This is a genomic window from Comamonas sp. 4034 (genome assembly GCF_050434545.1).
In the GTDB taxonomy this organism is placed as follows: domain Bacteria; phylum Pseudomonadota; class Gammaproteobacteria; order Burkholderiales; family Burkholderiaceae_C; genus Comamonas; species Comamonas odontotermitis.
In genome coordinates this window covers 1-57,234 of record NZ_JBNDIT010000012.1, presented here as the reverse complement: position 1 = coordinate 57,234, position 57,234 = coordinate 1, and the positions used below count along the sequence as shown (strand labels likewise).

The following is a 57,234-nucleotide window of genomic DNA, read 5'->3' as shown; positions in this document are numbered from 1 at the left end:
GCAGGCTTTTGACACCTTTGGCGTGGTGCCTCCGGGTTTTGGCATCGTGCACCAGGTCAATCTGGAATACCTGGCGCGGGGCGTGCACCACACCAAGGACGGGGTGTACTACGCCGATTCCCTGGTCGGGACGGACAGCCATACTACGATGATCAATGGCGTCGGCGTGGTGGCGTGGGGCGTGGGCGGTATCGAGGCCGAAGCCGCCATGCTGGGCCAGCCGGTGTATTTCCTGACACCCGATGTCGTCGGCTTTGAACTGACGGGCAAGCTGCGCGAGGGGGTGACGGCGACCGATCTGGTGCTGACGGTGACCGAAATCCTGCGCCGCGAAAAGGTGGTGGGCAAGTTCGTGGAGTTCTTTGGCGAGGGCACGCGCAGCCTCTCCGTTCCTGACCGGGCCACCATCGGCAACATGGCGCCCGAATATGGCGCAACCATGGGCTTCTTCCCGGTTGACGGCAAGACCCTCGACTATTTTGAAGGCACCGGGCGCACCAAGGCCGAAATCGAAGCATTTGAGGCCTATTTCAAGGCGCAGGACCTCTTTGGCGTTCCCAAGGCGGGGGACATCGACTACTCGCAGGTTGTCAGGCTGGATCTGGGCACCGTCGCTCCCAGCCTGGCGGGGCCCAAGCGCCCGCAGGACCGCATCGAGATCGGACATGTGGCCGACAAGTTCGCGGAGCTGTTTACTGCGCCGATTGCACAAAATGGCTTCAATCTGCCTGCGGACAGGCTCGGGCAGAGCGTGCGGGTACATATCAACGGCGAAGGAGAAACCGCCGAGCCCGATGCCAAGCCTGTGCCCGCCGGTGCTCCGCGCAACGTGGTAGAAATGGTGGCCAATACCCCCAATGTGGAAGATGCACCGGGCAGCCTGCGCAGCGAGGAAGCGCAGGTGGAGGCCAAAGAGCGCGGTGGCATCGACCTGCACAATGGAGATGTGCTGATTGCGGCCATCACCAGCTGCACCAATACTTCCAACCCCAGCGTGATGCTGGCGGCAGGTCTGCTGGCCAAGAAGGCGGTGCAGGCTGGCTTGACGGTCAAGCCCCACGTCAAGACTTCGTTGGCTCCTGGGTCGCGCCTGGTCACGCTCTACCTCACGGAGTCGGGCCTCTTGCCCTATCTGGAAAAACTGGGGTTTGCGATTGCGGGCTATGGTTGCACCACCTGCATTGGCAACGCTGGCGATCTGCTGCCCGAATTCAATGCCGCGATCCAGCAGAACGACTTGGTATGCGCCGCCGTGCTGTCCGGCAACCGCAACTTCGAGGCCCGCATCCATCCCAACATCCGCGCCAACTTCCTGGCGAGCCCACCTCTGGTCGTGGCCTATGCGATTGCCGGCAACGTGCGCAAGGACCTGATGACCGAGCCGGTTGGCAAAGGCAAGGACGGGCGTGACGTGTACCTGGGGGATATCTGGCCGAGCACGGACGAAGTGCACAAGCTGATGAAGTACGCGATGAACGGCAAGGCTTTCCGGGCCAACTACGAAAAGGTCACCAGCGAGCCTGGCAAGCTGTGGGAGAAGATCAAAGGTGTGACGGGAGCCACCTATACCTGGCCCCAGAGCACCTATATTGCCGAGCCTCCGTTCTTCAAGAGCTTCCAGCTGGAGGCCAAGCACGAGAATGCCCAGGGCGCAGACCAATATGCCATCCACAGTGCACGGATCATGGCGCTGTTTGGCGATTCGATCACGACCGATCACATTTCGCCGGCCGGCTCCATCAAGGAGACCTCGCCTGCCGGGCAATGGCTGCTTGCCAATGGCGTCAAGAAGGTCGATTTCAACAGCTATGGCTCGCGCCGCGGCAATCACGAAGTGATGATGCGCGGCACTTTTGCCAATGTCCGCATCAAGAACCAGATGTTGCCAGTCGGCGCCGATGGCTCGCGCGAGGAAGGGGGACTCACCATCTACCAGAACCCCGGCGAGGACCAGGGCCAGAAGCTGTTCATCTATGACGCGGCCATGCGCTATGTTGCGGCCAACACCCCCACTGTGGTCTTTGCCGGTGAAGAGTACGGTACCGGATCGAGCCGCGATTGGGCCGCCAAGGGGACGCAACTGCTGGGCATCAAGGCCGTCGTGGCGCGCAGCTTTGAGCGAATTCACCGCTCCAACCTGGTGGGCATGGGGGTGCTGCCCCTGCAGTTCCTGGCCGGGGAAAGCTGGGAGACGCTGCGCTTGCGTGGCGATGAGCAGATCGACATCATTCCCCAACCCTCTCTGGCTCCGCGCAGCAAGGCCAGACTGGTCGTGCACCGCGCCGACGGCAGCAAGACCGAGACGGAACTCGTGTTGCGAATCGATACGCCTATTGAAGTAGAGTATTACAAGGAGGGCGGTATACTTCCTTTTGTACTGCGGCAGCTACTGTAAGTAACTGCTTGCAAAATATCCTAACCGGGCCCGTTCTAGCAGGGCCCGTTTGCGTTTGACGGCAATTGCTGGTCAAATGCCGCTATTTACATTTACCTTTTTTACCCCCTCGGTAACCGATGGCACGTCCTTACACCCCCTTATCGCTTGGTCGGCGCCTGTGGGATACACATACGCGTGTCATGCTGTGTCTGCTGGCTGGAGGGGTTTTGCTGGCGGGGCTGATGGCCTCGGACGACCAAGGCATCGGTTTTGCTGCCGCCCTGGGCACCTGGATTCAATTGCTGGCCTTGCTGGCAGCCCTGGCCACCATTGGCTGGGGAGCGCGGTTGCTCTTGCAAAGTGCTTCAGGCGGCGCGCCTCTTGGGCGGCCCTTGTGGGTATGCAGCGCAGTGGCTCTGGCCGTCTATACCGTGTTTGCAGCGCTTCCGGTCAGCCAGGCCGAAGCCATGGTGCAGGCGCAGTCCTGGTCGATCATTGCCGTCAATCTGCTGCTCTCCCTCACGCTGTTGATCATTTCGATAGATGTCAGACATCCTGCGGGTCAGGATGGGCTGGCAACCAGTGTCGAGCGCACGGGCAGTCTGCAGTTGCGCAGCAATGCCGGCGTGCTGCTGATGCTGGTGGCGTTGGCTGTGGTGGCTGCCATCGTGGCGCGTGGGTTGGTTTTTTCCCATTGGGCGCAGGCATATGCCTTGCCTGCGGGCATGCTGCTGTGCTGCGGCAAGGCATGGTGGGATACGCGCAATCTGGTGGGGCGCTCCAGCCGATGGCCGGTTCGCAGCATGACCGCTGCTGTGGCGCTGGCGGCGCTGGCACAGGGCGCATATTCCCATGCGCCCTTGGCGCTGTCGGTCATGGAGGCCGCCTGGTGCTATGCATTGTCGGTGGTGGCCTTGGTCATGTTGATGGCTTCGGTGCGGCATACCCTGGTTGGCTGGGCCTCTGCACATCCGGAACGCTTGCAAGGGGCTGAATGGCTGGAACAGGCACCTATCGGCATGGTGCGTGTCGATGGAGCCGGCATCATTGTGCATGCCAACCAGACCCAGCTGGAATGGCTGGGGGTCAAGACCCTGAGCGGCCAGCCCTGGACTCAGGCCCTGACTCCTGCATTGCGCAGCCAGGCCCCCGAATGGATGGAGCGGCTGCGTGCGGGCGAATCGCTGGCTTTCGAGCAGAGCATCGAGACCCGGCACGGTGTGCGTCACCTGCAGACCGATCTGATGGTGGCCCCACAGGGGTTCGATGACAACGCGTTTCTGCTGCTGTCGCATGATGTATCGATGCAGAAGCTCATGGCAGGCCGGATGCAGGAGCAGCAGTCGCAACTGGTGTCGTTGGTCAGTGCGATTCCCGACCTGGTCGTGCTCAAGGGCGTGGATGGCCGCTTTCTGCACTGCAACCAGGCCTTTGAGCGTCTGGTGGGGTTGACGCATTCGCAGATCATTGGCCGAACCACGACGGATCTGGCGCTTGATGCCTACCTGCCGTCCGAGGTTGAAACCGACCTGCAGGCCAGGCACTCCCTGTCTCCTGTGGTGTATGAGGAAACCCTGCGCTTTGCCGATGGCGGCTACCAGGGGCGTTTTGAGATCACCAAGTCGGCCATTCGCTCGGCGACCGGTGAGGTCACCGGCCTGCTGTGCATTTGCCGCGACCTGGCCGAGCGCAGCCATGCGCGCAAGGAAATCGAACGGCTCGAGTTCTTCGACGTGCTCACGGGCCTGCCTAACCGGCGCATGCTGATGGACCGGCTGGAGTGGTCGATCCGCGCCTGCAAGCTGCGCGCCAGTTATGCAGCGCTGCTGTTCATCGATCTGGATAATTTCAAGGATCTGAATGACTCCCTGGGCCACCAGCAAGGGGATCGCCTGTTGTGCGAAGTAGGCAAGCGCCTGATCGCCAGTGTTCGCAGCGGCGACGTGGTGGCGCGCTTTGGCGGTGACGAGTTTGTGGTGCTGGTGGAGCATCTGGGCGGCGTGCGCGAGCAGGCCGAGAACCATGTGCGTGGCGTGGTGGAACACCTGATCAGCCGTTTCAACCAGCCCTTCAGCCTTGACGGTGTTGCCCACTACAGCACGCCCAGCATTGGCGTGACGGTGTTTGGCGACAACGATGTGCACAGTGCTGAAGAACTGCTCAAGCGCGCGGACATGGCCATGTACCAGGCCAAATCAGCCGGGCGCAATACCCAGCGGTTCTTCGATCCGCAGATGCAGGCGCAGGTCAATGCCCGTGCGCACCTCGAATCCGACCTGCGCCATGCGATTCACGATGGCGAGTTGCAGGTGTACTACCAGCCGGTGATGAACGGCCATGGGCGTCTCCTGGGAGCAGAGGCTCTGGTGCGCTGGCGCCATCCGGGGCGGGGCCTCGTCATGCCTATCGAATTCATCGATCTGGCGGAGCAGACCGGGCTCATCGTGGACCTGGGCACCTTTGTCATGCGCACCGCCTGCGAGCAACTGGCGGCCTGGGCAGACAATCCTTTGACCGAGTGCCTCACCATCGCGGTCAATGTCAGCCCCCGCCAGTTCCGCAATGCAGGGTTTGTCGATGAGGTGCTGTCCATTTTCGACGAAACCGGCGCTGACCCGTCCAAGCTCAAACTGGAGCTGACCGAGAACCTGCTGTTGGGGGACGTGAACGAAACCGTGTGCCGCATGCGCGAGCTCAAGGAACGCGGCGTGGGCTTTTCGCTCGACGACTTTGGCGTTGGCTATTCTTCGCTGGCCTATCTGAAGCGGTTGCCGCTCGACCAGCTCAAGATCGACCGCAGCTTCGTCAATGATGTGTTGAGCGATGTCAATGACGCCGTCATCGTGCGCACCATTCTGGCCCTGGCCCACAACCTGGAGCTTGAGGTGGTGGCCGAAGGCGTGGAAAACGCGGGCCAGGTGGATTTCCTCGTCAGCAATGGCTGTGAGCGTTTCCAGGGCTATCACTTCGGCAGGCCAGTGCCGATTGGCGAATTCGAACGCCTGCACGGTTTTGCTTCGTGCGCTTAGGCGCCTGTCTCCGTTTCATCCACTCCTTTGAGCAATTTGCTGCGTCTTCGCGCTGGCTCAAATGTGTGTGGCCTGATCCCGGCACAATGGGGGCATGCAAGAACAGATTCTGATCGCGGGCGGGGGTATCGGGGGGCTGGCTGCAGCGCTGGCAGCAAGTCTGGCTGGTACGGAAGTGCGTCTGTATGAACGTGCCCCGGCTTTCGGCGAAATAGGGGCCGGCGTACAACTGGGGCCCAATGTGGTGCGGCGCCTGCAGGCCTGGGGGCTGCAAAAGGGTTTGCAGGCCACCGCAGCCTTTCCGCAGGCGCTGGTGTCGCGCAACGCAATCAGTGGCGAAGCACTGGCCCGACTCGACCTCGGAGCCGATGCCGTGGCACGCTACGGCGCCGCCTATGCCACCATCCACCGGGCCGATCTGCACCAACTGCTGCTCGATGCCGTGCAAGGGCGTGATGGCGTGCACCTCAATCTGGACAACCCCGTGGATTACCACGAGGACAATGGCGAGGTCGTCACCATCACCACCAAGAAAGGCAAGAAGATCGAGGGCGATGCGCTGGTAGGGGCCGATGGCGTCTGGAGCCGCACTCGCCTGCGCATGCTGCACGATCAGCCACCGCGCCAGACCGGCCATCTCGCCTACCGTGCCATGGTGCGCCAGGCCGATCTGCCGCCTGCGCTGCGCACGCAGGAGATCACCGCCTGGATGGGGCCGCGTTTTCATGCCGTGCAGTACCCGGTGCGCGCGGGCGAACTGCAGAACCTGGTCATCATCACCGAAGGTGCGCCACCCGATGATCTGGAAACCTGGGACCATGCCGCCAACGCAGCGGATCTGCAGCGCAGCCTGGCAGGCGCGCACCGGCAATTGCTGGATCTGGTGCAGGCCGTAGCTGCAGTGGGTTCTTCGCCGTGGCGCTTGTGGCCGCTGGTGGAACGTGCACCCGTTGCGGGCCCGCATGAGATGGCCCAAGGTCTGGTGGCGCTGCTCGGGGATGCGGCGCACCCCATGCGGCCTTACCTGGCCCAGGGTGCAGCCATGGCTATCGAAGACGCTGCCGAACTGCAGCGTGCGCTCACCATGCACGATCTGGAGTTGCCGCTGCGTTTGCGCCGCTACGCGCTCAACCGCTGGGAGCGCAATGCAAGAGTGCAGGCGCGCGCCATCCGCAATGGTGACATCTTCCATGCTCGTGGCCTCGTGGCCCTGGGCCGTGACACGGCCTTGCGCGCCCTGGGATCGCGGCTGATGGACGTGCCCTGGCTGTACCGGGGCGATGGTTCGTCAGCCACGGTGCTCTGAGGGGTTCTGTTCGCCTTTCGGGATGCATGGCTTTGATTTAAAAATCATAGCTAGAGGCGCTTTCTTCTATTGAATTTTGAAGGCTTATGGCTCTGGCGTGCGCTATTTGCATGCGCTATGGCTATCTTTTCGATAGACAGTGTTCTGCCTATCTGCCGCCTTGCTGCGTCAGCAGGGGCGATTTGGGCAGAAAGCGAAAGGCCAGACAGCCCAGCATCAGCATGGCGGCCACGAAAAGCATCACATATTCATAGGTTTCGGCCTGGTGGTGCTCGGCCCAGGCCGCGACTTTGCCAGACCCCCATTGCATCAGCGCCACGCCCAGAAACATGGCCATGGTGTAGACCGAGAGCGCGCGGCCCGTGGTCTCTTTGGGGTAGGACGAGCGCACATCGGCATATTGCAGCACGGAGTAGCCTGATACCAGGCCCATCAGCAGGATCAGGGCTACGGTGGCAAGCGGATGGTGCACAAAGGCGAGGGCGCAGAAGATGCTGGCCATTACGGTGGCGCCAATGATGATGCGGCGGCGGCGCCTGGCCGGGCCCGGGTCGAAGCGGCCAAAGATCGATGGGACGAACAGCGAGATCACCGACACCACCAGGGCCACATTGCCCGTGGCAACGAGGCTGAAACCGTAGCGGTCGATCAGCATCGGGCTCAGCCACAGGCCGCGCACGGTCAGGAACGACGCATAACCAACCATGCCCATCAGCGCAATCGCCCAGGTGTGTGGCACCTTCAGGAGACCGCCAAAGCCTTTGACGGCATTGATCCAACTGGGCTTGGGCAGATCGTCGCTGGCCAGGCGCGGTTCGTGCACGCGCCAGAAGATCGCCAGCCACGACAGCGCACACAGCGCTGCCAGCAGCCCGAAGCCAAAGCGCCAGCCCTGGTGCTGCACCAGCCAGGCCAGCGGCGTGCCGGTGAACAGCAGACCCAGGCCTCCAACCCCCATGCCCACGCCCGACATGAAGGCAAAGCGATCACTGGGAAAGTGGCGCGAGATGAACATGGTGCAGGCCAGAAACGCGGGCGAACAGCCAATGCCGATCAGCAGCTGCCCCAGCATCAGCCAGTGGTAGCTGGGCGCAGCGGCGGAAATGGCTGAACCCGCAATCGCCAGCGGAAAAGCGGTGAGTACGGTTTTGCGCAACCCGTACAGATCCATGCCAACGCCCATGAAGAGCTGGGTGACACCGAAAGACAGGCCAAACAGCCCGGCAAATGCGCCCAGCGACTCAGCAGACAGCCCGAAATCCGTTCGCAGCCCGTCGGCAATGATGGAGGTGACGGTACGGAACGCCTGGCTCAGCGCAAAAGCCGAGAGCAGGGTGAGCAGCATGGCCCACAGTACGGTGGGGGATGCGGGCGGCTGGGCGGCTGCGGGCGCAGCCTGGGATGGGGTTGGGTTGTTGTCGGGCATGGCACAGGCAGGCATTGGCGTGGCAGCGGCGCCGCCTGAAGTATTTGTTTGCTATGTAAAAAATAGCAATTGGCGCTCATCAGGCGGGCGCTGGAGGCTGAAAATGCTGCAATCGCACATGCATACTATAGGACAGACCCGCTGGGTCTGCAGCCCGCGCATGTCACATGCGGCAATCCTGGCAGGATCGGATGCTGGCGTGACGAAACGAGCAAAGGCCACTCGTAGCGCCGCAGGGGAGTCACAAATCTGTACGCAGGCTCCAGATTTCGGGGAACAGCACGACATCCAGCATCTTCTTGAGGTAGCTCACGCCACCCGTGCCGCCTGTGCCGCGCTTGAAGCCGATCACCCGCTCCACGGTCGTGAGGTGGCGGAAGCGCCACTGGCGGAAGGCGTCCTCGATATCGGCCAGCTTTTCGCCCAGCTGGTACAGATCCCAGTACTGGTGCGGGTCGCTGTAAACGGTGATCCAGGCCTTCTTGACACCTTCGCTCTCCGTGTAGGGCTGGGTCCAGTCGCGTTGCAGTGCTTCCTGCGGCACGGCGATGCCCTCGCGTGCCAGCAGTTGCAGGGCAATGTCGTACAGCGATGGCGATTCGTAGGCCCGTTGCACCTGCTCCAGCAGGTCGGGGCGGTGCGCATGGGGCTTGAGCATGGCTGCATTCTTGTTGCCGAGCGAAAACTCGATGCAGCGGTACTGCGCGCTTTGAAAGCCGCTGGAGTTGGCCAGATAGGGCCGCATGGCCGAGTACTCGGGCGGCGTCATCGTCGAGAGCACGGTCCAGGCTCCCACCAGCTGCTCCATGATGCGCGAAACCCGCGCCAGCATCTTGAAGGCCTCGGGCTTGGTATTGGCGGATGGGTTGGCAATTGCCTGCATGGCGGCGCGCAGCTCGTGCAGCATCAGCTTCATCCACAGCTCGCTGGTCTGGTGCTGCACGATGAACAGCATTTCGTCGTGCGCGGGCGACAGCGGGTGCTGGGCGTTCAGGATCTCGTCCAGGTGCAGGTAGTCGCCATAGCTCATGTCTTTGCTGAAATCGAGCTGGGCGCGCTCTTCATGCACAATGGATTCGGGCTTGCTGTTGGTGTCTCGCATGGTGTGTGGGGCTATGAAGCGGCTTGAATTACAGCGCAAGAATGGCACTGCATCGAGGGGCCGCAAGGCCTAAAGTGGCTGCATCGATTGTACTGAGGTGATTCGCATGAAACCGTCTGCCACTCTCGCTTCTGCTTCCCAGCGCGCACAGCAAACCCAGGCTGATCCGCGCTGGGCCGACGTGCGTGCCCGCGATGCCGGTGCCGATGGCCGCTTTGTCTATGCCGTACGCACTACCGGTGTATTTTGCAGGCCCTCGTGCAGCTCGCGCCAGGCCAAGCCAGAAAACGTCAGTTTCTTCGACTCTCCCGCACAGGCGCAGGCAGCAGGCTACCGCGCCTGCAAGCGCTGCCAGCCCGACGCACCGGCCAAACCCGGGCATGCGGCGCTGATGGCCCAGCTGTGCCAATGGATCGCCACCGCTGAGGAGGAGCCCAGCCTGGCCGATCTGGCTGAGCGCGCGGGAATGAGCCCTTTCCATCTGCAGCGGGTCTTCAAGGCGGCGGTGGGCGTATCGCCCAAGGCCTACGCCAAGGCCCAGCGCCGCCAGCGCCTGCAGGCGGCGCTGGGCGACGCCCAGGAGGCGCCGCGTGTCATCGATGCCATTTTTGACGCTGGCTTTGCCAGCACTGCGCAGCTTTACCGCGACAGCCAGGCCGTGCTCGGGATGACGCCGCGCCAGTACCGCACCGGCGGCGCGGCTCAGAACATCCGCTTTGGTGTGGGCGAGTGCAGCCTGGGGCCTATTCTGGTGGCTGCCACGGAACAGGGCATTTGCGCCATCCTCCTCGGCGATGATGCCGATGCGCTGGTGCAAGACCTGCAGCAGCGCTTTCCCAAGGCGCAACTCGCGGGGGGCGATGCGGCGTTCGAGCGCTGGATGGCGCAGGTCATCGGCTTTGTGGATGAGCCCTCGCGTGGGCTGGCGCTGCCGCTGGATGTGCGGGGCACGGCCTTCCAGCAGCAGGTATGGCAGGCGCTGCGCCGCATTCCGGTGGGCAGCACCGTCAGCTACAGCGAACTGGCGCGCACGCTGGGCATGCCGCAGGCCAGCCGTGCGGTGGCGGGCGCCTGCGCTGCCAATGCGATTGCGGTGGCCATTCCCTGCCATCGCGTGGTGCGCAGCGATGGCGAAATCTCCGGCTACCGCTGGGGCGTGGACCGCAAGCGCGCGCTGCTGCGGCACGAGGCAGAACTGGCTCCCCAGGCCCTGCGGGTGGCGCGTCATGGCTAAGCGGGCGGCCAGCGCTGGCCAGGCTGCCTTGCCGCTGGGTGATGAGGAAATATTTGAAGAGAAATTGCCTGCTGCGACCATCCATAAAGCGCCAGTTGCTATGAATTTTGAAGATAAAGCGGCAATCCGCCAATTGGCGCACTACGACTGGCCCGGCATTTGCGCGCAGGTGGACAGCCGGGGTTGGGGCCTGTTGCCGGGTTTGCTGGATGCAGGGCAGTGCGCCCAGTTGGCCGGAATGTATGAAGAAGCAGCGCATTTTCGCAGCCGCATCACCATGCAGCGCCACGCTTTTGGCCGGGGCGAGTATCAGTACTTTGCCTATCCGCTGCCAGCGCTGGTGCAAGCCATGCGCGACGCGCTGTATGCCCGGCTGCAGCCATTGGCCGAGCGCTGGCGCCAGTTGCTGCAGCCAGAGGCCAGTCCGTGGCCTGCCTCGCACGAGGCTTTCATCGACCAATGCCATGCGGCGGGCCAGGTGCGGCCTACGCCCCTGCTGCTGCGCTATGGCACGGGCGATTACAACTGCCTGCACCAGGATCTGTATGGCGAGCTGGTGTTTCCATTGCAGGTGATCGTGCTGTTGTCGCAGCCAGGGCAGGATTTTGAAGGGGGTGAGCTTGCACTGACCGAGCAGCGCCCGCGCATGCAATCGCGTGTGCAGGTGCTGCCCCTCAGGCGTGGCGATGCGGCCATCATCGCAGTGCGGGAGCGGCCGGTGCAGGGTGCCCGCGGCAGCTATAGGGTGCAGCACCGGCACGGCGTCTCCACCATACTGCGAGGCGCACGCCATACCCTGGGGGTGGTGTTTCATGATGCGGAGTGAAAACCGCCGGAGGAACAATTGGAGTAATCGGTAATTGCTATCAAAATGAAAGCAAATCAGCCAATCCTTGGTCGTCGCCATAGCGACCCTCGTGTCTGCGTTATCACTGCCACCTTCTGACTGTCTGCCCATGCCACTGATTCTGGAAACCATTGCAGCGCTGCCCGCCAACTACCGCCCACAAGATGTGCTGGCCCTGCATTCGCGTGATACCCAGCAGCGCTCGGAAAAAGTGGAGGGCTTGCACATCTCCAAAGGCGTAACCTGGCAAGGCCGCCCGGCACTGCTGCAACTGCAGATAGGGCTCGGCCAGGAAAGGCTCGACCAGAAAGGGCCCGGCGAGCAAACGCACGGCCAGGTGCAGGCCCGCCTGACGGTCGACGGGCTGCGCAAAGGCAAGCTTGCCGCTGCCAATGCACAGCAACTGGCCCTGAACGCCATGGTCTCGCGCATGCTGGGGCTGGGCGATGGTGCAGACCAACTGGAGCGGCAGCATGCACAGCACCCGGTGCTGGGCCCCTTGCTGCGTAGCCAGGCAGGCTTGCGGGTACCAGCCAGCAGTACGCCGTTTGAAGCCCTGGTGTGGGCCATTACCGGTCAGCAGATCAGTGTGGCAGCCGCCATTGCGCTGCGCCGCCGCCTGATAGAAACGGCAGGCGTGCAGCACAGCAGTGGCTTGCTATGCCACCCCGATGCGGCGGCACTCGCTGCGCTGACACCGGAGCAACTGCGTGCGGCGGGTTTCTCGGTCAGCAAGATCGCCACCCTCGAGCGGGTTTGCGCCGCGATTGCCGACGGTGCCCTGCCGCTGGACACCTGGGCTGCGCAACCCATGGAGGCCGACTCGGCCCGGGCGCTGGAGGCCGCGCTGCTGGCCATCAAGGGCATTGGCCCGTGGACGGTGCACTACGCCTTGCTGCGCGGCTTTGGCTGGCTCGATGGCAGCCTGCACGGCGACGTGGCGGTGCGCAATGCCTTGGCACGCCTCCTGGACGTGCCCAGCGTGTCACAGCGCGAGGCGGAGCAATGGCTGGGCGCGTTTTCTCCCTGGCGTGCATTGGTGGCTGCGCACCTGTGGGCCAGCCTGTCGGCCAAAAGTTATTGAAGCCTGAGCGCATGCCCGCACGCTCTTTGTGCGCGTGGCTGGCGGCTGGGCCGTTCCTCCAATCCCTGGCGCCAAGCTGTTACGCACCGTGCGACGGCGCTGCCACCAGCAGGATGAAGCGTGCGGTGGCGTTGCCTTCGTTGGCAAAGTGGTGCTCCGTATCCATGACCAGCTGCGCGCTGTCGCCTGCCTGCAACAACACGGACTCCGCTCCCGTCCAGACCCGGAGCGTGCCGCTTTCCACGTAGAACACCTCGCGTGTGCCGGGGCGGTGGGGCGCAAAGTGGCTGGATACCTGGCCGGGCGGCACGTCGTAGTGCAGCAATTCCAGGCCAGGCAGGGGGCGGGCAAGCGCCAGCCGGACGATACCCGTGTCCTCGTGCACAAAACGCGGGTGCTCGCCCGCCCGGGTGATCTGCGCGGCAGCGGGGCTCTGGATCAAATCGCTCAATTCACAGCCCAGACCGCGTGCGATGGCCATGGCATTGCGCAAGCTCACACTGAGCAGCCCGCGCTCCACCCGCGACAGCGCCCCCGATGTCACGCCGCTTGCCTGGGCCAATTGGTCCAGCGTAATGGCCAGTTGCGCGCGGCGGGCGCGTACGGCCAGGCCGAACTGCAGGTCGGAGTCGGAACCGGGAGAAGGGATTTCAGTCTGCATGGATTGACAAATTTCGTGTAGGAAATATTATTTACCTATATGCAATTTTTACAAGGTCACTACCAATGTACCTGCTATTGAGTGCTTTGCCGGTCCTCGCTGTCATCGCGGGGCTGTTGCTGGGGCTGCGTTCGCTGTATGCGGCGCTGCTGGGCGTGGTGCTGGCATTGGCTGGCTGCATGCTGGCTTTTCCCTTGACCGCGCAGGCGGTGCTGCAAGCTGCGACGGGTTGGCTGCCGGTGCTGGTGGAGGTGCTGCTGATCGTTGGCGGCGGCCTGCTGCTCTCGGAGGTGCTGCGTGCTGCGGGGGCGCAAAAAGCCCTGGCGCAATGGGTGATGGGGCGTACCGGCAAAGGCGTTGGCGCCGTGCTGCTGGTGGTGCATGGGGTCACCCCTTTTGCTGAATCGCTCACGGGCTTTGGCATCGGCATCACCATCGGGATTCCGCTGCTGGCGCACAGCGGATTGCCTGCGCGCAAGGTGGCGGTGATCGGTCTGCTCGGCCTGTGTGCTGTGCCATGGGGGTCCATGGGCCCGGGCACGCTGATTGCGGCCACGATGTCGGGGCTTTCGTTTGACGCACTGGGCGTGGCATCCGCGTGGGTCAGCGTGATTCCCATGGTGGTGGTGGGCGTGGCTGCGGCATGGCTGGCCAGCGATAGTGGCCAGCGTGGCACTGCGATGCTGCAGGGGGCGCTGTCCGGCCTACTGCTGGCTGCGGCCATTGGCCTCGCCAATATGCTGGCCGGCACTTCGGCCGCCGGGGCATTGGGCGCATTGGTGATGACCGTGTTGTGGCTATGGCTTGGCAGGCGGGGCGTGAAGGGTTCTGCGACGGCTGCCCCTGCACCATTAAATGCCCTGGGATGGCGCGCGCTGGCAGCCTATGGCCTGCTGCTGCTCGGTGTGCTGGTGGCAGGGGTGGCGGTGCGCGCAATGCAGTGGACGGGTGTGTGGCATCTGCTGGCATCGCCTGCAGTCTGGCTGTTTGTGGCAGCGGCCTGGTTTGCCAAGGGCCTGCCCGCTGGCAGCAGTCTGCAGCGGGTGTGGCAATCGTGGCGCCAGGTCGCGCCCGTGACCGGTCTTTTCATTGTGCTGGGGGTGGTGATGGCGGTATCGGGCATGGCGGCGCAGCTCGCGCACGCCCTGGCGCAGGGCGGCAGCGCCTATGTGTTTGCCGCCCCGTTTGTGGGCGCCCTGGGCGGCTTTGTGACAGGCTCCAACACCGGGGCCAATGCCATGTTCGCTGCCACGCAGGCCGAGATTGCCCAGGCCCTGGGCGTAGGGGTGCTGCCGTTCATGGCGGTTCACAATGTCAGCGCGGCACTGCTGCTGATGGCATCGCCCGGCAAGGTGGAAATGGCTTGCCAGCTGGTGCCGGCAGGGGCGCCGGGCGAGGTACAGGCGCAGCGCTCATGGGTGCAATCCACCGTGCTGTTGATCACCATGGCTGCGGTGCTGCTGATGGCGGTGCTGAACGTGGTGCTCAGTATGGTGTTGCCTTGACCGGAGTCATGCTGGCAAGCTCTGGCAGCTGCGGCTGGGTCTGGCGGGCGGATGTATTGCTGAGCCAGCGGCCCAGGTGCTTGCGCTGGCAGGCCTGCAATTCATTCAGCAACGCGTGGCTAGGGTCTGGAATATGCCAGCGGTTGCGCAGGTCGGCCTGCATGCGCAGCAGCAAATGCGCAGTCATTTCGGCATCGGCCAAGGCGCGATGGGCCTTGTCGGCAGGCGGTAATTGCAGGTGGCGCACGATTTTGCCCAGCGAGTGGCTGGGGGCCTCGGGGTAGAGGCGGCGCGACAGCAGCACCGTGCATGCAAACAGGCCGGTACCGAGATCTTGTGAGGCCGGGCAGCCAGCGCGCTCCAGCTCGTCGCGCCAGAACTTGCTGTCGAAAGATGCGTTGTGCGCCACCAGCGGCGCGCTGCCGACAAAGGCAGCCGCCTCGCGCATGACCTCTTCGGCCGGTGCCGCCGCCTGCAGCATGGCAGTGGTGATGCCGGTCAGCTGCGTGATGAAGCTGGGCATGCGCTGGCCTGCGTTCATCAGGCTCTGGTAGCGATCGACAATGCGGCCATCCTCCACCATCACGATGCCCACCTCGGCGGCGCGCGCGCCGTGGGCCGGGCTCATGCCCGTGGTTTCGAAGTCGAGGATGGCGATGCGTTCAGACATGCAATGTCAGGCGGGCGGAGATCAGGTGACCGCGTTGATGCGGTTGAATTCCGGACGCTTCCATTCGCCCGATTCCAGCACCTGGCGCAGGTGTTCCACCGCGTTCCACACGTCTTCAAAGCGGGTGTACAGCGGCGTGAAGCCAAAGCGCAGAATGTCCTTGTGCGGGCCCTTGCCGTTGTCGCCCTTGCGGAAATCGCCAATCACGCCACGGGCGATCAGCGCCTGCATGATGGCGTAGGCGCCGCTGCCCTGGCCGTCGACACCAGCGCCTTCATCGCGCGTCAGGCATACCTGCGAGCCGCGCGCAAAGATGTCGCGCGGCGTGGCCAGGCCCAGGCCGTGGCCGCCGCAACGGGTCTCCACCAGCTCGATGAACAGGTCGGTCAGCGCCACTGACTTGCGGCGCAGCGCCGTCATGCCGCCATATTTTTCGGCCTCGGTATACACATCCAGGCCACACTGCAGGGCGCTCAGGGCAATCATGGGCTGGGTGCCGCACATGTAGCGGCGAATGCCCGCCGCAGGCCGGTAATCGCTGGTGAAGGCAAATTGCTCCGCATGGCCGAACCAGCCTGACAGCGGTTGCCAGAACTTGTCGGTGTGGCGCGCATTGACCCAGACAAAGGCCGGCGCTCCCGGGCCACCGTTGAGGTATTTGTAGCTGCAACCCACTGCGTAGTCGGCATTGGCGCCGTTCAGGTCGACGGGTACCGCGCCTGCGGCATGGCACAAGTCCCAGATCGTCAGAATGCCCTGGGCATGGGCGTCGCGCGTTACCTGGGCCATGTCGTGCATGTGGCCGGTGCGGTAGTTGACATGGCTGAGCAGCAGCACGGCCACGTCACCCGTCAGGCAGGCGGGCAACTCTTCGGGCTCGATCAGCACCAGCTCCAGGTTGTGCTGCTTGCACAGTGATTCGGCAATGTACAGGTCGGTGGGGAAATTGCTGCGCTCGCTCACCACCTTGGTGCGGGGTACCGGGTCGGAGAATTCCTGCTGGGACAGGCGGATGGCGGCACTCAGCACCTTGTACAGGTTGACCGAGGTGGTATCGGTGAACACCACTTCGCCCGGGCGGGCGCCAATCCATGGCGCAAACTGGTCGCCCAGGCGCTGGGGCAGGTCGATCCAGCCAGCGTCGTTCCAACTGCGGATCAGGCCCTGGCCCCACTCGCGTTGCACCACATCGGCTACATGGGCCGCTGCGGCCCTGGGCAGGGGGCCCAGCGAGTTGCCGTCGAGATAGATCACGCCATCTGGCAGGTCGAACAGATCGCGCAGTGGCGCGAGCGGCTCTTGCAGATCGACTTCGCGGCAGGCTTCCAAGGTGGTCATGGCAGTGTCTCTTAGAGGAAAATAGGCTGTTGGCGCACGTCTATCAAGCGCCAATAGCTATTGAATTTGTAGTTCAGGAATTTCGATGATTGTAGGCGCCGGCCAGGGCGCGCAGCACGGCGCGCACTGGTGAGGCATCGGCCTGCACCAGTTTGAGCGGTAGCGCAATCAGTTCATAGTCGCCCTCGGGCACGGCATCGAGCACCAGGTTTTCGAGCACGCGCATGTCGTGGCGGCGAATGGTCTGGTGGCTGGGCAGCGCCTTGCTGTCCGCCGGATCGATGCTGGCCGTGTCGATGCCGATCAGGCGCACTCCGCGAGCAGCCAGGCGTTCGACGGTATCGGCTGCGTATCCGGTGAGTGCTGCATCCCAGCGGGTTTGCGGCATCTGCTGGTAGGTGCGCACCAGCACGCGCTCGGGCAGGTCGTCGCTGATGGCGTGCTCCAGATGGCACCACTCGATCAGCGCGCCGCAATCCATCGCGTGGATCACCCGGCAGCGGCCCAGGTAAGGCGCCAGATCCACATGGCCGATGGTGGCGCCATCAGGGGCGTAGTGCAAGGGCGCATCGGCATGCGCGCCCGCGTGGGGCGTGCTGGTGATGCTTGCCACATTGACCGGGCAACCCGGCCCGATGGTGGCCACCCATTCCTGCTGGTAGGGCGTATCACCAGGGAAAACCGGCATGCCCACATAGACAGGCGGCGAGATGTCCCATAGCTGCAGAGCGGTGGTGGGTGTGTTTGGCATAGGTATGCAATGTATCAGCGCTGGCGGTACCAGATCTGGTAGACGGCAGCCAGCACCAGCAGCATGGGCACGCCGATCACCGCTGTCATGTGAAACACGTCGGTGAAATAGGTGGTGACGATGACGGCCAGCATCAATACGGCGCCGAGCAGCGTCAACACCGGAAAGCCCCACATGCGAAACTGCAGACGCTCGCCCGGGTGCTCGCGCTGCCAGCGCGAGCGGAAGAACAGGTGCGTGACGAACACCATGAACCACGCAAACATGGCGCCGAACATCGAGATCGACATCATCAGCGTGAGCGATTCCTCGGGCTTGAGCACATTGAGCACCATGGCTACCGCCATGCCCAGGCAGGAGACGGCAATTGCACCCATCGGCACGCCACGGCTGTTGACGCGGCCAAGCGCCGCTGGCGCATAGCCGCCGCGCGAGAGGCTGAACATCATGCGCGAGGTGACGTAGAGCTGCGCATTCATCGCCGACAGGCTGGCCACCAGCACCACAAAATTGAGCACGCTGGGTGCGCCCGGGATGCCGACGATCTCCATCACCTTGACGAAGGGACTCTTGTCGGTGCTGGCATGGCTCCACGGCACGATGGCCAGCATCAGCGCCAGCGACAGCAGGTAGAACAGCACCAGGCGCAGCACCGTGGTCTTGAAGGCGGAGGTCACTGCCTGGCGCGGGTTCTGGGCCTCACCTGCGGCAATCGCAATCGATTCCAGGCTGAGGTAGCTGAAGATGGCCACGATCACCCCCACCCAGGTGCCCCACCAACCGTTGGGAAAGAAGCCGCCATCGGCCGTGTAGTTGGAAAACCCGACACCTGCCGGGCGCGAGCCGAACACCACGTAGGCGCCGATCAGGATGAAGGCCACGATGGCCACCACCTTGACCATCGAGAACACATACTCCATCTGCCCGAACGCCTTGACGCTGGTGGCATTGACCGCCGCCAGGACGACCGAGAACAGCGCCACCCACACCCACTGCTCCACATCGGGAAACCAGTACTTCATGTACTTGCCGACCGCAGTTACCTCCATGCCCACGGCCAGCACCACGGCGGCCCAGTAGGCATAGCGCACCACAAAGCCAGCCATGGGGCTGATGTAGTGCTCGGCATAGGCACCAAAGGAGCCGCTCGTGGGGTGCGCCACGGTCATCTCGGCCAGGCACCCCATCAACAGCAGGCCGATGAGCGCGCCAATCGCATAGCTGATGAGAACGCTCGGCCCGGCAAAGCCGATGGCGAAAGCGCTGCCCATGAAAAGCCCCGTACCGATGGCACCGCCAATGGCGATCATGGTCATTTGGGCGGCGGTGAGCTGCTGTAAAAGCCCGCGCTCGCGGCGAGCAATGGATTCAAAAGGGGACACGGGAATGGGCCTGAGTGAGGGGCCGGAGCGGCATTGGTAGCTGCTGGCGCATGGAAGGGAAAGCGGCGATTTTAGGTTTTGTGGGAAATCCATGTTGGCTGTTTGCTGCTTGGACTGCTTTTAATTTTGCAAGTAGCTGTTGGCCGGGACTCGCCCCGGCGGGTGAGGCACTTTCTTGTCTCGCAACAAGAAAGTACCCAAAGAAATGCGCCCTGTGCTCCTCGGCGCAGGCAGAAGGGGTGAGAGCCGAGCGCAGCGATGGCCCGCGTGGATGTTTGGCTGTCGGGTTGCCCCCTTTTGCATGCGCCTGTGGCGTGGTGTTTGCGGGGTGGCGCTGGCACCGCAGAGTGCCAGCGCTTCGTGATCTGACTTGCCGCATCTGTATGAACGAAGCGCGGAGCGCGCAGTGAGTTATGCGGCACACCCCGCAAATGCCGCGACACAGGTTGCCCGAAGGCGAAGCCGCAGGGACGCAGGCAGCAGGGCGGCCTTCTTTTGGGTACTTTTCTTGGCCGACAAGAAAAGTGCCTCGCGCGCCGGGGCGAAATCCGGCCAGCAGCAAACAGCCATAGCTTAAAAGCAGGCTACAAGTTCCAAATCCAGGAGCCTCAGCGCGCCCCCACAATCACATCCCAACTGAGCCCAAATTTCTGCAAATACTTGCGCAACCGATCCGCATCATTCACCACGCTCCGCTGCGCCCGCGAGGCTTGAAAAAGTTGGCGTCCAGCATCCGACAAGCTGCTGGCACCGCGGCAAACACGTACGACAGACGCCAGCTGCATCCGGTCAAACAGATCCATCGCAGCAATCGCATCGGCGGGCAATACATCCTCCAGCGCCACCTCTGCAGGGTCATCATTCGATGGCTGCAGCGCATCGGGCCGCTGCCACAACCACTGCAACCGGCCAATCTCGGCCTCAACCTGATCCTCGGTGATACGGCCACTGTGAGACGAGGTTGCCAGGCGTGTTACGCTGGCGTGCAGGTCGCGGAAGTTGCCGCTCCACAAGGCCGCCGGGCTTTGCGCAAACTGCAGATAGCGCTTGCGTGCCTCGGCGTTGAAGCGCTCGGTGCGGTGGGTCTGCTGCGCGTGCAGGGCCAGCAGGTGGTCGATATTGGGTTCGATGTCTTCAGCGCGCTGGGCCAGGCCGGGCAGGTTGTAGGTCCACAGGTTGATGCGGGCAAACAGGTCTTCGCGAAACCGGCCAGCGCTCACTTCCAGCCGCAGATCGCGATTGGTGCCGGCAATCAGCTGAAAGTCACTGTTCACCTCGCGGTCCGACCCCATGGGGTAGAAGCGCTTTTCCTCAATCGCCATCAGCAGCATGGCTTGCTCGTCCGCGCCCAGCTCGCCGATTTCGTCGAGAAAGAGAACGCCATGGTCGGCGGTGCGCAGCAGGCCGGCACGCTCGGTAGCGGCGCCGGTGAAGGCGCCTTTTTTGTGGCCAAACAGCGTGCTGGCGGCGCTGTCGCCGCGCAAGGTGGCGCAGTTCACTTCCACAAAGGCGCCGCTCACCTGGTGGCGCGCCTTCTTCAGTTCATACATGCGCCGCGCAAGGAACGACTTGCCCGCGCCGGTGGGTCCCACCAGCAGCATGGGTGCCTGCGAGCGGCCCGCCACCTGTTCGATCTCTTCGATCAGCCGGTTGAAACGCTGGTTGCGTGTGGCGATATGGCTTTTGAGAAAGGCCACGCCGTCTTCGCTGGCCCGTGCGTGGCGCGTGGCAATGGCGTCGTAGCGCGACAGATCCAGATCGATGAGCGTGTAGTTGCCCGCAGCGCCATCCACCTGGCGCTTGGGGGGCGAGGCCTGCAGGATGACTCCCGGCATGGCGCGTGATTCGGCCAGCAGGAACAGGCAGATCTGCGCCACATGCGTACCGGTGGTGATGTTGAGCCAGTATTGCGTGGAATCGCTATCAAATTGATAGCTTTGAGCCCAGTCATAAAGGGCGCCATATACCTGCTGAAAATCCCAGGGATCATGAATGGGCAGCTCCACCAGATGCACCTCGGTCTCGGGGCTCACAGCCGCGATATCAGCCTGCACCAGCCGTGCCAGGTCGATATGCGATCGCGTATACAGCAACTCCATTCGCGCCACCACCATGTCTTCATGCTGTGTGATCGCGACCGACGGGCGCCACTTGCTCCAGCGGCCGGCGCCGCGCCCGCTGTCCAGCTGGGTACCCAGAAAGCCGATGACGGTGATGGATTTCATGTTGCGATGGGGTGCTAATGCTGATAAACAATTCTAAAGTAGCTATCTAAATAGATAAATTTCTATGGTTGAGAAAACGGTGTCAGGATGGTTTGAAAAATTAATTTCTTTAAAAATCATTTTGTTATGATTTTCAAAGGCACAAATTCAAAAGCTGGCATGCTTCTGGCAATAAGAATGGCAAGCGCTGTGTGGCGTGAGTCGGGGAAAGCAAGGCAGGGTCCTTGCTTTCCCGCCGGGCCAGGGCCCGCAATGAACCAGACAAACAAGAAAAAGGAAACACCATGACCTACCAACAAATGCAAGTGCCCAACGGTGTGCCGATCAAGATGTGGACCAACGGCGTGCCCGTGGAGCCAGAGGCCCAAAACCAGCTGGCCAACATCTCGCGTCTGCCCGTCGTGTTCAAGCACGTGGCGGTGATGCCCGATGTGCACCTGGGTATCGGCGCCACCATTGGTTCGGTGGTACCCACCATCAAGGCCATCATTCCGGCGGCCGTCGGCGTGGACCTGGGATGCGGAATGATGGCCTGCAAGACCACGCTGACCGCGAGCGACCTGCCGGACAACCTGGCACCCATTCGCGCTGCCATCGAGCGTGCCGTGCCCGTGGGCATGACGCCCAAGCGCTACGGCCGCGACAAGGGGAGCTGGGAGACGCCGCCTGAGGAAACCGATGTCGCCTGGACGGTTCTCGTCAAGGAGTTCGAGGAAATCTGCGAGGTGCACCCGCGCATCAAGAACACCAACAACTACAAGCACCTGGGAACGCTGGGTACCGGCAACCACTTCATTGAAGTGTGCCTGGATGAAAACCAGTCGGTGTGGATCATGCTGCATTCGGGTTCGCGCGGGGTGGGTAACGCCATCGGCACCCACTTCATCGAGCTGGCGAAAAAGGATGCCGAGCTGCACCAGCGCAACCTGCCTGACCAGGATCTGGCGTACTTCGAAGAAGGCGCAGCCTACTTTGGTGACTATGTGAAGGCGGTCGGTTGGGCGCAGAAGTTTGCGCGCGCCAACCGCGAGGTGATGATGATCCGCGTGATCAACGCGCTCAAGAAGGTGATCACCAAGCCGTTCGAAACGCACTTGGAAGCGGTGAACTGCCACCACAACTACGTGCAACGCGAAACGCACTTTGGCGAAGAGGTGTTTGTAACCCGCAAGGGCGCGGTGAGTGCGCGGGCCGGTGAGCTGGGCATCATTCCCGGAAGCATGGGCGCCAAGAGCTTCATCGTGCGTGGAAAGGGGAACCCCGAAAGCTTCAACAGCTGCAGCCATGGTGCGGGCCGCACCATGAGCCGTAACAAGGCCAAGAAGTTATTCACCGTGGAAGACCAGGTGCGAGCCACCGAAGGCGTGGAATGCCGTAAGGACGCCGACGTGATCGACGAGATCCCGATGGCCTACAAGGATATCGACGCGGTGATGGCTGCACAGAACGACCTGGTGGAAGTGGTGTACACGCTCAAACAGGTGGTGTGTGTGAAGGGGTGAGGGCCAGGGTCGTGCTGCCGCTTTTTGTGATGAAAGGCGGCAGCTTCAGCGCTGGCTGCCGCTCAGCCGTGGGATGCGTCTCGTCTGAACCTCTTCTGTAAATTTGATCTCGCTATATCTATATATTTGGTGGCTGTGTGCGTTTCAGGAATAAACGCTGGAGGTTGTTTGATGTGCGAAGAAAGAGAACTGCTGCATTCTGCGCACCCCGTGGGGGCGTCCATGCGCATCGAGGTATTGGAGAGCTTGCGCCGTATAGAAGCGGAACACAAGGTGACCGTATTGTTTGCCTGCGAATCCGGCAGCCGTGGCTGGGGTTTTGCCTCGCCTGACAGCGACTACGACGTGCGATTCATCTACGTTCACCGGCTGCCCTGGTACTTGACGGTGGCACCGGGCCGAGACGTTATCGAGCTGCCGATCAGCGGTGAGCTGGATGTGAACGGCTGGGATTTGCGCAAGGCGCTTGCGTTGCTGCGCGAATCCAACCCCACGCTACTGGAGTGGCTGGGCTCGCCCATCGTCTATCGGGAGGAGGCAGATGTCATGGACCGCTTCCGCAGGTTGGCGCAGCGCGTGTTTTCCAACGCCAAAGGCTGGCATCACTATGCCAGCATGGCCAAGAAGAACTTTCGCGAACATCTGCAAGCGGATGAGGTGCGCTACAAGAAGTACTTGTACGTGCTGCGTCCCTTGTTGGCTGCACGCTGGATTCGTGCCCGGCCAGGTGTGCCGCCCATGCGCTTTGCGGAACTGGCCCAGCACACCCTGGATGCCACCCGCGACGCAACGCTGATTGCTGAAATCAACGCATTGCTGGAAGTCAAGATGCGTGCGGGCGAAGCAGCCACCAGTCCACGCTGGCCCGGAATTCATGCCTTCATCGAGACCGAGCTGGCGCGCAATGCGGCTGAGCCCGTGCAGCCTGTGCCAATGGCAGGACATGCCGATCTGGATGCATTGCTGCACGATACGGTATTGCACTTTGACCCCCGCTGCAATGACCGCAGTTGATGTACGAGGCGCATTGCTACGCACCTGGCTACGCAGGGCTCTGGAATGGAGCCTTGCAATTTTAGAGAGGCCTGCCTGCTGGGCAATTTGGCCCCAAGCAGATACCAAGAGAAAAGAACAAGAACGATGTCAACAATAAGTACCGAATGGAAGGCGGCAGGCCGGGACGTGTTGCGGATTGAGCCGCAAGTCGAAATCGACGGCTCGCAAGGCGAAGGCGGTGGCCAAATTCTGCGCACAGCGCTGGCGCTGTCGGTGATCACGCAAAGGCCGCTGGCGGTGCGCAACATCCGCGCAAAGCGCCCCAAGCCTGGTCTGATGCGCCAGCACCTGGCCTGCGTGCACGCAGCGCAGGCGATCAGTGATGCCCAGGTGTCACCCGTGGCGGTAGGCGCTACCGAGCTGCATTTTGCGCCACGCGCGCTCCGGGCGGGCGAGTACGAGTTTCCCATTTCGGGTGCGGGCAGCTCCATGCTGGTGCTGCAGACGGTATTGCCCGCGCTGTTGCTGGCGCAGAGCGAGAGCGTGGTGTGCTTGTCGGGCGGTACGCACAACCCGATGGCGCCGAACTACCACTTTGTAGAGCGCGCTTTTGCGCCGCTGGTGGTACGGTTGGGCGCGCGGGTCGATATGGAGTTGCGCCGCTTTGGCTTCTATCCCGCCGGCGGCGGTGAGGTGCAGGTGCGCATCGTGCCTGCAGTTGGTGCGCTTCAGCCTTTTGATCTGCTGGCGCGGGGCGATCTGCAGCATGTGGTGGCGGAGGCCGTGTGCGCCGCAGTGCCCAAGGCGGTTGCCACACGGGAGTTGGATGAACTGGCGCGTCTGACAGGCTGGGATCGTAGCGCCATGCAGCAACTGCCCGCCCGTCAGCATGAAGGCCCTGGCAATATTCTGCTGGCCACCCTGTATTACACGCACGTCACGGAGCTGTTCAGCTGTCTGGGCGCGCACGGCGTGTCGTCGGAGGCGGTAGCACGTAAGCTGTGCCAGCAGATGCGCGATTATCAGAAGAAGCCCGAGGCGGCGGTGGGCGCACACCTGGCTGACCAACTGGTGCTGCTGCTGGCGCTGGCGGTATGGCAAAGCGGAAAGCGCGCGGCCTTCAGCTGCAGCGAGGTGACAGAGCATCTGCGCAGCAACATGGACGTGATCCAGCAGTTCTTGCCGTTGCGCATTTCCATCGAAACGGCATCGGCACCGGTGGTGCATATCGCTCCGGTGTAAAGCCTTTGCAGGAGCAACAGCGATAAAAAAGCGGTCTAGTACAGACCGCTTTCCAGTGCAGGCAGACCGTGCCTTTGGCGCACCCGGTTGCAGGCCTCGCTGCCTGCTGCAAATTCGCGGCAGGGCGAGGGACGCCATTCGTAGATGCCGCAAGCGGCCTGTTCGCCCACCGTGCCCGTCAGTGCTGCACAGCGTGGCCGTGCGTAGTCGGTACCGCGCATGCGGCAGATGGAATCATTGATCTCGTCCGCCAGGCTCGCTGGTACACGCCCACCATGGATCTCCGATTCATAGACCGAAAAATCGACACGAAAACTGGCGCAGCAGGCGCCACAGGTAAGGCAAGGGTGGGACATGGGTTTTGTGACAAAGCGAGAAAAGCCCGAGCTAGCGTGACCATGGTGATTGCATGCACCTCGCTTGATATGGCATAAGCCTATCTATGCAATCAATAAAGGAGTTTGTATGGCGCTACGTTCTATTTTGCCATTTCGACTGGGTGCTGTAGTCGCGGCTGCGTTGCTGGCGACTGCGTGTGGTGGCGGTGGTTCTGACAGTGCCCATCAAAGCAATCCCAATCCATTGGTCGCGGATACCGCTTTTGGAGAGGGCGGCAATGTCCGTATTGCTTTGGGAACTTTTAACGGAGCATTGAGCGCTATCGTCGAGCAGCCCGATGGCAAGTTGATTGCCGCGGGGTATCGCAAGCTGGGGCCGTCAGTGGTAGAGCAGTACCCCTTTGGGGTTCGGCCCAAGAGTGCGGTGTTTGTGAATCGGTATCTTGAGAATGGGCAGCTGGATTCCAGTTTTGGAAGTGGCGGAACCGTCGACATTTCTGTTCGGGGCGCAGATATATCACCATATCTGAAGGTGATGGAGGATGGTGAAATCTATGTATCCATTAATGCGTCTCGGCCATGCAACTATGAATATGCAGGCAGTCTTCGGCTGATGTGTACTGTTGATGGGGTGCGCGAAGATTCGAAAACGGTATGGGTGAAATTGAAAAGCTCTGGGGAACTGGATGCAGGCCCCGCTGGTGATGGCTTGAATCCCGCACAGTTACCCGAAGCGATTCGTGTGCTCGCTAACCAGGTAACGGGGCAGCGATTGGCTCTGGAGAATGGAAAATACCTCGTTTTGCAATCCAATACCAATGCGGTGGGGCAGATATATAGCTGGAGCCTGATGCGCTATTTGGCAGATGGATCTGTGGACAGCCAGTTTGGCACCAATGGTGTAGTGCATTCGCGTTGCCAGACCAATCAAGGCCGCGTGGTTGCGGACAGGCAAGGCAATATTTGGGTTGTTTCAGCTGTCAGCGCCAACTATTCCCAGCCTTCTGCCGACATAGGGCTTTGTACCGAAAAAATCAGCGAGTCAGGCTTGCCGAGCGTGAGTGCGCCCAATCCGATAAGGACGGCGTTGGGTGCCAACGTGTCTGTTCACGATGCAAAGCTGACGGATGATGAGGCATTGATGGTGGTATTGGGAACAAGCAATGCAGGCAGCTATGGGCTGAAGGCGCTGAAGTACCAGACAGATGGAAATCTGGTGGATAACTATGGCATTCGAGGGATTGCCGATCTGCAAGGATTGCGTGCAGACCAAATGGCAGGAGTTGGCGTTCGTATAGTGGATGGTTCCGGGGCGATGGCCGGAGTGGCCCCCGGACAGCGCTCTTCCAATAGCAACTATGACCGCCCGAATCTTTGGGCGCAGTGGTTGACAGACGGAACACTCAATAGGCGCTTTGGAAATGACGGGATATTGACCATGGGAGATGTGCCTGATTTTTCCATCCGTGCTGTGGCCCTGGTAGACCGTCGTAAGCGTTGGCTGATGCAGACCACGACTTCGGCAAGTGCCCACATCGATTCAGAAGGTTGGGTGACCTTGACGCGTCTGGTTGGCGATAGCCATTAGCGTGGTAAAAAAGCCCCCTGCAAACTTGCAGAGGGCTTTTTCCAGGCGAGTAGATTATTTAACGGCTGCAGCCGCCTCCTTCACCCAGCCATCAAACCTGGCCTGGTTCTTCTTGATCCAGCTGTCCACATGGCGGTCGATGTCGGCGGTCTTGTTCTCGCCATTGCGCATCAGCAGATTCTGGGCGGTGATGTCTTCAATAGGCACTTGCATAATGGCAAACAGCTTGGCTGCCGCAGGGTTGGCATCGGTCCATTTCTTGTTGGCCAGGATGTACTGGTTGTTCACCTTGAAGCCATAGTTCTTGCCGTTGGGCAGGCGGGTGTCGTCATCGCCCTGGGCGCCAGGGATGTTGGGCACCTGCAGCCATACCACGTCCTTGCCCGGCTGGAGCACCCCGTTGACCCAGTAGGGCGTCCACACATAGTAGAGCACCGGTTTGCCGGACTGGTAGCGCGCAATGGTGTCAGCAATCAGGGCGGCGTAGTTGCCTTGCCTGTGGGTGACGCTGCCTTCCAGACCCAGGCCCTTGAGGTGTTTGTTGATGGCCAGCTCGCAACCCCAGCCGGGATTGCAGCCGGTCAGGTCTGCCTTGCCGTCGCCATCGGTGTCAAACAGCTTGGCGATCTTGGGATCCTTGAGCTGCATGATGTCGGTGATCTTGTATTTGTCAGCCGTGGCTTTGTCGATCAGATAGCCCTGCGCCGCATTGGTGGAGAACACGCCTTCGCGGTAGAACACCTTGGCGCCGCCGTTGCGGTCGTAAAAGCTCTGGTGCAGCGGAATCCAGTGGTTGGCCATGAAGGTGGCATCGCCCTGGGCCACCACCACGTGTTCGGTGCCGTTTTCAAGACCCTTGGGAGCCTTGACGCTGTAGCCCAGCTTTTCGAGTGCGCGCGAAACGATCAGGGTCTGGAACATTTCTTCATCGACGGTGCCCAGGAGCGGGAGGGCGTCCACGCCCTTGCCCGGTAGATTCTGTGCCTGGGCATGGGCAGTCGTGCTCAGCAGCAAGGCAGCGACGATGCCTGTCAGGGCGGTGCGGCGGGTGTTGTGTTGGTTCATGGTTCTCCTTGGATGAATGTTGCCCTTGGCGAGCTGATGCAGGCCATTCGAACCCAGTGGCCTGGGCCCGGTGGGCATGAAAAAGCGGCACACACGGTGCCGCTCGGAAGCGAAGAATTATTTGGAGGTGGCTGCTGCCTTGGCCTGTTCGATCCAGCCGTCAAAGAGCTGCTGGTGGGCCTTGATCCAGCCATCGGCATGGCGCTCGATATCGGCAGGCTTGTTCTGGCCGTCCTTCATCGCCAGGTTCTGCGCGTTGATGTCGGCCACGGGCAGCTTCATGAGGGAAAACAGCTTGGCCGCCGCGGGGTTGGCGTCGGTAAAGCGTTTGTTGGCAACGATCTTCTGCGTGTTCAGCGGAAAGCCGTAGTTCTTGCCATTGGGCAGTGCCGTCTTGGTTTGCGCCTGATCACCCGGCAGCGCGGTAAAGGGTACCTGCAGCCAGACCACGTCGCGGCCTGGGCGCAGCTCGGCGCTCACCCAGTATGGCGTCCAGGTGTAGTAGAGGATAGGCTTGCCCGATTTGTAGCGCGTGATGGTGTCGGCCATCAGCGCCGCGTAGGCTCCCTGTACGTGGGTGACGGTGTCGCGCAGCTTGTAGGCTGAGAGTTGGTGCTCGATGGCGCCTTCACAGCCCCAGCCGGGCGTGCAGCCGGTCAGATCGGCCTTGCCATCGCCATTGGTGTCGAACAGCGCCGCAATCTTGGGATCCTTGAGCTGTTCGATATTGGTGATGTTGTGGGCATCGGCGGTTTTCTTGTCGATCAGGTAACCCTGCACGGCGCTGGTGGAGTACTCGCCTTCTCGGTAGAGCTTGGCGGCGCCTCCTGCGTTCTTGTAGAACTCGGCATGCAGCGGATCCCAGTGGTCGGCCATGAAGGTGGCATCGCCGTTGGCAATGGCCACGTGGGCGGTGGCGTACTCCACTTCGCGGATGGGCTGCACGTCATAACCCAGTTTCTGGAGTGCCTTGCTTACCAGCAGGGTCTGAAAGGTCTCTTCGGTAATCGAGCTTTGCAGCGGCTGCACCTGAACGCCTTTGCCTGGCAATTCCTGTGCCTGAGCACCGGTGCCTGCGGCCAGGCCCATGGCAAGCAGGCTGCTGGTGAGGATGGTGCGGGTGTTGCGCAGCGCTGTTGTGAGGGGAGAGTGTTGAAACATGATGCTCCTTTTTTAATAGCTGCCTGCGCTTTATAGAAAAGCGCAGGCGGTGGTTTTTATAAATGAGTGGAATGTGTGCTCAGTGCGCAGCCGCTGGCTGGGGCTGGTGCGTGCCCTGTGTTGCGTTTGCAGGTGCAACTGGTGCAACCGCTTCCGTCTTGCGCAGGCTGCGTGCCACCAGGCCGACGGGGCCCGTCTGCCACCAGTGGCGCACGCCACGTCGGGGCTGGCCCATGGCCTGGGTAATGCGGTCGAGCAGGATGGCCAGCAGCACGATGCCCAGGCCGCCCACGGTGGCCAGGCCCATGTCCAGGCGGCCAATTCCGCGCAGCACCATCTGGCCCAGGCCCCCTACTGCAATCATCGAGGCGATCACCACCATCGACAGCGACAGCATCAGCGCCTGGTTGATACCGGCCATGATCGATGGCATGGCGAGCGGCAGCTGTACCTTCCACAGCAGCTGCATTGGCGAGGCGCCATAGGCGCGGCTGGCCTCGATCAGATCGGGCCGCACCTGGCGGATGCCGAGGTTGGTCAAGCGGACGAGCGGCGGCAGCGCAAATACGATGGTGACCACCACGCCAGGCACGTTGCCAATGCCAAACAGCATCACCACGGGTACCAGGTAGACGAAGGCGGGGGTGGTCTGCATGGCGTCCAGCACGGGGCGGAAGAACTTCTGCGCACGGTCGCTGCTTGCCAGCAGGATGCCCAGCGGCAAGCCAATGATGATGCAGAAGGCGAGCGAGGTCAGAACCAGCGACAGCGTGACCATGGCCTCATGCCAGATACCCAGCATGCCGACGATCAGCAGCGACACGATGGCCCCAATGGCCAGGGCGCCGCCGGCAAACTGCCATGCCACCAGGGACAGGATGGCAATCATCGCGACCATGGGAATGGCGGTGAGCAGGTGTTCCACGCCATTGAGCGTTCCGTCAATCGGTACGCGCACGGCCTGGAAGAAGGGGCGGAAATGCGCCACTACCCAGGTCAGGCCGCTGTTGATCCAGTCCTGCACCGGCAGGCTGCCGTCCCACAGCTGGTGTAGCGAAAAACCGCTGTCCTGCACCTGTTGCGCCGCCTGCACGGCGTGCGATGGGTCAGCCGCCTGCGCAGCGCCCGTGACGGCATTGGCAACTGCATCCGGGCCGCCAAGCCAGTCGGTATTGCCCGAGACTTCGCCTACGGCGACCCAGGGGTCACTGCTGGCACTGTTGGCGGTGGAGGCTGCTGCTCCAGCGGCATCGGCGGCCGGGCTGGCGGCGTTGCCGGTCCAGGGAGCTGCGGTTTCGGTGCTGGACATGGTGTCTGCCCACGGGTCGCTGGCAGTGTTCTGGGCGATGGTGATGGGGGCTTTACTCATGCGGCAATCCTGTTCTCGTTGTTGTGGGTTTCAGCGGTCGTGGCGGTGGCTACCTGCGCGGCAAGCACGGCAGGGTCGGTGGGCGGCACTGGAGGGGTGTCCCGATCCAGGAAGCGCAGCAAGGTGTTCTTGCTGATCACGCCGGCAAACCGGCCATCGGCTTGCAGGACGGGCAGCGGACAGGGGGCTTGCGCCACCTGGCCGAACAGATTGGCCACCAGCGCATCGGCGGCAATCGGTTCCACCTTGTCCAGGTAGGCGTTCTGCAGGCCCAGCGGGCCGACATGGCCTTGCAGCGCGCCGCGCAGCGAATCGGCGGACACCGTGCCCAGGTACTGCTTGCGGGGCGAGACGATGTAAGCGAAGTCGCGGTCTTCGTCCTGCAGCAGCTGCAACGCCGCGCGGGCACCGCGCTGGTCGCTCTCCTTGACGATGGTGATCGCGCGGCGTGCAATATCGCCTGCCTTGAACACGGCGGCTGCATCAACGCCCTGAATGAAGGCCCGCACATAGTCGTTGGCGGGGTTGCGCAGAATCTCGTCCGGTGTGCCCACCTGCTGTACCTGACCGTCCTTCATGATGGCGATGCGATCGCCAATGCGCATGGCCTCGTCCAGATCGTGCGAGATGAACACGATGGTGCGACGCTTGACCTCCTGCAGGCGCATCAGCTCGGACTGCATCTCGGTGCGGATGATGGGGTCGAGCGCGGAGAACGCCTCGTCCATCAGCAGGATGGCGGGGTCGGAGGCCAGTGCCCGGGCCAGGCCCACGCGCTGCTGCATGCCGCCCGAGAGCTCGTCCGGGTAGCTCGCGCCCCAGCCAGCCAGGCCTACCTGTTCCAGGGCCTGCTCGGCGGCGGCAAGGCGCTCCTGGCGTCCCACGCCAGCCAGCTCCAGGCCGAAGGCGGTGTTGTCCAGCACGGTCAGGTGCGGCATCAGCGCAAAGCTCTGGAACACCATGCTGATGTCCTTGCGGCGCAAGGCACGCAACTCGCGGTCGCCCAGTTTGTTGATGTCCTGGCCGTCGACCACGATGGCGCCACTGGTAGGTTCGATCAGGCGGTTGAGCATGCGTACCAGCGTGGACTTGCCCGAGCCTGACAGGCCCATGACGACAAAAGTCTCGCCGGCTTCGATGGTGAAGTTGGCATCAAACACGCCAATCGACTGGCCGGTCTGCTCCATCACTTCTTGCTTGCTGGCGCCCTTGCGCACAAGATCCAGCGCAAGCTTGGGGGAATCACCGAACACCTTGAACACATGCTCGATACGGATTTGTTTGGCCATAGAGGCACCTCCCTTGTCAGAAGCTGCTTGCGCCAGATTGCGCCAACGCACGGCCCCGTTCAGCGCGGGGGGCGATGGTGAAACAAAAGCAAATCCGTGATCTGCGATCTATGAAAAGGCGTAAGCGGCTTGTATGAAGTTGCACATTGCTGGGTGCGCGCAGCAGCGCGCGGACCCGGCACGGGACCGTGAAAGCCAAACCCTGATGCCGACAGCTCCGCCCGCCAGCGCAGATGGCGCCAGCTGGGCAAGCCCTCGTGGTGAGGGGCGGGACACATAGTGACCAACAATTTCTGCCTGTACCGGGCGTGCATGCCAGAAGCCAAAAGGCGCCAGTTGCGCTGCTTCAGGGTCGAGCCCGGGTACAGGGTCTCTCGTGCGCATTGGAAGAGGTCCGGTCAGGAGGACTTCCAATCACGCGAGCGTGGCGGGCACTGTACAAAGGCCACCACGCCGGGGCATCAGGGCCGGAAGCATTCCGGCCTTTAGACGGACTTCGGCATGGCGCCGAAGACCCGACGGAGACGATCCACGCTGACGTTGTTCAGCACGGATTACCTGCATTGCAGGTTGTAAAACATCGTTTTAGTATACGGATTTGAGATAAAGAAATCAAAGGATGATGGTTTCATCCGGGGTAATTCCGGTCCATTTCGGTGGTGGAGCGGTGCGTACGTTTTTCAGAACCGCTATCTTTTTTGTAGTTCTTTTTGACGCTATATGGTCGGATCGGCCGATACCGGGTGTTGTGAATTTTGTAACATTTAAAGAATAATTTCGTTACAAAAAAATCAAAATGTGGAACTGCCGAAACGCAATTTTTGGCGGTTGCCGGCGGATGGCCTAGCTTGCTCAGTCAAAGATGTCTTTTGCTGCAAATTGACAGCGCGTTGACGCAATTGGCTGCGTCGGCAGCAATGTGCCCGGCCTCTGGGCGCAAAAAAGCCCCGGCGGGCGGGGCTTTCGGGGCGTGGGCAATGTGGTGCAGTCGTTCAATGCCCGTCTTTCGCTCCATGGGTGTGGCCTGCTGCGGGGTGCAGGATGCGATCCGTCCAGGCGATGGCGAGGGCCGACAGCAGGAAGACCACATGGATGATGGTCTGCCACATCAGTACCTTCTCGCTGTAGTTGGCGGCGTTGATGAAGGTCTTGAGCAGATGGATAGAGCTGATGCCGATGATGGACAGGCCTAATTTGACCTTGAGCACCGATGCATTCACATGGCCCAGCCATTCGGGCTGGTCGGGATGGCGGTTGAGGTGCATGCGGCTCACAAAGGTTTCGTAGCCGCCCACGATCACCATGATGAGCAGGTTCGAGATCATCACCACATCGATCAGACCCAGCACCACCAGCATGATCACGGTTTCGTTGAGCGAGGTGATCTGCACATCGGGCGAATAGCCGACGGAGGTGACGAGGATGCGCAGCGCCTCCTGGTTGCCGAAAACGGCCTCCACCAGATGGAGCAACTCGACGAGGAAATGCCAGACATAGACCAGTTGGGCGGCGATGAGGCCCAGGTACAGCGGCAACTGTAACCAGCGGCTGGCAAAAATGATCGCTGGCAAGGGGCGCAGGGGAGCGTTTTCGGGAAGAGACATGGAGCGGTGGTTCGAAGTTGCGAATAACTTCCTTCGCCTGCCTGAACGGTGAAATGAATGGTTGTGGCAGCGGGCGGCGCGCAAGGCGCGAGTCTCGTGGCCTGGTACTGCCAGTCCATGCCCGCTGGGACATGCAGCAAAAGAGCGTCGCGCATTGTAGCGAGCGCGACGAGGCGGTGGCCAAGAAATGTGCTGCTTGCCCTCGGGAATGCAGGGGAGAACGTCGTCCGCGCGCATGAGAGGTGGTGCATTCCACCTGTACCAGGGAATGGGCATTTCTCTCATATGGAAAAGCGCTGATAGCTATCAAAAAATGAGCTAAATGCGAATAAACGAATCCTGCAGCGATTGCAGTGAAAGCCAAACTCCCGCGCAGTCACTGCTTGTCAGATGCTTGTAAGTGCGAGGGTCCACAGTAGCGGCGAGTTTCATACCTACAATGGTTACAAAGGAGACAAAGCAATGACCGCAAATTCCCAAGGAACGATTGAATCCGTATTGGTAGAAAACCGCGTGTTCCCGCCGCCTGCATCGGTGTCGGCCACGGCCCGTATCGGCAGCATGGATGCGTACCATGCGCTGTGCCAGGAGGCCGAGCAGGATTTTGAAGGCTTCTGGGCCAAGCGTGCCAAGGAGCATGTGCAGTGGACCAAGCCCTTCACCCAGGTGCTGGACCAGAGCAACCCGCCGTTCTTCAAGTGGTTCCATGATGGCGAGCTGAACGTCAGCGCCAACTGCCTGGACAGGCACATCGGCACGCCGGTCGAGCAAAAGACGGCCATCATTTTCGAAGCCGACGACGGTGCAGTCACCAAGGTCACTTACAAGGAGCTGCTGGCACGCGTGGGTGCGTTTGCCAATGCGCTCAAGGCCCAGGGCGTGCAAAAGGGCGACCGGGTGCTGATCTACATGCCGATGACGGTCGAAGGCATTGTGGCCATGCAGGCCTGTGCCCGCATTGGCGCCACGCACTCGGTGGTGTTTGGCGGCTTCTCGGCCAAGGCGGTGAACGAGCGCGTGATCGACGCGGGCGCCGTGGTCATCGTCACGGCCAACTACCAGATGCGTGGCGGCAAGGAATTGCCGCTCAAGGCGATTGTGGACGATGCGCTCGCCATGGGCAGCTGCGAATCGGTGAAAAAGGTGCTGGTGTTCGAGCGCACCGCATCGGCCTGGAACAAGGTGGAAGGCCGCGATGTGACCTTTGCCGAGGCGCTGGACGGCCAGAGCAGCGATTGCGCGCCCGTACCGGTGAATGCAGAGCACCCGCTCTTCATCCTTTACACCAGTGGCTCCACCGGCAAGCCCAAAGGGGTGCAGCATGCTTCGGGCGGCTATGTGCTGTGGGCGAAGATGACGATGGAGTGGACGTTCGATCTCAAACCATCTGACGTTTTCTGGTGCACGGCTGACATCGGCTGGATCACCGGCCACACCTATATCGCCTATGGCCCGCTTGCCGCAGGCGCTACCCAGGTGGTGTTCGAGGGTGTGCCTACCTACCCGGACGCAGGCCGTTTCTGGCAGATGATCGAGCGCCATGGCGTGAGCATCTTCTATACAGCGCCCACGGCGATCCGCTCGCTGATCAAGGCCGCCGATTCGGATGCAAAGGTACACCCCAGAAACTGGAATCTGGGCAGCCTGCGCATCCTCGGCTCGGTGGGCGAGCCCATCAACCCCGAAGCCTGGATGTGGTACTACAAGAACGTGGGTGGCGAGCGCTGCCCGATTGTCGATACCTTCTGGCAGACTGAAAACGGCGGCCATGTCATCACCCCGCTGCCTGGGGCGACGCCGCTGGTACCCGGCAGCTGCACCTTGCCGCTGCCCGGCATCATGGCCAAGATCGTGGATGAGACCGGCAAGGAACTGCCCAACGGCACGGGCGGCATTCTGGTCATCTCCAAACCCTGGCCGTCGATGATCCGCACGATCTGGAACGATCCCGAGCGCTTCAAAAAGGCCTATTTCCCTGAAGAGATGGGTGGCAGCATCTACTTGGCAGGTGATGGCGCTGTGCGCGATGCCAAGACGGGCTACTTCCGAATCACCGGCCGTATTGACGACGTGCTGAACGTGTCGGGCCACCGCATGGGCACCATGGAGATCGAATCGGCACTCGTCTCCAAAACCGATCTGGTGGCCGAGGCCGCCGTGGTGGGCCGCCCGGACGACATGACCGGCGAGGCCATCTGCGCCTTCGTGGTGCTCAAGCGCGCCCGCCCCACCGGCGAGGAGGCCAAGCAGATTGCCAAGGAACTGCGTGACTGGGTGGCCAAGGAGATCGGCCCCATTGCCAAGCCCAAGGACATTCGCTTCGGCGACAACCTGCCCAAGACCCGCAGCGGCAAGATCATGCGCCGCCTGCTGCGCTCCATTGCCAAGGGTGAAGCCATAACCCAAGACACCAGCACCCTGGAGAACCCGGCCATTCTGGATCAGTTGTCCGAGAACAACTAATCTATAAGGCAAGAAGTGGCGAAAGGCCTCCTTTTGAAAGAGGCCCCGTCAACTGCTCTCAAGCAGCCCGGCTTTTGCCGGGCTTTTTTGCGTCCGCGAACGAGAAATCAGGCTAAATTGGTTTCCAGCGCCCAGCCAGAAAGCGCTTTATAGGCAAAAACAATAGCAAACATCCGCTTGCAAACCGCTCCATTGGCTGACATGACGGGATTGCCCGCTGCGTGGTAAGGTTGGTGCATTGCACAACAACGATGTTCTGTCATGCGAACCATTCTTCTTCTCATCATTGCCGTGCTGATCGGCGGTCTGGCGGCGCTCAATTGGGAGACGCTTTCCACCCCGTCTGAGGTCAATCTGGGCCTGTCGGTCATCCATGCGCCCCTGGGTGTGCTGATGCTGGGGCTGACGGTGTTGCTGTGCGTGCTGTTTGTGGCCTATGTGCTGTCGATGCAAGGCTCGGTATTGCTGGAGGCGCGCCGCCACAACAAGGAAATGGCTGCCCAGCGCGAACTGGCTGACAGGGCAGAAGCGTCGCGATTCACTGAACTGCGTCAGGTGCTGGAGCGCCAGCACGCCGACGGCCAGACCGCACTGATGGTGCGCCTTGCGGAGCTGGAATCGCACCTGATTGCCCGCGCACAGGAGTCTGACAACAGCAATGCGGCCTATCTGGGGCAACTGGAAGACCATATGCGCCACAACGATACGGGATCGCGCAGCCTTCTGTAAACACGTTCTAAGACCGCCATGCCATCGGCCTGGGGCCTTTGACTGACAAAAGGATCATAAAAGAAGCCACCGCGAGCGGTGGCTTTGATTTTTGCCTGGCGCTAGATAGGTAAGCGCTGAATGCTACTTATTGAATAGCAATCGAATCTGGGGCACCTGATGCCACAGGGCTTACTTGAGCGACAGCACCCAGTTGGCCAGCGTCTTGGCTTCTGCCTCGCTCACCTGCGTATTGGCAGGCATGGGCACGGGGCCCCAAACGCCGGAGCTGCCCTTCATGATCTTCTGTGCCAGCATGTCGGCAGCACCCGCCTGACCGCCGAACTTCTTGGCGATGTCCTTGAAGGCGGGGCCGACCACTTTTTTATCTACCGAGTGGCAAGCCATGCAGTTCTTGGACTGGGCCAGCGCCTGATCTGCCCACGCAGGGGCACTGGCGCTCAGGGCCAGTGCCGTGGCAATCAGAATACGTTTCATCGTGCAATCTCCTTGGTATGGGGTACATTTCATTCTAATGCTCCCAGCGCTGGAGCATGCCCGCTGTGGGCAATTGCATGTGTAGGAGGGGATTGCAATGTATTTTTTGATTCTGGGGATCATGCTTCTGTTGCTGAAGTACCTGGAAATCGGCCCGGTGGCAGCCTGGTCGTGGACCGTGGTGCTGGCGCCTTTTGCCTTGGCGGTTCTATGGTGGGCCTGGGCCGACTGGTCTGGCTACACCAAACGCAAGGAGATGGAGAAGGAAGACCAGAGAAAGGCCGCCCGCATTGCCAAGGCCAAGGAAGCCATGGGGCAGGGGCCGCGCCGCCGCTAGGCCCACTTCGCCTCCGGTTTTGCCATGCAGAACCGCCTTCGGGCGGTTTTTTGTTGCGCGTCACCCGACGGAGGCGTGTCTTTGGGCGGGTATTCAAGGAACCCGAGCGTCATACAGATGCTTTGTAGTGCGCCATAATCAGATACCGCACTGGCGCGCACTCAAGAGGTTCACGCCGACTTGCCCCGTTGGCTGCGGGCCTACCGCCGCAGGCAGCCCTTCGCAAGACAGGCTTATTCTCATTGATCATCTGTTTTCCCGAGTACCACGATGCCCGCATACCGTTCCAAAACCTCTACCGCCGGCCGCAATATGGCCGGCGCCCGCTCGCTGTGGCGTGCCACCGGCATGAAGGATGGTGACTTCTCCAAGCCGATCATCGCCGTCGTCAATTCGTTCACCCAGTTCGTTCCCGGCCATGTGCACCTGAAGGACCTGGGCCAGCTCGTAGCCCGTGAGATCGAGGCCGCAGGCGGAGTTGCCAAGGAATTCAACACCATTGCCGTGGACGACGGCATTGCCATGGGCCACGACGGCATGCTGTATTCGCTGCCCAGCCGCGAAGTCATCGCCGATTCGGTCGAGTACATGGTCAACGCGCACTGCGCCGACGCCATGGTGTGCATCTCCAACTGCGACAAGATTACCCCTGGCATGCTGATGGCAGCCATGCGCCTGAACATTCCGGTCGTGTTCGTCTCCGGCGGCCCGATGGAAGCAGGCAAGGTGCGCCTGGCAGTGCCTGCGGCAGATGGCAGCAAGACGATTCAGATCAAGAAGCTCGACCTGGTCGACGCCATGGTGATGGCTGCAGACAGCAATGTCAGTGACGCGGATGTGGCTGAAGTCGAGCGCTCGGCCTGCCCCACCTGCGGCTCCTGCTCGGGCATGTTCACCGCCAATTCCATGAACTGCCTGGCTGAAGCCCTGGGCCTGGCATTGCCCGGCAACGGCACGGTGGTGGCAACGCACTCCGACCGGGAGCAGCTCTTCAAGCGCGCAGGCCGCCTGGCGGTGGAGCTGTGCCAGCGTTACTACGAGCAGGAAGATGAGACTGTGCTGCCGCGCTCGGTGGGTTTCAAGGCCTTCGAGAATGCCATGACGCTGGACATCGCCATGGGCGGCTCGACCAACACCATCCTGCACCTGCTGGCGATCGCGCAGGAAGCAGGCATCGATTTCACGATGACTGACATCGACCGCATGTCGCGCACGGTGCCGCAGCTGTGCAAGGTGGCCCCCAACACCAACAAGTACCACATTGAAGACGTGCATCGCGCAGGGGGCATCATGGCCATCCTCGGCGAGCTCGATCGCGCCGGCAAGCTGCACACCGATGTACCCACGGTGCATGCCAAGACCATGAAGGATGCCCTGGACCAGTGGGACATCGTCCGAACGCAGGACGAAGCAGTGCGGACCTTCTACATGGCGGGCCCCGCAGGCATTCCCACGCAGGTGGCCTTCAGCCAGAGCACGCGCTGGCCGAGCCTGGATCTGGACCGCGCCGAGGGCTGTATCCGCTCATACGAGCATGCCTTCTCCAAGGAGGGGGGCCTCGCTGTGCTGCGTGGCAATATCGCGCTCGATGGCTGCGTGGTCAAGACCGCCGGTGTCGATGACTCTATCCTGGTGTTCGAAGGCTCTGCACACGTGGTCGAGTCGCAGGACGAGGCCGTGGAGAACATCCTGAGCGACAAGGTCAAGGCGGGCGATGTGGTGGTTGTTCGCTATGAAGGCCCCAAGGGCGGCCCTGGCATGCAGGAGATGCTCTACCCCACCAGCTACATCAAGTCCAAGGGCCTGGGCAAAGCCTGCGCGCTGTTGACCGATGGCCGTTTCTCGGGCGGTACCTCGGGCCTGTCCATCGGCCATTGCTCGCCAGAAGCGGCAGCTGGCGGCGCTATCGGCTTGGTGCAGAACGGCGACAAGATTCGCATCGACATTCCCAACCGCACCATCGATGTGCTGGTGAGCGATGAAGAGCTGGCCAAACGCCGCGAAGCGCAGAACGCGCTGGGCTGGAAGCCTGCCAAGCCTCGCCCCCGCCAGGTGTCCACTGCCCTCAAGGCCTACGCCAAGCTGGTCACGTCTGCAGACAAGGGCGCGGTGCGCGATATCTCACTGCTGGACTGAGCGTCGTCGCTCCCAATGAAAAGCCGCCCCGGGCAAAGGTCTGGGGCGGCTTTTTTGTCGCTGTGCGGCTTTTGAGGCATGAAGCTGCCAACCGCACTTGTTACTTCGCTCGCCTGCGTACTACCAATGCAGGCAGATCTTGCCGAAGTGTTGCGCGCTGATCTGGTGTGCAAACGCATCTGCCATCTGCGCCAGCGGGTAGCTGCTGTCGATCACCGGGCGCAGCGCCAGGTGGTCGAGTGCGCGCACCAGATCCTGCTGGTGCTCGCGGCTGCCGACGATCAGGCCCTGAAGGGTCTGCTGCTTGCACATCAACTCCACCGTGGGCACATCGCCGGCAAAGCCGGTCAGCACGCCGATCAACGCGATGTGGCCGCCGGGCGTGCAGGCCCGGATGGATTGCGGCAAGGTGCCGGGGCCGCCCACTTCGACCACAATGTCCGCGCCGCGCCCGCCAGTGGCGGCCAGCACAGCATCGCCCCATTGGGGTTGGTCGCGGTAGTTGATGACTTCATGGGCACCTAACGCACGCAGGCGCTCTGCCTTGGCAGCGCTCGAGGTGGTGGCAATCACCCGCGCGCCCATGGCGTGGGCCAGTTGCAGTGCAAAAATCGACACCCCGCCAGTGCCCAGCACCAGCACTGTTTGACCAGCTTCGAGGCGGCCATCCACCACCAGGGCGCGCCAGGCGGTGAGGCCTGCCGTGGTCAGCGTAGCAGCTTCTTCATGCGTATAGCCTTTGGGCGCGTGGGTAAAGGCGGTGGCTGCCATGGTGACCTGTTCGCGCGCAAAGCCGTCCACGCCATCGCCAGGCACGGTGGCAAAAGTCGATGGCACCTGCCTGCCCGATTGCCACAGCGGGAAGAAGCAGGAAACCACCGCATCGCCCACAGCAAATTCGGACACCCCTTCGCCCACGGCGGTGACCACGCCTGCACCGTCGGCCATGGGGATGCGGCCATCGGCCGTTGGCGAACGACCGGCAGCGATGGCCAGGTCGTGGTAGTTGAGTGAGCTGGCGTGCAGGCGCACCTGGATCTCTCCGGCGCGAGGCGCCGCAGGCGCTGGCAAGTCGACCAGTTGCAGCCGATCAAGGCCGCCGGGGGCTGCAAGTTGCATGGCTTTCATGGAATTCCTCTTTCGTCAGTTTGGATGGCAAGGGCTGCACAACACAGCCGCCCGGCCATCATGCAAGCCATGGCCTCACAATGCCAGAACCAACATATTTGTTGTCTAGTATTAAAAATGTAAGTAATGCATGTCCATTGGCTTGCGGCTAGTATCGGGCGATTGCGATGTAACGCTGTGGAGGTGTGGTGAAACGATTGAACAGCAAAAGCGGTTGCGCAGTGGAAGTGACGCTATCGGTCATGGGTGGCACCTGGAAGCCCATTGTGCTGTTCCACCTGCTGCATGGCACCAAGCGTTTCAGTGAGCTTTCGCGCGCCATTCCCAACGTAACGCAACGCATGCTGACCTTGCAGCTGCGCGAACTGGAAGAGGCTGGCATTGTGGCGCGTACCGTATACGCCGAAGTGCCGCCACGTGTGGACTACGCACTGACCAACATGGGGCGCAGCCTGGAGCCTGTGCTGACCGCCATGCGCGACTGGGGGCTGGGCTATGCACAAACCCAGGGGGGTGAACCGGCGGAGAGCATGCAGGTGCGCTGCACGGCCTGAGCTGTGTCGAAAGGAGTATTGAGGTTTGCCTACCATGCGTCAATAGCTATTAAAAATATAGCAAAATGGTAATGCCGTCATTGATTGCAGGTTTGGCGATAATGCCTCCGTTGCACCTTCTCCCCTGAAATCTGCCTTCCATGATCTTCCGCCTGCCTCTGCTGCCTTTGGCGCGGCGCCAATTCCTGTGCCATGCCGCAGTGCTGTCCTTTCTGGCGGGATGGTCCACCAGCTATGCACAGGCGCAAAGCAAGCCTGCCTATCCGCGCCAGCCCGTCAAACTGGTGGTGCCGTTTGCACCTGGTGGGTCAACCGACATCGTGGCTCGCCTCATTGCTGATGCCATGCACGGCCCGTTGGGGCAACCTGTGGTGGTGGAAAACAAGGCAGGCGCTGCAGGCCTGATTGGCGCAGAAGCCGTGGCACGTGCGCAGCCCGATGGCTACACCATTGGCATAGGAACCATCAGTACCCTGGCCGTCAATACCGTGGTGCTGAAAAGCGCCCGCCATGACCCGCTGCGCGACTTTGCTCCCATCACCACGCTGGCCCAGATTCCTTCGGTGTTCTCCACGCATCCCAGCCTGGGTGTCGGTGATCTGCAGAGTTTCATCGCCACCATGCGCGCCCGCCCGGATCACTACACGATTGGCTCTGCAGGCGTGGGCTCCATTGGTCACTTGATCGCTGAGTCGATGAATGCCGAGTTGGGTATTCGCATGCGCCATATTCCTTACAAGGGCCAGGGGCCGGTGGTGAACAGTGCGCTGGCGGGTGAGACGCAGGTGCTGAGTGACCAGTACCCGTCATCGAGCAGCCTGGTGCAGTCGGGCAGGCTGGTGCCGTTTGCGGTGGCTGCGCCACAGCGCCTGCCGTCCCTGTCGCAGGTGCCCACGCTGGCAGAGGCTGGCTACCCTGCGCTCAATCGCCTGGCCATCACCTGGTTTGGCCTGGTGGCGCCAGCAGGCACTCCGCAAAATGTGGTCGATACGCTGAATCAGGCAGCGCGCGATGCCTTGAAAACCCCCGCCGTGCGCGAACGCCTGGCGCAGCTCGGCGTGCAGCCGTTGGGGGGAACGCCTGCGCAATTCGCTCAGTTGATTGCCCAAACCCGCAGCCAGGTGGAGCAATTGGTGGAGCAGCGCAGGATTCCGATGGAGTGACCGCGCAGCACCTGTGCCGGGCTCGTTCATGAAGATTTGGTAATGTACGTATAAACCCCTGGTCATTTGCCCTATCACGGCCTACAATCCGCGCCGAACCAGTTGAAAAGGAGTTGTCCTGTGGACGTACCAAGTTGTTGGCCAGCCGCCAACGCACCACAGGCAAGGTAACCGCAAACGCCTCAGCTTTGCGCGCTGCCTTGCCAATCAGGCGGGCAGCCTGCGAATCCCTGTAGCTACCCTTATATAGCGTACAGGTTTCGCTCGCACCCCATTCCAAAAAATCGACCCAGCAACAGGCATGGCGGAGCGCTGCCGTGCGCTGGATAGGGAGCGAACCATGCAAAAACGCAAGTTGCTGCGCACTTGCAGCCGTCGTTTGTCGTCGCAGCTCGTGCGGCTTGCGCAGCGGCTGCATCCTGCACGCCTGCCGCGCGGCGCTGCACGCCTTGGGCATCGCGGCATTTACCGCAAGCCGCTGCACGCATTGGCTGCGGCCCTGGATCCTTTCAGTACCCCATTCCGTTCCTGATCGGGCATTGACGAGCAGCGCAGGGCCATAGCGCCTTGCCGACTGTCTCCATCGCTGGGTCCTGATCCCCGCATGTCCCGCTGATCAAGGAATGGAGTAACCCCTTCTCTGTGCGCGCCCGCATGGCTGCATGCCGCTTGCCCTGCGCGCTTCATGACTGAGCTTGCCTTGGGTGCGGCTGCGCCGTGCCCGGCACCACATCGCTTGAAGGAGGGTGGCCATGTTGACCACGCTGAAAAACGGATTCGTGAACTTTCTGCGCTCGCGCCACTGGGCCGAGCATTTCCGCCGCATCCCCATGCTCGATCAACTGGCCAAGGCGCCAGCCGATCTGCGTGTGCCTGCTGCTTTGGGCGACCGCCTGCGCGCAGCCGCACTGGCTGCAGAAGCAGAACTGCTGCAAGGCCTGAACAGTGCCACCGACGGCCTGGACGCGGCCCAGGTGGACGCTGCGCGCGCCGAGGCGGGCTGGAACACCATTGCACAGGACAAGCCCATGTCGGCGGGCGAGCACCTGTGGCTGTGCTCTCGCACGCCGTTCAATATTCTGCTGACCTTGCTCGCCATCGTGTCCTGGGTGACGGACGATTTCAAGGGCACGGTCGTCATCGGCAGCATGGTCCTGCTCTCCACAGTGCTGCGCTTCTGGCAGGAGGGGCGCGCCAACAAGGCAGCAGCCTCGCTGCAGGCGATGGTGTCCAATACGGCGACGGTGCTGCGACGCCGGGTTCTGGGCGAGGATGAGCCCTCTGATGCACGCCCATCGGGCTTTCCCACCGCGCCCGCCGCGCTGGAGCTGCCGGTGCGCGAGCTGGTGCCGGGAGACATCATCAAGCTCTCTGCTGGCGATATGGTGCCCGCCGATTGCCGCCTGCTGCAGGCCAAGGATCTGTTTCTGGCCCAGTCGGCGATGACGGGCGAATCAATGCCGGTTGAGAAGTTCGCCCAGTTGCAGGGCGCAGACCAGAGCAATCCCGTGGATCTGGACAACATCGTCTTCATGGGCACGAATGTGGTTTCGGGCGCGGGCACGGCGGTGGTATTGGCCACGGGCAACAGCACCTATCTGGGGGCGCTGGCAGGGCGCGCCACAGCCATGGACCGGGCGCCGACTGCATTCCAGACCGGTGTCAACAAGGTCAGCTGGGTGCTGATCCGTTTCATGCTTGTCATGGTGCCGCTGGTGTTTGCCATCAACGGTTTCACCAAGGGCGACTGGACCGAAGCGCTGCTGTTTGCGCTGTCGGTGGCGGTTGGCCTCACGCCCGAGATGCTGCCGATGATCGTGACCGCCACGCTCGCCAAGGGCGCGGTGTTCCTGTCGCGCAAGCAGGTCATCGTCAAACGGCTGGACGCCATCCAGAACTTCGGCGCCATGGATGTGCTGTGTACCGACAAGACCGGTACGCTGACGCAAGACAAGATTTTTCTGGCGCGCCATCTGGACGCCTGGGGCGATGAGTCGCACCACGTGCTGGACATGGCCTACCTCAACAGCTACTACCAGACCGGCCTGAAGAACCTGCTGGACGTTGCCGTGCTGGAACACGCCGAACTGCAGGAGGTGGTGCGCAACTACGCCAAGGTGGACGAGATTCCCTTCGACTTCGTGCGCCGGCGCATGTCGGTGGTAGTGAGTGATGGCAGCGGGCATCACCTTCTCATCACCAAGGGGGCGGTAGACGAAATTCTGCAGGTGTGCGCCTCGGTGCATGCGGCGGGCGCCGTGCTGCCGCTCGATGATGGCCTGCGCAGCCGCATTGTGGCGGTGACCGAGGAGCTGAACAACCAGGGCCTGCGTGTGGTGGCCGTGGCCACGCGCGAGAGCGCCGCCAACCAGCAAAGCTACGGTGTGGCCGACGAGGCTGGCATGGCGCTATGCGGCTTTGTTGCCTTCATCGATCCGCCCAAGGAGAGCACGGCTCCCGCCTTGCAGGCGCTGACGCAGCATGGTGTGCATATCAAGGTGTTGACGGGGGACAACGCTGCCGTCACGGCCAAGGTCTGCAAGGAAGTGGGCATCACCGAGCAGGCCATGGTGCTGGGCGGCGATGTGGAGTGCATGGACGATGTGGAACTGGCCCGGGCCGTGGAGACCCACAACATCTTTGCCAAGCTGAGCCCGGCGCACAAGGAGCGCATCGTGCGCATGCTCAAGGCCAATGGCCACGTGGTGGGGTTTCTGGGGGATGGCATCAATGATGCTGCGGCACTGCGCGCGGCCGACATCGGCATCTCAGTCGATACGGCCGTCGATGTGGCCAAGGAGGCGGCCGACATCATCCTTCTGGAAAAGAGCCTGATGGTGCTGGAGCAGGGCGTGCAGGAGGGAAGACGTACCTTTGCCAACATGCTCAAGTACATCAAGATGACGGCCAGCTCCAACTTCGGCAATGTGTTCTCGGTACTGGTGGCGAGTGCCTTCATCCCGTTTCTGCCCATGCTGCCGCTGCAATTGCTGGTGCAGAACCTGGTGTACGACCTGTCGCAGACCGCCATTCCCTTCGACCATGTGGACGAAGAGTTGATTACCCACCCGCAGCGCTGGAACCCTGCGGACATCGGCCGCTTCATGGTGTTCTTTGGCCCCATCAGTTCGGTGTTCGACATCCTGACCTTTGTGCTGATGTGGAAGGTGTTCGATGCCAACACGCCGGAGAAACAGACCCTGTTCCAGTCAGGCTGGTTTGTCGTGGGGCTGCTCACGCAGTCGCTGATCGTGCACATGATCCGCACGGCGCGCATTCCGTTCATCCAGAGCCGCGCGGCATGGCCGGTGATTCTGATGACGCTTGCCGTGATGGCCATCGGCATCTTTCTGCCCATGGGGCCGCTGGCCTCGCATTTCAAGCTGGAGGCCTTGCCCGGCTCGTACTTCGTGTATCTGGTGCTGATCGTGCTGGCCTACATGGGTCTCACGCAGGTCATGAAGAAATGGTATATCCGTCGCTTTGGCTGGCAATAGATGCCACCTGTTGCTTGTGAGTGAACAATGGTGAAAGACAAGAGGGGATCACAACCGTGGAAGCTTTGAAGTTCATGCAGCTCGATTCGCTGCTCAATACCTTGCTCAGCCTGGTCACGGCCTTTGTGCTGGGCACCTTGATTGGGCTGGAGCGCCAGTACCGCCAGCGCACGGCGGGGTTGCGCACCAATGTGCTGGTAGCCGTGGGGGCGGCGATTTTTGTCGACAGTGCCAACACCATTGCCGGGGCCGACGGCGCTGTGCGGGTGATGGCCTATGTGGTGTCGGGTATCGGCTTTCTGGGCGCCGGCGTCATCATGCGTGAAGAGGGTAACGTGCGCGGGTTGAACACGGCCGCCACCTTGTGGGGGTCGGCAGCCGTGGGCGCTGCCGCCGGTGCCGATCTGATCGTGCAGGCCGTGATGGGCACGGTCATGGTGCTGGCAGCCAATACCTTGCTGCGCCCGCTGGTCAATGCCATCAACCGCAAGCCGCTGGATGTGGTGTCCACCGAGGTGACGAACGCCGTCTTTGTGGTGGCCGAGCGGCTGCACCAGCGGCTGGCCCTGGCCATGCTGCAGGATGTGCTGGAGCGTGGCGGCTATCCGCCAGGTGACATCGACATCAAACCTTTTGGTGACGAGGAAGTGGTGATCGAGGCGACGCTGGCGGCGCAGTCCGTTCATGGTGACGAGCTGGATGCCCTTGTGCAGCAACTGGCTGTCAAACCGGGTGTACGCCAGGCCTTCTGGAGCCCCAGTACGAGGGACTGATACAGGGGCGATGGCGGCCTGTCAAAAAAGAGGCGATGAAGGTTTGCCGATCAGGCCTCAAACGCAAAGCCCACACCGTACACGGAGCGGATGCACTCCGCATCCTCTCCCAACACTACCCGCAGCTTTTTGCGCAGGTTCTTGATGTGGCTGTCGATGGCGCGGTCACTCACTTCCAGCGCGTCGGCATAGGCCAGATCCAGCAACTGGCTGCGCGGATAGATCTTGCCGGGGTGGCGATGCAGGATGGACAGCAGCGTGTACTCGCGCCGTGTGAGCCCCAGGTCCTGACCGCGCCAGCTGGCTTGGCAGGTGGCGTCATCCAGCCGCCAATCAGAAACGGCGGCGCCGCTTGCCATCGCTTCTCCGACCTGGTTGCGGCGCAGCACCACCTTGACGCGGGCAATCAACTCGCGCGGGGAAAACGGTTTGCAGATGTAGTCGTCGGCACCCATTTCCAGCCCAATGAGGCGGTCCACCTCTTCCACCTTGGCGGTGAGGCAGATGACCGGGCACAGCTGGCGCGCGCGGCATTCACGCAGGATCGTGAGGCCGTCGGTGCCCGGCAGCATCAAATCGAGGATGGCAAGCGCCGGTGGACGTGCAATGGCCGCCGCCAGGGCTTGCGAGCCATCGGCAAAGTGCTCGACCTCGTAGCCCGCATGGTGCAGGTAGTCGGTCACAACCGAGGCGATGTCGGCCTCGTCTTCGGCATACAGAATGCGGGGTTTGACACTGTTCATGGGTTGGGGTCCGTCAAGGGCAGGATCACGGTCATGCGCAGGCCGCCCAGTGCAGATGCACTGGCACGCAATTGGCCACCATGGGCCTGCACAATGCTTTTGCAGATGGCCAGGCCCAGGCCTGAGCCACCGCTGGCGCGGCTGCGTGAGGCTTCCACGCGGTAAAACCGTTCAAAGATACGCGGCTGGTCTGCCGGGGCAACGCCCGGAGCACTGTCGTCGATATGCAGTTCAATCCAGCGCTGCTGGCTGCTGGCGGCAGCAGCCTCATGCACGCTGGCGCTGATGGCCACCGTGCCCGGCGCATCGGTGTAGCGCAGATTATTCTCAAAAATATTGCCCAACACCTGATGCAACTGCGCTGCATTGCCGTGTATCCAGGCAACTGGCAGGCTCTGTGCCAGGGTGGCTGCTGGCGGCAAGGCAATCTGCGCCTGCACAAAGCGCATCTGCACGGCATCCACGGCTTCGGCCACGAGGGCCCGCAGGTCCAGCGCCACGGCAGATGCCGCGCGCGGCGCGGTCAGTTGCAAGGCAGGCGCGTCTTGCGGGGCCTGGACTGCGAGCGTGGTGGGGATGGTCGCGCGCATGTCGGCCACCAGTTGGGTCAGGCGCATGATCTGCCGGTGCAGGCGCTCGCTGGTGTTTGCGTCAAACTGGCGGATACCGTCCTGAATGGCTTCGATCTCTGCACGCACAGCGGCCAGGGGCGTGCGCAACTCATGCGCCACCTGGGTCAGCCATTCGTTCTGCTGGGCCTGTGCTTCGTGCAATTGCGCGGCCATGTGGTTGAAGCGGCGCGCCAACTGGCCCAGCTCATCACTGCCTTCGGCTGCAATGCGGTAGTCGAGCTGGCCCTGCGCAAAGGCTTGGGCGCCTTTGGACAGCGCTTCGATTGGCCGGATCCAGCGGCGGCTGAGCCACCAGGACAGGGCGCCCGCCACCACCAACCCCAGACCGGCCGCAATGGCCAGAAATACCAGGTGTTCCTTGAGGAAGGCGCTGTCGATCTGGTTCTTCAGATCGGCGGGCGGCCCCAGGGTCAAAGTACCGATCAACTGGTGCTTGTTGTCAAACAGCGGGTTGGTCGCACTGGCGGCCTGCGGTGCTACCCCGGCAATCAGCTGGCCTTTGGCATCGAGCAGGCCCAGGCGCTCATGCAAGGGATGGCGCTCAATGGGCTTCAGATCGGGTGTGCGCAAAGGGCCTATCGTGGCGCCCCTGGGTTTGTTGTCGTCCGATGGGGGCGTAACCGGTATGGCGGCCTGGGCGCCAAATCGGGTCAAGGCATTCCAGCGCTCAGGGCTGAGGCCTGACCAGCTTTGCTCCTTGGCGTACTCGCGTCTGAGCTGACTCTCCAGGTATTCCAGCCGCCCCAGCTCGATCTGCGCAACGTAAGGCGCCAGACCGCGCTGCAGGCTCCAGTACGAAAAGCCTGCAAAGCCCAGCAGCAGACCGAGCAGCAGCAGGACCATGGCAAGCAGGACGCGGGTTTGGAGGCGGTTCAAATACAAGTTGGAAAGTAGAGGGTAAAAAGGTAAAACGGGCAGACACAATGCCTGCCCGGCTATTCTCTTACACAGTGCGTGGTGTGTGTAGGAGTGTCGCAGAGGAGGTCCTCACGGACCGATAGAGGCCGTGCGCATGGCAACCAACTGGTTGCCTGCTTTGCGGCAAAAGGCTTTGGCTGTTTTGCCATTGCCCATGGGCAAATCCACCTTGTCGCCTTCCTTCTTGCCCTTGCAAGCCTCAATGGCTTCCTTGGGCACGGCGGTTTTGGCGGCGGCAGGCGCCGCATGGGCGTTGCTGGACAGCGTACCCAGCAACAGGGCACCGGTCATGGCAGCGCCCGACAGCAGCAGGCAACTCATCTCGATGGCTTTCATGCACATTCCCTTTCATCAAAAAGATGGCTCTGCGGGAAAACAAAACAATCTGCAAGAGCAGAAGAACTGGAGTGTGTTTTGCACCTGGCTGCAGAGCCAATGGATGTACTTTAGAAGCCAAATGAGGAGGAAATTGGAGAGGGTCTGAGGAGCTTGTGACAAAGCGCAATCGTGTGCCAGGCCCTTTATTGGCGCGCCTTGCAGGTTGATGGGTCCATGCCCAGGCACACGCAGCTGCGCAAAGTTATGCAAAGCGCTGGCAAGAAATGCTGCGCATCAGGCAGGGTATACAAGCGACGAGGGCGTCTCGTCATCACCATCAGCGCCCGGCTTGCGTGCGGCAATGCGCTGAACCACGCGATCCGGGGCGGTGAGGAGCCCCTGTTCAAAAGCCACGATATGCCAGCCCGCACACACTTGCAGCAGTTCACCAGGCTGAAGCAGGAAGTCGGCCCGCGAAGGCTTGCCAAAGGCTTCGTTGTCTGCGGCAAAGGTCTCGTACAGCAGCAGGCCGCCAGCGGCCACGCTGTCCAGAATGTGCGGCCACAGCGGCCGCCACAGGTAGTTCGTCACCACCACGGCGTCAAACTGCTGATGGGGCAGCGGCCAGGGGGCGTTTTCGATATCGGCAACGATCCATTCACCTTGGGTGTCACCGCGCAACCCATCAATGGCTGCAGCGTCGCGGTCCAGGCCAGTCACCTGCAGGCCCAGTGACTGCATGTGGCGCGCATGGCGACCAGTGCCGCAGGCCACATCAAGCGCCGTTCCGTTCCGCGGAACCAGTGGTGCAAAGCGGGTAATCCAGGCGGAGGGAAGGCTGCCAGAGTGCATTTGCTATTAAAAATGGAGCTTGTTGCGCATAGTGGCCGGGCGCACAATGCCGTTTTTCAAGCTACTAGAAGCAGGCCCACACATGGTCGGCCATTCGCACCATGAATTCGGGCTGCGTGTACAGCATGAATACGGCAGCCAGCACCACCGCAGCCAGCGCCCAGCCGCCTGCTCGCAGCCACAGGCGGCGGCGCGGTGCGAGCGGGGTGGCGGATGGGGTGGTCATGGTGCCGAGTGTACGCCCAGCGGCATTTAAGCAATGGCTGTGCTGCGTTGTACGGGGCTTTCCTTGACGGGCAGATTCACGAGGCCCGCGAAGATGCCCAGCGCAATGGCCACGTACCACACTGCGTCATAGCTGCCCGTGTGGTCGTACAGGTAACCACCGAGCCAGATGCCCAGGAAGCTGCCGATCTGGTGGCTGAAGAACACAAATCCCGACAGCATGGACAGGTGCTGCACGCCAAACACCTGGGCGATCACGCCATTGGTGAGCGGCACCGTCGACAGCCACAAAAAGCCCATCACCGCCGCAAACGCATACACCGACCAGGGCGACAGCGGCACCAGCAGAAAGATGATGATGGCCACGGCGCGGATGAAGTAGATGCCCGAGAGCAGGTAGCGCTTGGCCATGCGTTGGCCCAGCGATCCTGCGAGATAGGTACCAAAGATGTTGAAGAGCCCGATCAACGCCAGGGAATAGCTGGCCACGTGCGCGGGCAGGCCAAAATCCTTCAGGTAGCTGGGCATGTGCACGCCGATGAACATGACCTGGAAGCCGCAGACGAAGTAGCCAGCAGTCAGCAGCAGAAAGCTCGGATTCTTGAAGGCCTCTGCCACCGCCTGTGCAATGGTTTGTTGGTGGCCGTTGGCCGAAGCCTTCTTGATGGCATGGAAATTGGGCTCGCGCAGGGCAAAGGCCAGCGGCACGATGACCAGCACCAGCAGTGCGCACACCACCAGCGCGTTGTGCCAGCCCAGGCTGGCGATCAACTGGCCTTCGACCGGCACCATGAAGAACTGGCCGAACGAGCCTGCGGCAGCAGCCACGCCCATGGCCCAGGAGCGTCTCTCTGGCGGTATCTGCCGGCCAATCACACCGTAGATCACCGCATAGGTCGTTCCGGTCTGCGCCATGCCGATTAGCAGGCCGGCCGTCAGTGCAAACAGCACGGTATTGGGTGCCCAGGCCATGCCTGCCAGGCCCAGCGCGTACAGCAAGGCGCCTGCCACCAGCACCTTGGTGGCGCCAAAACGGTCTGCCAGCATGCCGGTGAAGATGCCGATCAAGCCCCAGCTGAGGTTCTGCACGGCCAGCGCAAAGGCGAAGGACTCGCGTGTCCAGCCCATCTCCTGCGTGATGGGTTGCAGCCACAGGCCAAAACCGTGACGAATGCCCATCGACAAGGTGACCACGGCTCCGCCGCACAGCAGGACGCGGGCGATGGACAAATGTTGTGCGTTGTTGTGTTGCATATGCTTAGGCTGTCTCGTAATAACAGAATTGTTACTGCAACGCAGCAAACCAGCTGTCACCCGTATATTGACCGGCCATGTTTCAGGCCCATTTGGGAGTCCAGGAAGGTTTTTGCACGCTCTGGAGCCAATCGTTAACAACTTCTACCTGTTTATTCATACAGCTATCTACAATGGCAGCCGCTAGAATGGAAAGTTATGGCAAGCAAAAACACGTCTACCAGTGAATACGGAGAAGGCTCGATACGCGTCCTCAAGGGACTGGAGCCGGTCAAGCAGCGTCCGGGCATGTATACCCGCACCGACAACCCGCTGCACATCATTCAGGAGGTGATCGACAACGCGGCCGACGAGGCCCTGGCCGGGTTCGGCAAGAAGATCCGCGTCTACCTGCACACCGACGCTTCCATTAGCGTGGAAGACGATGGTCGCGGCATTCCGTTCGGCCTGCACCCGGAAGAGCACGCGCCCGTGGTCGAGCTGGTCTTCACCCGCCTGCATGCCGGCGGCAAGTTCGACAAGGGCCAGGGGGGCGCCTACAGCTTCTCGGGCGGCCTGCACGGTGTGGGTGTTTCGGTCACCAATGCATTGGCCACACGCCTGGAGGTGACGGTGCATCGCGAAGGCTCTGCCGCCACCATGGCGTTTGCCGGGGGGGATGTGGTCGAGCCGCTGAAGGTGCGCGCGCTCACCAGCGGCGACCGCAAGCAGGGCACAACCGTTCGCGTCTGGCCGGATGCCAAGTATTTCGAATCCAGCAACCTGCCCATGGGCGAACTGGTGCACCTGCTGCGCAGCAAGGCCGTGCTGATGCCAGGCGTGAGCGTGCAGCTCACCAACGACAAGACCCGCGACACGCAGACCTGGCTGTACAAGGGCGGCCTCAAGGACTACCTGCTGCAGACCCTGCCTGTGGACCCGGTCATTCCGGTATTCGAAGGCGAGGGCTTTGCTGGCAAACACGATGACAACTTCGCCGAAGGCGAGGGCGCCTCGTGGTGCGTGGCCTTTACCGAAGAAGGCCAGCCGGTGCGCGAGAGCTATGTCAACCTGATTCCCACCAGTGCGGGCGGTACGCACGAAAGCGGCCTGCGCGACGGTCTGTTCCAGGCGGTCAAGAGCTTCATCGAGCTGCATTCGCTGCTGCCCAAGGGCGTCAAGCTGATGCCTGAGGACGTGTTTGCCCGCGCCAATTATGTGCTGTCGGCCAAGGTGCTGGATCCGCAGTTCCAGGGCCAGATCAAGGAGCGCCTCAACTCGCGCGATGCCGTGCGCCTGGTCTCGGGCATGGTGCGGCCTGCTCTGGAGCTGTGGCTGCACGAAAACGTGGAATATGGCAAGAAACTCGCAGAAATCGCCATCAAGGCCGCGCAGACCCGCCAGCGTGCGGGTCAGAAGGTCGAAAAACGCAAGGGCAGTGGCGTGGCCGTGCTGCCCGGCAAGCTGACCGATTGCGAAAGCCGTGACATCGCCTACAACGAAGTCTTCCTGGTCGAGGGGGATTCGGCGGGCGGCAGCGCCAAAATGGGCCGTGACAAGGAAACCCAGGCCGTGCTGCCACTGCGCGGCAAGGTGCTCAACACCTGGGAAGTGGACCGCGACCTGTTGTTCAAGAACACCGAAGTGCATGACATTGCCGTTGCCATTGGCGTGGATCCCCACGGCCCCAATGACGAGGTTGACTTGAGCGGCCTGCGCTACGGCAAGATCTGCATTCTCTCGGATGCGGATGTGGATGGTTCGCACATCCAGGTGCTGCTGCTGACGCTGTTCTTCAAGCACTTCCCCAAGCTCATCGATGCAGGCCATGTCTGCGTGGCGCGGCCACCGCTCTTTCGCGTGGACATTCCAGCGCGTGGCAAAAAACCGGCGGCCAAACTGTATGCGCTTGATGAGGCTGAACTCAAGGGCATCTTCGACAAGGCCGCCAAGGACGGTGTTGCGCGCGAGAAGTGCAAGGTCAGCCGTTTCAAGGGCCTGGGCGAGATGAATGCCGAGCAATTGTGGGATACCACTCTCAACCCCGACACCCGCCGCCTGCAGCCAATAATGCTGACGCACTCCGACCTGCAGCAGACGCAGCAGGTGATGGGCCAGCTGATGGGCAAGGGCGAAGCCGCCGCGCGGCGCGATCTGATGGAGATTCACGGCAACGATGTGGAGATCGACGTCTGATTCCATTCCTCAACCATCCGATGACTTTGTCGGCTTCGCTCGTCGTGCTACAGCACTGCCTTCGCTTCGCCTTCGTGTATTCGAATGGTGGAGATACGGAATAAGTCAACCACCACCGCTCTAGCACCAAATGGCGCCGCATCAATAGATAAAACCATTGCTGACGCCCGTCTATCAAGCGCAGAAAGCTATCAAAATATGAGTGAACAAACCGGTTTGGACCTGTTGTCCAACACACCGCCGGATGACGGCGGCAGTCTTGATCTGGGCAACTACGCCCAGCGTGCCTATCTGGAGTACGCGCTCTCGGTCGTCAAGGGCCGTGCGCTGCCCGATGTGTGCGACGGCCAGAAGCCCGTGCAGCGCCGCATCCTGTACACCATGGCGCGCATGGGTCTGGGATTTTCGGGGGCCAATGCGGCGCATGGCGCTGCTCCCGCCAAGAGCGCGCGCGTGGTGGGTGACACCATGGGCAAGTACCACCCGCATGGCGACTCGGCCATCTACGACGCCATGGTACGCATGGCGCAGGATTTTTCTCAGCGCTACCCGTTGGTCGATGGACAGGGCAACTTCGGTAGCCGTGACGGCGATGGCGCAGCAGCCATGCGTTACACCGAAGCGCGGCTGGCCAAGATCACCACCTTGCTGCTCGACGAGATCGACATGGGCACCGTCGACTTCGTGCCCAATTACGACGGCAAGGAAGAAGAGCCTGCCCAGTTGCCTGCACGCCTGCCCTTTGCGCTGTTGAATGGCGCCAGCGGCATTGCCGTGGGCTTGGCAACCGAAATCCCCAGCCACAACCTGCGTGAAGTGGCCGATGCCTGCGTGGCGCTGATCAAGAAGCCCGCGATGACGGACGCCGATCTGCACGCCATCGTTCCTGGCCCCGATTACCCGGGTGGCGGTCAGATCATCAGCAGCGACAAGGATATTGCCGATGCCTACCGCACCGGCCGTGGTTCCATCAAGGTGCGCGCGCGCTGGACGATTGAAGAGCTGGCGCGTGGCCAGTGGCAACTGGTGGTGAACGAGCTGCCGCCCGGTGTCTCTTCGCAGAAGGTGCTCGAAGAGATCGAGGACCTGACCAACCCCAAGGTCAAGACCGGCAAGAAAGCGCTGACGCAGGACCAGACCCAGCTCAAGGCCACGGTGCTGTCGGTGCTCGATGGTGTGCGCGACGAGTCGAGCAAGGACGCGGCGGTGCGTCTGGTGTTCGAGCCCAAGACCGGCAAGACGCCACAATCCGAATTGATCACCTGCCTGTTGGCACACACCAGCCTGGAGACCTCGTCATCGATCAACCTGACGATGATCGGCATCGACGGCAAGCCAACGCAGAAATCGCTGCGCCAGATGCTGGAGGAGTGGATCGAGTTCCGCCAGATCACCATCACCCGCCGCTCGCAGCACCGTCTCACCAAGGTGCTGGACCGTATCCACATCCTCGAAGGTCGCCAGCTGGTTCTGCTGAACATCGACGAGGTGATTGCCATCATCCGCGCCAGCGATGAGCCCAAGGCCGCGCTGATGGCGCGCTTTGACCTGACGGAGCGCCAGGCCGACGACATCCTGGAAATCCGTCTGCGCCAACTGGCACGGCTGGAAGCCATCAAGATCGAGCAGGAACTCAAGGAGTTGCGCGAAGAGCAGGGCAAGCTCGAAGACATTCTGGCCAATCCCGCTTCGCTCAAGCGCCTGATGGTCAAGGAAATCGAAAGCGACGCCAAGCAGTTTGCCGATGCGCGCCGTACCTTGATTCAGGAGGAGAAAAAGGCGGTTGCTGAAGTCAAGGTGGTGGATGAACCCGTCACCGTTGTGGTGTCCGAAAAAGGCTGGGTGCGTGCGCGCACCGGCCATGGCCACGAGACCGGCAGCTTCAGCTTCAAGTCGGGCGACAGCCTGTACGGCACCTTTGAATGTCGCACGGTCGACCAGTTGCTGGTATTTGGCAGCAACGGTCGGGTCTACTCAATCCCGGTGGCCGCCTTGCCGGGCGGGCGGGGTGATGGCCAGCCGGTGACCACGATGATGGAGCTGGAGGCAGGCACGCAGATTCTCTACTACTTTGCCGGGCCGCTGCCCGCCAGTCTGCTGCTGGCATCAAGCGCTGGTTACGGCTTTACCGCGCAGGTGGAGAACATGGTTTCGCGCCAGAAGGGCGGCAAGGCCTTTGTCACGCTGGCCGACGGCGATACGCTGTGCCGTCCCTCGCTCGTGTCGGGCACCAATGGCAGCGTCGAGCTGCCAGATGCCACCCATGTGGTCTGCGCCTCGGCGGGCGGACGCATCCTCACGTTCGACATCACCGAACTGAACCAGATGGCCAATGGTGGCAAGGGCCTCAAGCTGATCGATCTGGAGGGCAATGACCGCCTGGCGGGCGCCGCCGCCTACACGCGCAGCATTCGCATCGAGGGCATTGGCCGTGGCGGCAAGGCGCGCGAGGAAACGCTGGAGATCCGCAGCCTGAACAACGCCAAGTCCAGCCGCGCCAAGAAGGGCAAGGCAGCCGACCTGGGCTTCAAGCCGAACGCGGTGTTCCGCGTGGAGTGACCGACGGGGAGCTTTGTTGCATAAATCAGTCTGAAGCTGAGTCTCCCCAAACTCCAGACACAGTTATGCCTCAGCCACTGTCTGGGGCGTCCCCAGTTTGGTGAATCGATGGAGGGTGGATGCCAGAATGCTGAGCACGGCTACTTGCCGCTCATACCCAGATGCACCTTGCGCCACTGGCGACGGCGTTCGGCTTCATGCCTCTTGGTTTTTCACTCGCCTTCGCCCAGGAACTTGATGCCCGTGGAGTCAGCGAGCATGTGCGGGCCCTGGCTGCTTGGTCGGTAGTGCATCTGCGCCTGCGCATTCTGACTCTTTTGCCTACGGCACACCGTGCTGTAGCCGGACGCAGTCCAAGGCAGGCCAGCCATTTTGTGCAGCGACTACGCCAGCCTCAATGTCTGACGCAGGGGCAAGTCAAACAAGCATTTGATGGTCAGGTAAAGCGGGATGGCAGCGTCTGAGAACGTCTGGCTGCGCCCACGCTTGCCGCTCGCAGGAGCCAGCCACTGCAGTCCGGCGTCCAGCCAGGTGCTCAAGTCGCCTCGGGCTTTCAGTGCCGCGTTGTACGCCTTCCAGTTTGTGGTGTGGTACTTGCGCCGTCCCCGGTTCGCCTCACTCACCATCTGAGCTTATTACCGCTGCGGCCCGGATTGGTGCAAAAAAGCCGATCAGACTTTCAGCTAGGGTCTGGAATGTGCTGATGCAGGCAGTGTGGAGGTAATACGCAGCAAGCTGCGATCGACTTTAGCGATGCTCAGGTCTTCATTCAGGACATAGGCATAGCGTCCGTCACGGGTAAAGACAATTGCCTGGCGTGGCTGTTTAAACCCCTCAATGGTGGCAGTCACCTTGAGCGTTGCAACGTCAATGACAGACACCGAGTTGTCGGCCAAGTTTCCTGTGTAGATTTGGCGGCCATCCGGCGAAAGCGATGCACCATAAGGATCCCGGCCTACGGGTACTGTTGAGGCAATTTGGCGAGCGTCGATGTCAACCACCGCAATATCGTTGCTACCACTATTGGCTGCAAACAGAGTCTTCCCGTCAGAACTTACTGAGATTGCGCGAATTTTCTTGAATCCAGTGATCTCTGCATCGATCTTGTCGGTCTTGGTGGCCTTGTTGCATAAATCGGTTTGGGACTGAGTCTCCCCAAACCCCAGACGTAGTTATGCCACGGCCACCGTTTGGGGCGTGCCCAGCTCGG

At 61.8% G+C, this 57,234-nt stretch carries 46 protein-coding genes and 1 pseudogene (1 of these 47 only partly in view); 22 read left to right on the top strand and 25 right to left on the bottom strand.

The features are described 5' to 3' along the window. The 3 genes from ABIE32_RS13970 to ABIE32_RS13960 all read left to right on the top strand — a co-directional run. Window positions 1-2,395 carry the 3' portion of an aconitate hydratase gene (locus tag ABIE32_RS13970; protein WP_429017020.1) on the top strand. Its footprint begins 515 nt before the window's first position, so the window shows 2,395 of its 2,910 coding nt (coding positions 516-2,910); its start codon lies off the left edge, out of view; the stop codon is at window positions 2,393-2,395. Window positions 2,396-2,514: 119 nt separating this feature from the next. After that, complete coding sequence (locus tag ABIE32_RS13965) at window positions 2,515-5,406, top strand: putative bifunctional diguanylate cyclase/phosphodiesterase (RefSeq protein WP_429017017.1); 2,892 nt, start codon at window positions 2,515-2,517, stop codon at window positions 5,404-5,406. Window positions 5,407-5,500: 94 nt separating this feature from the next. Further along, the gene (locus tag ABIE32_RS13960) at window positions 5,501-6,712 is read left to right on the top strand and encodes an FAD-dependent monooxygenase (protein WP_429017015.1); all 1,212 of its coding nucleotides are present in this window, start codon (window positions 5,501-5,503) and stop codon (window positions 6,710-6,712) included. A 148-nt stretch (window positions 6,713-6,860) separates the two neighbouring features. Here the strand turns inward: ABIE32_RS13960 and ABIE32_RS13955 are convergent, their stop codons facing one another. Next, entirely contained in the window at window positions 6,861-8,138 is a 1,278-nt protein-coding gene (locus ABIE32_RS13955; RefSeq protein WP_429017013.1) for an MFS transporter, read from the bottom strand. A 241-nt stretch (window positions 8,139-8,379) separates the two neighbouring features. Continuing rightward, window positions 8,380-9,240 carry a tryptophan 2,3-dioxygenase gene (gene kynA / locus ABIE32_RS13950; RefSeq protein ID WP_224151673.1) on the bottom strand — a complete coding sequence of 287 codons (861 nt, stop codon included), beginning with the start codon at window positions 9,238-9,240 and terminating at the stop codon, window positions 8,380-8,382. A 106-nt stretch (window positions 9,241-9,346) separates the two neighbouring features. On the opposite strand from kynA, the gene ada reads away from it, so the two are divergent. From ada to ABIE32_RS13935, 3 genes are all read left to right on the top strand, one after another. After that, window positions 9,347-10,474 (top strand): bifunctional DNA-binding transcriptional regulator/O6-methylguanine-DNA methyltransferase Ada, encoded by a 1,128-nt coding sequence (gene ada, locus ABIE32_RS13945; protein WP_224151674.1) that lies wholly within the window; start codon window positions 9,347-9,349, stop codon window positions 10,472-10,474. A 100-nt stretch (window positions 10,475-10,574) separates the two neighbouring features. Next, complete coding sequence (locus tag ABIE32_RS13940; RefSeq protein WP_429017009.1) at window positions 10,575-11,300, top strand: 2OG-Fe(II) oxygenase; 726 nt, start codon at window positions 10,575-10,577, stop codon at window positions 11,298-11,300. Window positions 11,301-11,430: 130 nt separating this feature from the next. After that, on the top strand, window positions 11,431-12,405 hold the full coding sequence (locus ABIE32_RS13935) for a DNA-3-methyladenine glycosylase 2 (RefSeq protein ID WP_429017008.1): 975 nt from the start codon (window positions 11,431-11,433) through the stop codon (window positions 12,403-12,405). Between the two features lie 79 nt (window positions 12,406-12,484). Here ABIE32_RS13935 and ABIE32_RS13930 read toward each other — a convergent pair whose 3' ends face one another. Next, entirely contained in the window at window positions 12,485-13,066 is a 582-nt protein-coding gene (locus ABIE32_RS13930; RefSeq protein WP_429017007.1) for a helix-turn-helix domain-containing protein, read from the bottom strand. A 65-nt stretch (window positions 13,067-13,131) separates the two neighbouring features. Here ABIE32_RS13930 and ABIE32_RS13925 point away from each other — a divergent pair, with 65 nt between their 5' ends. Further along, window positions 13,132-14,571 carry an L-lactate permease gene (locus ABIE32_RS13925; protein WP_429017004.1) on the top strand — a complete coding sequence of 480 codons (1,440 nt, stop codon included), beginning with the start codon at window positions 13,132-13,134 and terminating at the stop codon, window positions 14,569-14,571. Here the strand turns inward: ABIE32_RS13925 and ABIE32_RS13920 are convergent. The 5 genes from ABIE32_RS13920 to rtcR form a co-directional block, all read right to left on the bottom strand. Continuing rightward, entirely contained in the window at window positions 14,552-15,241 is a 690-nt protein-coding gene (locus tag ABIE32_RS13920) for a 3'-5' exonuclease (protein WP_429017002.1), read from the bottom strand. The two genes, ABIE32_RS13925 and ABIE32_RS13920, sit on opposite strands and share 20 nt — an antisense overlap. A gap of 21 nt (window positions 15,242-15,262) precedes the next feature. Next, window positions 15,263-16,579 carry a kynureninase gene (gene kynU / locus ABIE32_RS13915; RefSeq protein ID WP_429016999.1) on the bottom strand — a complete coding sequence of 439 codons (1,317 nt, stop codon included), beginning with the start codon at window positions 16,577-16,579 and terminating at the stop codon, window positions 15,263-15,265. Window positions 16,580-16,652: 73 nt separating this feature from the next. Beyond that, window positions 16,653-17,330: an arylformamidase gene (gene kynB, locus ABIE32_RS13910; RefSeq protein WP_429016998.1), complete on the bottom strand. Its 678-nt coding sequence runs from the start codon at window positions 17,328-17,330 to the stop codon at window positions 16,653-16,655. Between the two features lie 14 nt (window positions 17,331-17,344). Continuing rightward, entirely contained in the window at window positions 17,345-18,712 is a 1,368-nt protein-coding gene (locus tag ABIE32_RS13905) for an amino acid permease (RefSeq protein WP_224151683.1), read from the bottom strand. A 608-nt stretch (window positions 18,713-19,320) separates the two neighbouring features. Beyond that, window positions 19,321-20,937 (bottom strand): RNA repair transcriptional activator RtcR, encoded by a 1,617-nt coding sequence (gene rtcR / locus ABIE32_RS13900; protein ID WP_429016996.1) that lies wholly within the window; start codon window positions 20,935-20,937, stop codon window positions 19,321-19,323. 284 nt (window positions 20,938-21,221) lie between these two features. On the opposite strand from rtcR, the gene ABIE32_RS13895 reads away from it, so the two are divergent. The 3 genes from ABIE32_RS13895 to rtcA all read left to right on the top strand — a co-directional run bounded on the left by ABIE32_RS13895 (window position 21,222) and on the right by rtcA (window position 24,677). Continuing rightward, window positions 21,222-22,439 (top strand): RtcB family protein, encoded by a 1,218-nt coding sequence (locus ABIE32_RS13895; RefSeq protein WP_429016995.1) that lies wholly within the window; start codon window positions 21,222-21,224, stop codon window positions 22,437-22,439. 171 nt (window positions 22,440-22,610) lie between these two features. Further along, window positions 22,611-23,453 carry a nucleotidyltransferase domain-containing protein gene (locus tag ABIE32_RS13890; protein WP_429016994.1) on the top strand — a complete coding sequence of 281 codons (843 nt, stop codon included), beginning with the start codon at window positions 22,611-22,613 and terminating at the stop codon, window positions 23,451-23,453. 126 nt (window positions 23,454-23,579) lie between these two features. After that, the gene (rtcA, locus tag ABIE32_RS13885) at window positions 23,580-24,677 is read left to right on the top strand and encodes an RNA 3'-terminal phosphate cyclase (protein ID WP_429016993.1); all 1,098 of its coding nucleotides are present in this window, start codon (window positions 23,580-23,582) and stop codon (window positions 24,675-24,677) included. Window positions 24,678-24,712: 35 nt separating this feature from the next. On the opposite strand, the gene ABIE32_RS13880 is transcribed toward rtcA, so the two are convergent. Then, the gene (locus ABIE32_RS13880; protein ID WP_429016992.1) at window positions 24,713-25,033 is read right to left on the bottom strand and encodes a YkgJ family cysteine cluster protein; all 321 of its coding nucleotides are present in this window, start codon (window positions 25,031-25,033) and stop codon (window positions 24,713-24,715) included. A 109-nt stretch (window positions 25,034-25,142) separates the two neighbouring features. On the opposite strand from ABIE32_RS13880, the gene ABIE32_RS13875 reads away from it, so the two are divergent. Further along, window positions 25,143-26,603, top strand: coding sequence for a hypothetical protein (locus ABIE32_RS13875; protein WP_429016990.1), 1,461 nt, complete (start codon window positions 25,143-25,145; stop codon window positions 26,601-26,603). Window positions 26,604-26,657: 54 nt separating this feature from the next. Here the strand turns inward: ABIE32_RS13875 and proX (ABIE32_RS13870) are convergent, their stop codons facing one another. From proX (ABIE32_RS13870) to ABIE32_RS13850, 5 genes are all read right to left on the bottom strand, one after another. Then, complete coding sequence (gene proX, locus ABIE32_RS13870; RefSeq protein ID WP_429016988.1) at window positions 26,658-27,668, bottom strand: glycine betaine/L-proline ABC transporter substrate-binding protein ProX; 1,011 nt, start codon at window positions 27,666-27,668, stop codon at window positions 26,658-26,660. Between the two features lie 117 nt (window positions 27,669-27,785). Beyond that, the gene (gene proX / locus ABIE32_RS13865) at window positions 27,786-28,757 is read right to left on the bottom strand and encodes a glycine betaine/L-proline ABC transporter substrate-binding protein ProX (RefSeq protein ID WP_429017165.1); all 972 of its coding nucleotides are present in this window, start codon (window positions 28,755-28,757) and stop codon (window positions 27,786-27,788) included. A 151-nt stretch (window positions 28,758-28,908) separates the two neighbouring features. Beyond that, the gene (gene proW, locus ABIE32_RS13860) at window positions 28,909-30,198 is read right to left on the bottom strand and encodes a glycine betaine/L-proline ABC transporter permease ProW (protein WP_429016986.1); all 1,290 of its coding nucleotides are present in this window, start codon (window positions 30,196-30,198) and stop codon (window positions 28,909-28,911) included. Further along, window positions 30,195-31,487: a glycine betaine/L-proline ABC transporter ATP-binding protein ProV gene (gene proV, locus ABIE32_RS13855; protein ID WP_429016984.1), complete on the bottom strand. Its 1,293-nt coding sequence runs from the start codon at window positions 31,485-31,487 to the stop codon at window positions 30,195-30,197. Before proV ends, proW begins: the two co-directional genes overlap by 4 nt. 992 nt (window positions 31,488-32,479) lie before the next feature. Then, window positions 32,480-33,091 carry a TIGR00645 family protein gene (locus tag ABIE32_RS13850; RefSeq protein WP_224151699.1) on the bottom strand — a complete coding sequence of 204 codons (612 nt, stop codon included), beginning with the start codon at window positions 33,089-33,091 and terminating at the stop codon, window positions 32,480-32,482. 462 nt (window positions 33,092-33,553) lie between these two features. Between ABIE32_RS13850 and acs the strand changes: the two genes are divergently transcribed. Next, on the top strand, window positions 33,554-35,554 hold the full coding sequence (gene acs, locus ABIE32_RS13845; RefSeq protein WP_429016983.1) for an acetate--CoA ligase: 2,001 nt from the start codon (window positions 33,554-33,556) through the stop codon (window positions 35,552-35,554). A gap of 107 nt (window positions 35,555-35,661) precedes the next feature. Here acs and ABIE32_RS13840 read toward each other — a convergent pair whose 3' ends face one another. Then, on the bottom strand, window positions 35,662-35,817 hold the full coding sequence (locus ABIE32_RS13840; RefSeq protein WP_224151701.1) for a hypothetical protein: 156 nt from the start codon (window positions 35,815-35,817) through the stop codon (window positions 35,662-35,664). Here ABIE32_RS13840 and ABIE32_RS13835 point away from each other — a divergent pair. Continuing rightward, window positions 35,816-36,283 carry a LapA family protein gene (locus ABIE32_RS13835; RefSeq protein WP_429016980.1) on the top strand — a complete coding sequence of 156 codons (468 nt, stop codon included), beginning with the start codon at window positions 35,816-35,818 and terminating at the stop codon, window positions 36,281-36,283. The two genes, ABIE32_RS13840 and ABIE32_RS13835, sit on opposite strands and share 2 nt — an antisense overlap. Window positions 36,284-36,454: 171 nt before the next feature. Here ABIE32_RS13835 and ABIE32_RS13830 read toward each other — a convergent pair whose 3' ends face one another. Continuing rightward, complete coding sequence (locus ABIE32_RS13830; RefSeq protein ID WP_224151703.1) at window positions 36,455-36,760, bottom strand: c-type cytochrome; 306 nt, start codon at window positions 36,758-36,760, stop codon at window positions 36,455-36,457. Window positions 36,761-36,857: 97 nt separating this feature from the next. Between ABIE32_RS13830 and ABIE32_RS13825 the strand changes: the two genes are divergently transcribed. After that, complete coding sequence (locus ABIE32_RS13825; RefSeq protein ID WP_224151704.1) at window positions 36,858-37,097, top strand: TIGR04438 family Trp-rich protein; 240 nt, start codon at window positions 36,858-36,860, stop codon at window positions 37,095-37,097. 270 nt (window positions 37,098-37,367) lie between these two features. After that, window positions 37,368-39,233 (top strand): dihydroxy-acid dehydratase, encoded by a 1,866-nt coding sequence (gene ilvD / locus ABIE32_RS13820; RefSeq protein WP_429016977.1) that lies wholly within the window; start codon window positions 37,368-37,370, stop codon window positions 39,231-39,233. Window positions 39,234-39,353: 120 nt separating this feature from the next. Here the strand turns inward: ilvD and ABIE32_RS13815 are convergent, their stop codons facing one another. Further along, window positions 39,354-40,361 carry a zinc-dependent alcohol dehydrogenase family protein gene (locus ABIE32_RS13815; protein WP_224151707.1) on the bottom strand — a complete coding sequence of 336 codons (1,008 nt, stop codon included), beginning with the start codon at window positions 40,359-40,361 and terminating at the stop codon, window positions 39,354-39,356. A 242-nt stretch (window positions 40,362-40,603) separates the two neighbouring features. On the opposite strand from ABIE32_RS13815, the gene ABIE32_RS13810 reads away from it, so the two are divergent. From ABIE32_RS13810 to ABIE32_RS13790, 5 genes are all read left to right on the top strand, one after another. Beyond that, the gene (locus ABIE32_RS13810; RefSeq protein ID WP_429017163.1) at window positions 40,604-40,915 is read left to right on the top strand and encodes a winged helix-turn-helix transcriptional regulator; all 312 of its coding nucleotides are present in this window, start codon (window positions 40,604-40,606) and stop codon (window positions 40,913-40,915) included. A gap of 140 nt (window positions 40,916-41,055) precedes the next feature. Then, window positions 41,056-42,078: a Bug family tripartite tricarboxylate transporter substrate binding protein gene (locus tag ABIE32_RS13805; protein WP_429016976.1), complete on the top strand. Its 1,023-nt coding sequence runs from the start codon at window positions 41,056-41,058 to the stop codon at window positions 42,076-42,078. Window positions 42,079-42,418: 340 nt separating this feature from the next. Further along, complete coding sequence (locus ABIE32_RS13800; protein ID WP_429016974.1) at window positions 42,419-42,610, top strand: hypothetical protein; 192 nt, start codon at window positions 42,419-42,421, stop codon at window positions 42,608-42,610. Window positions 42,611-42,830: 220 nt separating this feature from the next. Then, a complete protein-coding gene (gene mgtA, locus ABIE32_RS13795; RefSeq protein ID WP_429016972.1) occupies window positions 42,831-45,575 on the top strand; it encodes a magnesium-translocating P-type ATPase in 2,745 nt (914 codons plus the stop codon). A 56-nt stretch (window positions 45,576-45,631) separates the two neighbouring features. After that, window positions 45,632-46,348 carry an MgtC/SapB family protein gene (locus tag ABIE32_RS13790; protein WP_224151716.1) on the top strand — a complete coding sequence of 239 codons (717 nt, stop codon included), beginning with the start codon at window positions 45,632-45,634 and terminating at the stop codon, window positions 46,346-46,348. A 50-nt stretch (window positions 46,349-46,398) separates the two neighbouring features. On the opposite strand, the gene ABIE32_RS13785 is transcribed toward ABIE32_RS13790, so the two are convergent. From ABIE32_RS13785 to ABIE32_RS13760, 6 genes are all read right to left on the bottom strand, one after another. Continuing rightward, window positions 46,399-47,091: a response regulator gene (locus ABIE32_RS13785; RefSeq protein WP_429016970.1), complete on the bottom strand. Its 693-nt coding sequence runs from the start codon at window positions 47,089-47,091 to the stop codon at window positions 46,399-46,401. Next, a complete protein-coding gene (locus tag ABIE32_RS13780) occupies window positions 47,088-48,599 on the bottom strand; it encodes an ATP-binding protein (RefSeq protein ID WP_429016967.1) in 1,512 nt (503 codons plus the stop codon). Before ABIE32_RS13780 ends, ABIE32_RS13785 begins: the two co-directional genes overlap by 4 nt. A 111-nt stretch (window positions 48,600-48,710) precedes the next feature. Then, window positions 48,711-48,977, bottom strand: a complete 267-nt coding sequence (locus ABIE32_RS13775) for a hypothetical protein (protein WP_224151721.1) — start codon at window positions 48,975-48,977, stop codon at window positions 48,711-48,713. 276 nt (window positions 48,978-49,253) lie between these two features. After that, the gene (locus tag ABIE32_RS13770) at window positions 49,254-49,811 is read right to left on the bottom strand and encodes a class I SAM-dependent methyltransferase (protein WP_429016965.1); all 558 of its coding nucleotides are present in this window, start codon (window positions 49,809-49,811) and stop codon (window positions 49,254-49,256) included. Window positions 49,812-49,875: 64 nt separating this feature from the next. Continuing rightward, window positions 49,876-50,037, bottom strand: coding sequence for a hypothetical protein (locus tag ABIE32_RS13765; RefSeq protein ID WP_429016964.1), 162 nt, complete (start codon window positions 50,035-50,037; stop codon window positions 49,876-49,878). Between the two features lie 26 nt (window positions 50,038-50,063). Next, entirely contained in the window at window positions 50,064-51,290 is a 1,227-nt protein-coding gene (locus tag ABIE32_RS13760) for an MFS transporter (RefSeq protein WP_429016962.1), read from the bottom strand. A 198-nt stretch (window positions 51,291-51,488) separates the two neighbouring features. Here ABIE32_RS13760 and ABIE32_RS13755 point away from each other — a divergent pair, with 198 nt between their 5' ends. Both ABIE32_RS13755 and parC read left to right on the top strand, forming a co-directional pair. Then, window positions 51,489-53,465, top strand: coding sequence for a DNA topoisomerase IV subunit B (locus ABIE32_RS13755; protein WP_429016960.1), 1,977 nt, complete (start codon window positions 51,489-51,491; stop codon window positions 53,463-53,465). 198 nt (window positions 53,466-53,663) lie between these two features. Continuing rightward, entirely contained in the window at window positions 53,664-56,024 is a 2,361-nt protein-coding gene (parC, locus tag ABIE32_RS13750) for a DNA topoisomerase IV subunit A (protein WP_224151726.1), read from the top strand. Window positions 56,025-56,167: 143 nt separating this feature from the next. On the opposite strand, the pseudogene ABIE32_RS13745 reads toward parC, so the two are convergent. Together ABIE32_RS13745 and ABIE32_RS13740 are read right to left on the bottom strand one after the other, a co-directional pair. Beyond that, window positions 56,168-56,650, bottom strand: a pseudogene (locus tag ABIE32_RS13745) (IS5 family transposase); the annotation flags it as partial. A gap of 57 nt (window positions 56,651-56,707) precedes the next feature. Beyond that, window positions 56,708-57,190 (bottom strand): YncE family protein, encoded by a 483-nt coding sequence (locus ABIE32_RS13740; RefSeq protein ID WP_429017160.1) that lies wholly within the window; start codon window positions 57,188-57,190, stop codon window positions 56,708-56,710. Window positions 57,191-57,234 lie beyond the last annotated feature (44 nt).

What these genes read in the sequence shown, in the direction of transcription:
- ABIE32_RS13965 (WP_429017017.1), top strand. Translation starts at nt 2,515, where the DNA reads ATGGCACGTCCTTACACCCCCTTATCGCTTGGTCGGCGCCTGTGGGAT.
- parC (WP_224151726.1), top strand. Translation starts at nt 53,664, where the DNA reads ATGAGTGAACAAACCGGTTTGGACCTGTTGTCCAACACACCGCCGGAT.
- acs (WP_429016983.1), top strand. Translation starts at nt 33,554, where the DNA reads ATGACCGCAAATTCCCAAGGAACGATTGAATCCGTATTGGTAGAAAAC.
- ABIE32_RS13825 (WP_224151704.1), top strand. Translation starts at nt 36,858, where the DNA reads ATGTATTTTTTGATTCTGGGGATCATGCTTCTGTTGCTGAAGTACCTG.
- kynA (WP_224151673.1), bottom strand. Translation starts at nt 9,240, where the DNA reads ATGCGAGACACCAACAGCAAGCCCGAATCCATTGTGCATGAAGAGCGC.
- rtcA (WP_429016993.1), top strand. Translation starts at nt 23,580, where the DNA reads ATGTCAACAATAAGTACCGAATGGAAGGCGGCAGGCCGGGACGTGTTG.
- ilvD (WP_429016977.1), top strand. Translation starts at nt 37,368, where the DNA reads ATGCCCGCATACCGTTCCAAAACCTCTACCGCCGGCCGCAATATGGCC.
- ABIE32_RS13960 (WP_429017015.1), top strand. Translation starts at nt 5,501, where the DNA reads ATGCAAGAACAGATTCTGATCGCGGGCGGGGGTATCGGGGGGCTGGCT.
- ada (WP_224151674.1), top strand. Translation starts at nt 9,347, where the DNA reads ATGAAACCGTCTGCCACTCTCGCTTCTGCTTCCCAGCGCGCACAGCAA.
- ABIE32_RS13785 (WP_429016970.1), bottom strand. Translation starts at nt 47,091, where the DNA reads ATGAACAGTGTCAAACCCCGCATTCTGTATGCCGAAGACGAGGCCGAC.
- ABIE32_RS13850 (WP_224151699.1), bottom strand. Translation starts at nt 33,091, where the DNA reads ATGTCTCTTCCCGAAAACGCTCCCCTGCGCCCCTTGCCAGCGATCATT.
- ABIE32_RS13920 (WP_429017002.1), bottom strand. Translation starts at nt 15,241, where the DNA reads ATGTCTGAACGCATCGCCATCCTCGACTTCGAAACCACGGGCATGAGC.
- mgtA (WP_429016972.1), top strand. Translation starts at nt 42,831, where the DNA reads ATGTTGACCACGCTGAAAAACGGATTCGTGAACTTTCTGCGCTCGCGC.
- proX (WP_429016988.1), bottom strand. Translation starts at nt 27,668, where the DNA reads ATGAACCAACACAACACCCGCCGCACCGCCCTGACAGGCATCGTCGCT.
- ABIE32_RS13760 (WP_429016962.1), bottom strand. Translation starts at nt 51,290, where the DNA reads ATGCAACACAACAACGCACAACATTTGTCCATCGCCCGCGTCCTGCTG.
- ABIE32_RS13800 (WP_429016974.1), top strand. Translation starts at nt 42,419, where the DNA reads ATGCAAAAACGCAAGTTGCTGCGCACTTGCAGCCGTCGTTTGTCGTCG.
- proX (WP_429017165.1), bottom strand. Translation starts at nt 28,757, where the DNA reads ATGGGCCTGGCCGCAGGCACCGGTGCTCAGGCACAGGAATTGCCAGGC.
- proV (WP_429016984.1), bottom strand. Translation starts at nt 31,487, where the DNA reads ATGGCCAAACAAATCCGTATCGAGCATGTGTTCAAGGTGTTCGGTGAT.
- ABIE32_RS13875 (WP_429016990.1), top strand. Translation starts at nt 25,143, where the DNA reads ATGGCGCTACGTTCTATTTTGCCATTTCGACTGGGTGCTGTAGTCGCG.
- ABIE32_RS13765 (WP_429016964.1), bottom strand. Translation starts at nt 50,037, where the DNA reads ATGACCACCCCATCCGCCACCCCGCTCGCACCGCGCCGCCGCCTGTGG.
- ABIE32_RS13955 (WP_429017013.1), bottom strand. Translation starts at nt 8,138, where the DNA reads ATGCCCGACAACAACCCAACCCCATCCCAGGCTGCGCCCGCAGCCGCC.
- rtcR (WP_429016996.1), bottom strand. Translation starts at nt 20,937, where the DNA reads ATGAAATCCATCACCGTCATCGGCTTTCTGGGTACCCAGCTGGACAGC.
- ABIE32_RS13810 (WP_429017163.1), top strand. Translation starts at nt 40,604, where the DNA reads ATGGGTGGCACCTGGAAGCCCATTGTGCTGTTCCACCTGCTGCATGGC.
- kynB (WP_429016998.1), bottom strand. Translation starts at nt 17,330, where the DNA reads ATGCCAAACACACCCACCACCGCTCTGCAGCTATGGGACATCTCGCCG.
- ABIE32_RS13755 (WP_429016960.1), top strand. Translation starts at nt 51,489, where the DNA reads ATGGCAAGCAAAAACACGTCTACCAGTGAATACGGAGAAGGCTCGATA.
- ABIE32_RS13925 (WP_429017004.1), top strand. Translation starts at nt 13,132, where the DNA reads ATGTACCTGCTATTGAGTGCTTTGCCGGTCCTCGCTGTCATCGCGGGG.
- ABIE32_RS13890 (WP_429016994.1), top strand. Translation starts at nt 22,611, where the DNA reads ATGTGCGAAGAAAGAGAACTGCTGCATTCTGCGCACCCCGTGGGGGCG.
- proW (WP_429016986.1), bottom strand. Translation starts at nt 30,198, where the DNA reads ATGAGTAAAGCCCCCATCACCATCGCCCAGAACACTGCCAGCGACCCG.
- ABIE32_RS13835 (WP_429016980.1), top strand. Translation starts at nt 35,816, where the DNA reads ATGCGAACCATTCTTCTTCTCATCATTGCCGTGCTGATCGGCGGTCTG.
- ABIE32_RS13830 (WP_224151703.1), bottom strand. Translation starts at nt 36,760, where the DNA reads ATGAAACGTATTCTGATTGCCACGGCACTGGCCCTGAGCGCCAGTGCC.
- ABIE32_RS13840 (WP_224151701.1), bottom strand. Translation starts at nt 35,817, where the DNA reads ATGACAGAACATCGTTGTTGTGCAATGCACCAACCTTACCACGCAGCG.
- ABIE32_RS13805 (WP_429016976.1), top strand. Translation starts at nt 41,056, where the DNA reads ATGATCTTCCGCCTGCCTCTGCTGCCTTTGGCGCGGCGCCAATTCCTG.
- kynU (WP_429016999.1), bottom strand. Translation starts at nt 16,579, where the DNA reads ATGACCACCTTGGAAGCCTGCCGCGAAGTCGATCTGCAAGAGCCGCTC.
- ABIE32_RS13940 (WP_429017009.1), top strand. Translation starts at nt 10,575, where the DNA reads ATGAATTTTGAAGATAAAGCGGCAATCCGCCAATTGGCGCACTACGAC.
- ABIE32_RS13930 (WP_429017007.1), bottom strand. Translation starts at nt 13,066, where the DNA reads ATGCAGACTGAAATCCCTTCTCCCGGTTCCGACTCCGACCTGCAGTTC.
- ABIE32_RS13770 (WP_429016965.1), bottom strand. Translation starts at nt 49,811, where the DNA reads ATGCACTCTGGCAGCCTTCCCTCCGCCTGGATTACCCGCTTTGCACCA.
- ABIE32_RS13895 (WP_429016995.1), top strand. Translation starts at nt 21,222, where the DNA reads ATGACCTACCAACAAATGCAAGTGCCCAACGGTGTGCCGATCAAGATG.
- ABIE32_RS13935 (WP_429017008.1), top strand. Translation starts at nt 11,431, where the DNA reads ATGCCACTGATTCTGGAAACCATTGCAGCGCTGCCCGCCAACTACCGC.
- ABIE32_RS13775 (WP_224151721.1), bottom strand. Translation starts at nt 48,977, where the DNA reads ATGAAAGCCATCGAGATGAGTTGCCTGCTGCTGTCGGGCGCTGCCATG.
- ABIE32_RS13815 (WP_224151707.1), bottom strand. Translation starts at nt 40,361, where the DNA reads ATGAAAGCCATGCAACTTGCAGCCCCCGGCGGCCTTGATCGGCTGCAA.
- ABIE32_RS13880 (WP_429016992.1), bottom strand. Translation starts at nt 25,033, where the DNA reads ATGTCCCACCCTTGCCTTACCTGTGGCGCCTGCTGCGCCAGTTTTCGT.